Origin of the sequence: Chryseobacterium capnotolerans (assembly GCF_021278965.1) — a bacterium.
Taxonomy (GTDB): domain Bacteria; phylum Bacteroidota; class Bacteroidia; order Flavobacteriales; family Weeksellaceae; genus Chryseobacterium; species Chryseobacterium capnotolerans.
This window is the reverse complement of record NZ_CP065589.1, coordinates 1,270,772-1,328,442: the sequence shown is the minus strand read 5'-3', so window position 1 is coordinate 1,328,442 and position 57,671 is coordinate 1,270,772. Positions and strand designations below refer to the sequence as shown.

General features: G+C 35.7%; 44 protein-coding genes and 2 pseudogenes (1 of these 46 cut by a window edge). 21 read left to right on the top strand and 25 right to left on the bottom strand.

Annotation, left to right across the window (positions count from 1 at the left end):
- The 4 genes in view from H5J24_RS06155 to H5J24_RS06140 are tightly spaced (at most 53 nt apart) and all read left to right on the top strand, a layout consistent with a single transcriptional unit that may run on beyond the window.
- Positions 1-636, top strand: the 3' portion of a protein-coding gene (locus H5J24_RS06155) for an acyl-CoA dehydrogenase family protein (protein WP_068943938.1). 525 nt of this gene lie to the left of the window's left edge; the window shows 636 of its 1,161 coding nt (coding positions 526-1,161); its start codon lies off the left edge, out of view; it ends in the stop codon at positions 634-636.
- Positions 637-652: 16 nt separating this feature from the next.
- Positions 653-1,759, top strand: a complete 1,107-nt coding sequence (locus tag H5J24_RS06150) for an enoyl-CoA hydratase/isomerase family protein (protein WP_068943939.1) — start codon at positions 653-655, stop codon at positions 1,757-1,759.
- A 53-nt stretch (positions 1,760-1,812) separates the two neighbouring features.
- Positions 1,813-2,721, top strand: coding sequence for a 3-hydroxyisobutyrate dehydrogenase (gene mmsB / locus H5J24_RS06145; RefSeq protein ID WP_262495910.1), 909 nt, complete (start codon positions 1,813-1,815; stop codon positions 2,719-2,721).
- Positions 2,722-2,764: 43 nt separating this feature from the next.
- Positions 2,765-3,547, top strand: a complete 783-nt coding sequence (locus H5J24_RS06140) for an enoyl-CoA hydratase/isomerase family protein (RefSeq protein ID WP_068943941.1) — start codon at positions 2,765-2,767, stop codon at positions 3,545-3,547.
- Positions 3,548-3,742: 195 nt separating this feature from the next.
- Here H5J24_RS06140 and H5J24_RS06135 read toward each other — a convergent pair.
- Positions 3,743-4,318, bottom strand: a pseudogene (locus tag H5J24_RS06135) (helix-turn-helix domain-containing protein); the annotation flags it as partial.
- A gap of 112 nt (positions 4,319-4,430) precedes the next feature.
- The gene (locus H5J24_RS06130; protein ID WP_068943942.1) at positions 4,431-5,366 is read right to left on the bottom strand and encodes an NAD-dependent epimerase/dehydratase family protein; all 936 of its coding nucleotides are present in this window, start codon (positions 5,364-5,366) and stop codon (positions 4,431-4,433) included.
- Between the two features lie 214 nt (positions 5,367-5,580).
- Between H5J24_RS06130 and H5J24_RS06125 the strand changes: the two genes are divergently transcribed.
- Together H5J24_RS06125 and H5J24_RS06120 are read left to right on the top strand one after the other, a co-directional pair.
- Entirely contained in the window at positions 5,581-6,195 is a 615-nt protein-coding gene (locus tag H5J24_RS06125; protein ID WP_068943943.1) for a TetR/AcrR family transcriptional regulator, read from the top strand.
- A 58-nt stretch (positions 6,196-6,253) separates the two neighbouring features.
- On the top strand, positions 6,254-8,101 hold the full coding sequence (locus H5J24_RS06120; RefSeq protein ID WP_232816132.1) for an isochorismatase family protein: 1,848 nt from the start codon (positions 6,254-6,256) through the stop codon (positions 8,099-8,101).
- Positions 8,102-8,164: 63 nt separating this feature from the next.
- Here H5J24_RS06120 and H5J24_RS06115 read toward each other — a convergent pair whose 3' ends face one another.
- Complete coding sequence (locus H5J24_RS06115; RefSeq protein WP_228407651.1) at positions 8,165-9,670, bottom strand: amidohydrolase family protein; 1,506 nt, start codon at positions 9,668-9,670, stop codon at positions 8,165-8,167.
- Positions 9,671-10,098: 428 nt separating this feature from the next.
- Between H5J24_RS06115 and H5J24_RS06110 the strand changes: the two genes are divergently transcribed.
- The 6 genes and pseudogenes from H5J24_RS06110 (at position 10,099) to H5J24_RS06085 (ending at position 21,649) form a co-directional block, all read left to right on the top strand.
- Complete coding sequence (locus H5J24_RS06110) at positions 10,099-10,521, top strand: hypothetical protein (protein ID WP_232816131.1); 423 nt, start codon at positions 10,099-10,101, stop codon at positions 10,519-10,521.
- Between the two features lie 105 nt (positions 10,522-10,626).
- Positions 10,627-11,712, top strand: coding sequence for an efflux RND transporter periplasmic adaptor subunit (locus H5J24_RS06105; protein WP_068943948.1), 1,086 nt, complete (start codon positions 10,627-10,629; stop codon positions 11,710-11,712).
- Between the two features lie 15 nt (positions 11,713-11,727).
- On the top strand, positions 11,728-14,889 hold the full coding sequence (locus H5J24_RS06100; protein ID WP_068943949.1) for an efflux RND transporter permease subunit: 3,162 nt from the start codon (positions 11,728-11,730) through the stop codon (positions 14,887-14,889).
- Positions 14,882-16,351, top strand: a pseudogene (locus tag H5J24_RS26140) (TolC family protein). Before H5J24_RS06100 ends, H5J24_RS26140 begins: the two are co-directional and overlap by 8 nt.
- 871 nt (positions 16,352-17,222) lie before the next feature.
- Positions 17,223-20,177 (top strand): SusC/RagA family TonB-linked outer membrane protein, encoded by a 2,955-nt coding sequence (locus tag H5J24_RS06090; RefSeq protein ID WP_068943951.1) that lies wholly within the window; start codon positions 17,223-17,225, stop codon positions 20,175-20,177.
- An 8-nt stretch (positions 20,178-20,185) separates the two neighbouring features.
- Positions 20,186-21,649 (top strand): RagB/SusD family nutrient uptake outer membrane protein, encoded by a 1,464-nt coding sequence (locus H5J24_RS06085; protein WP_068943952.1) that lies wholly within the window; start codon positions 20,186-20,188, stop codon positions 21,647-21,649.
- A gap of 796 nt (positions 21,650-22,445) precedes the next feature.
- On the opposite strand, the gene H5J24_RS06080 is transcribed toward H5J24_RS06085, so the two are convergent.
- From H5J24_RS06080 to H5J24_RS06065, 4 genes are all read right to left on the bottom strand, one after another.
- Positions 22,446-22,688, bottom strand: coding sequence for a helix-turn-helix domain-containing protein (locus H5J24_RS06080; protein WP_232816130.1), 243 nt, complete (start codon positions 22,686-22,688; stop codon positions 22,446-22,448).
- Between the two features lie 27 nt (positions 22,689-22,715).
- Positions 22,716-23,147, bottom strand: a complete 432-nt coding sequence (locus H5J24_RS06075) for a transposase (RefSeq protein ID WP_068943954.1) — start codon at positions 23,145-23,147, stop codon at positions 22,716-22,718.
- A 149-nt stretch (positions 23,148-23,296) separates the two neighbouring features.
- Positions 23,297-24,811 (bottom strand): hypothetical protein, encoded by a 1,515-nt coding sequence (locus tag H5J24_RS06070; protein ID WP_141395709.1) that lies wholly within the window; start codon positions 24,809-24,811, stop codon positions 23,297-23,299.
- Between the two features lie 656 nt (positions 24,812-25,467).
- Complete coding sequence (locus H5J24_RS06065; protein ID WP_068943956.1) at positions 25,468-26,853, bottom strand: helix-turn-helix domain-containing protein; 1,386 nt, start codon at positions 26,851-26,853, stop codon at positions 25,468-25,470.
- 664 nt (positions 26,854-27,517) lie between these two features.
- Between H5J24_RS06065 and bla the strand changes: the two genes are divergently transcribed.
- From bla to H5J24_RS06040, 6 genes are all read left to right on the top strand, one after another.
- On the top strand, positions 27,518-28,318 hold the full coding sequence (bla, locus tag H5J24_RS06060) for a class A beta-lactamase (RefSeq protein ID WP_232816129.1): 801 nt from the start codon (positions 27,518-27,520) through the stop codon (positions 28,316-28,318).
- A 99-nt stretch (positions 28,319-28,417) separates the two neighbouring features.
- The gene (locus H5J24_RS06055) at positions 28,418-29,449 is read left to right on the top strand and encodes a serine hydrolase domain-containing protein (protein ID WP_068945152.1); all 1,032 of its coding nucleotides are present in this window, start codon (positions 28,418-28,420) and stop codon (positions 29,447-29,449) included.
- A gap of 166 nt (positions 29,450-29,615) precedes the next feature.
- Entirely contained in the window at positions 29,616-29,885 is a 270-nt protein-coding gene (locus tag H5J24_RS26135; protein WP_068943958.1) for a LytTR family DNA-binding domain-containing protein, read from the top strand.
- Between the two features lie 381 nt (positions 29,886-30,266).
- Positions 30,267-30,824, top strand: a complete 558-nt coding sequence (locus H5J24_RS06050; RefSeq protein WP_232816128.1) for a hypothetical protein — start codon at positions 30,267-30,269, stop codon at positions 30,822-30,824.
- A gap of 80 nt (positions 30,825-30,904) precedes the next feature.
- Positions 30,905-31,612 carry an ABC transporter ATP-binding protein gene (locus tag H5J24_RS06045; RefSeq protein ID WP_068943960.1) on the top strand — a complete coding sequence of 236 codons (708 nt, stop codon included), beginning with the start codon at positions 30,905-30,907 and terminating at the stop codon, positions 31,610-31,612.
- A gap of 197 nt (positions 31,613-31,809) precedes the next feature.
- Positions 31,810-32,247, top strand: coding sequence for a hypothetical protein (locus tag H5J24_RS06040; protein ID WP_068943961.1), 438 nt, complete (start codon positions 31,810-31,812; stop codon positions 32,245-32,247).
- Between the two features lie 163 nt (positions 32,248-32,410).
- Here H5J24_RS06040 and H5J24_RS06035 read toward each other — a convergent pair whose 3' ends face one another.
- From H5J24_RS06035 to H5J24_RS06020, 4 genes are all read right to left on the bottom strand, one after another.
- Positions 32,411-33,211 (bottom strand): patatin-like phospholipase family protein, encoded by an 801-nt coding sequence (locus tag H5J24_RS06035; RefSeq protein ID WP_068943962.1) that lies wholly within the window; start codon positions 33,209-33,211, stop codon positions 32,411-32,413.
- Positions 33,212-33,415: 204 nt separating this feature from the next.
- Positions 33,416-33,862, bottom strand: coding sequence for a hypothetical protein (locus tag H5J24_RS06030; RefSeq protein WP_068943963.1), 447 nt, complete (start codon positions 33,860-33,862; stop codon positions 33,416-33,418).
- 24 nt (positions 33,863-33,886) lie between these two features.
- On the bottom strand, positions 33,887-35,275 hold the full coding sequence (gene lpdA, locus H5J24_RS06025; RefSeq protein WP_068943964.1) for a dihydrolipoyl dehydrogenase: 1,389 nt from the start codon (positions 35,273-35,275) through the stop codon (positions 33,887-33,889).
- A gap of 283 nt (positions 35,276-35,558) precedes the next feature.
- Entirely contained in the window at positions 35,559-35,765 is a 207-nt protein-coding gene (locus tag H5J24_RS06020; RefSeq protein WP_232816127.1) for a hypothetical protein, read from the bottom strand.
- Positions 35,766-36,168: 403 nt separating this feature from the next.
- Between H5J24_RS06020 and H5J24_RS06015 the strand changes: the two genes are divergently transcribed.
- A complete protein-coding gene (locus H5J24_RS06015; protein ID WP_068943965.1) occupies positions 36,169-37,050 on the top strand; it encodes a hypothetical protein in 882 nt (293 codons plus the stop codon).
- A gap of 188 nt (positions 37,051-37,238) precedes the next feature.
- The gene (locus tag H5J24_RS06010) at positions 37,239-37,613 is read left to right on the top strand and encodes a hypothetical protein (RefSeq protein ID WP_068943966.1); all 375 of its coding nucleotides are present in this window, start codon (positions 37,239-37,241) and stop codon (positions 37,611-37,613) included.
- An 18-nt stretch (positions 37,614-37,631) separates the two neighbouring features.
- Here the strand turns inward: H5J24_RS06010 and H5J24_RS06005 are convergent, their stop codons facing one another.
- The 14 genes from H5J24_RS06005 to H5J24_RS05940 all read right to left on the bottom strand — a co-directional run bounded on the left by H5J24_RS06005 (position 37,632) and on the right by H5J24_RS05940 (position 56,116).
- Positions 37,632-38,531, bottom strand: a complete 900-nt coding sequence (locus H5J24_RS06005) for a TIGR01777 family oxidoreductase (RefSeq protein WP_068943967.1) — start codon at positions 38,529-38,531, stop codon at positions 37,632-37,634.
- 76 nt (positions 38,532-38,607) lie between these two features.
- The gene (locus H5J24_RS06000) at positions 38,608-39,312 is read right to left on the bottom strand and encodes a YqjF family protein (protein ID WP_068943968.1); all 705 of its coding nucleotides are present in this window, start codon (positions 39,310-39,312) and stop codon (positions 38,608-38,610) included.
- 343 nt (positions 39,313-39,655) lie between these two features.
- Positions 39,656-39,949, bottom strand: coding sequence for an SRPBCC family protein (locus H5J24_RS25865; protein ID WP_346729958.1), 294 nt, complete (start codon positions 39,947-39,949; stop codon positions 39,656-39,658).
- A 1-nt stretch (position 39,950) separates the two neighbouring features.
- Complete coding sequence (locus H5J24_RS05990) at positions 39,951-40,733, bottom strand: fatty acid desaturase (RefSeq protein WP_068943970.1); 783 nt, start codon at positions 40,731-40,733, stop codon at positions 39,951-39,953.
- An 11-nt stretch (positions 40,734-40,744) separates the two neighbouring features.
- Positions 40,745-41,557 (bottom strand): DCC1-like thiol-disulfide oxidoreductase family protein, encoded by an 813-nt coding sequence (locus tag H5J24_RS05985; protein ID WP_232816126.1) that lies wholly within the window; start codon positions 41,555-41,557, stop codon positions 40,745-40,747.
- A gap of 517 nt (positions 41,558-42,074) precedes the next feature.
- Positions 42,075-42,404, bottom strand: a complete 330-nt coding sequence (locus H5J24_RS05980) for a hypothetical protein (RefSeq protein WP_068943972.1) — start codon at positions 42,402-42,404, stop codon at positions 42,075-42,077.
- Between the two features lie 7 nt (positions 42,405-42,411).
- Positions 42,412-42,756 carry a hypothetical protein gene (locus H5J24_RS05975; RefSeq protein WP_068943973.1) on the bottom strand — a complete coding sequence of 115 codons (345 nt, stop codon included), beginning with the start codon at positions 42,754-42,756 and terminating at the stop codon, positions 42,412-42,414.
- A 74-nt stretch (positions 42,757-42,830) separates the two neighbouring features.
- On the bottom strand, positions 42,831-43,334 hold the full coding sequence (locus tag H5J24_RS05970; RefSeq protein WP_068943974.1) for a GbsR/MarR family transcriptional regulator: 504 nt from the start codon (positions 43,332-43,334) through the stop codon (positions 42,831-42,833).
- Between the two features lie 244 nt (positions 43,335-43,578).
- On the bottom strand, positions 43,579-45,594 hold the full coding sequence (locus H5J24_RS05965) for a vWA domain-containing protein (RefSeq protein WP_232816125.1): 2,016 nt from the start codon (positions 45,592-45,594) through the stop codon (positions 43,579-43,581).
- Positions 45,595-45,760: 166 nt separating this feature from the next.
- Positions 45,761-50,257 carry a TonB-dependent receptor plug domain-containing protein gene (locus H5J24_RS05960; RefSeq protein ID WP_082811251.1) on the bottom strand — a complete coding sequence of 1,499 codons (4,497 nt, stop codon included), beginning with the start codon at positions 50,255-50,257 and terminating at the stop codon, positions 45,761-45,763.
- Positions 50,258-50,260: 3 nt separating this feature from the next.
- Positions 50,261-53,032, bottom strand: coding sequence for a hypothetical protein (locus tag H5J24_RS05955; protein WP_141395711.1), 2,772 nt, complete (start codon positions 53,030-53,032; stop codon positions 50,261-50,263).
- Between the two features lie 64 nt (positions 53,033-53,096).
- A complete protein-coding gene (locus H5J24_RS05950; protein ID WP_232816124.1) occupies positions 53,097-55,187 on the bottom strand; it encodes a vWA domain-containing protein in 2,091 nt (696 codons plus the stop codon).
- Positions 55,188-55,231: 44 nt separating this feature from the next.
- Complete coding sequence (locus tag H5J24_RS05945; RefSeq protein WP_232816123.1) at positions 55,232-55,585, bottom strand: hypothetical protein; 354 nt, start codon at positions 55,583-55,585, stop codon at positions 55,232-55,234.
- A gap of 12 nt (positions 55,586-55,597) precedes the next feature.
- A complete protein-coding gene (locus tag H5J24_RS05940; protein WP_068943979.1) occupies positions 55,598-56,116 on the bottom strand; it encodes an RNA polymerase sigma factor in 519 nt (172 codons plus the stop codon).
- A 197-nt stretch (positions 56,117-56,313) separates the two neighbouring features.
- Between H5J24_RS05940 and H5J24_RS05935 the strand changes: the two genes are divergently transcribed.
- Complete coding sequence (locus H5J24_RS05935) at positions 56,314-57,516, top strand: C1 family peptidase (protein WP_068943980.1); 1,203 nt, start codon at positions 56,314-56,316, stop codon at positions 57,514-57,516.
- Positions 57,517-57,671: the final 155 nt, after the last annotated feature.

Genomic DNA, 57,671 nt, shown 5'->3' with positions numbered 1-57,671 from the left:
GCCAAAGGAATCAGTGCCTTTGTAGTCCCTGCTCAAACTCAGGGAATCAGCTTTGGTGAAAAAGAGAAAAAACTGGGATGGAATACCCAGCCTACCCGTTTTGTATTTCTTGATCATGTAGAAGTGGATGATAAATATCTTTTAGGTACCTTAGGGGAAGGATTTAAAATTGCCCTGAAAGGATTGGACGGCGGCCGTATCAATATCGGAACCTGTTCCGTAGGAGCTGCCCAGGGAGCCATCAACCAGGCTCAAAAGTATATGCATGAAAGACAGCAGTTTGGAAAATCACTGGCTCAGTTTCAGTCTTTGCAGTTTAAAATTGCAGATATGGCTACGGAATTGGTGGCTGCCCGTCAAATGGTTCAGCTGGCAGCATTTAAGCTTGATTCTAAAGACCTCAACGCCACTACTTACTGCGCCATGGCTAAGCGGCTGGCTACCGATATGTGCTTTAACATCTGTAATGAAGCATTGCAGATATTGGGAGGATACGGATGCACCCAGGATTTTCCTGTAGAACGTTTAATGCGTGATGCCAGAGTGCATCAGGTAGTAGAAGGTACTAATGAAATTATGAAGCTCGTTATTTCAAGAAAGATACTTGAAGAAGGAGCTACTTTACAGATTCGTTAATTTAAATAATTAAAAAATGAGCTTACTCCTTACAGAAATAAAAAATAAAGTCGGAATCATCACGCTTAATTCTGAAAAAACACTCAATTCTTTGTCATTACCCATGATTGAAGAATTAAAAACGGTTTTGGAAGACTGGAAAAATTCAGATGAAATAGCCTGCCTGTTTATTCAGGGGGCAGGTGAAAAAGCGCTGTGTGCAGGAGGAGATGTAAGACAATTACATGATGCCATCATTGCACAGAGAGCGATTGATCCTACCCAGGTACCACAGGATTGTTTTGATTTCTTCTCAAAAGAATATCAGGTAGATTATACTATACATACCTATCCTAAACCTATCATCGTTTGGGGGCACGGAATTGTGATGGGAGGCGGAATCGGAATTATGGTCGGCGCCTCACACCGTATTGTAACGGAAAGAAGTAAACTCGCGATGCCGGAAATTACAATTGGTTTGTATCCGGATGTGGGTGCAACTTGGTTTTTAAATAAAATGCCATCCGCTTATGGTTTATATTTAGGATTAACAGGAGCCAGACTGGATGGAGCCGATTGCCAATTTTTAGGTTTGGCAGACTATTATGTACCTTCCTCTTCAAAAGCAACCATCCTCAACGGATTAGGACTTGCTGACTGGAATAAAAACCCTCATAAAACCGTTTCTGAAATAGTAAAAAATGTTTCCAAAAACGTTTCTGTTCCGGAATCACAGGCAGCCTTGCATCAGGACTTTGTAAAACAGTTTGAAAAGGCTGAAACATTGGATCAATTCAGAGAAATATTAATCAATTCTAATGAAAAAGATGAGTGGATTAATGCTGGAATTAAAAGTTTCGAAGCAGGTTCTCCCAGTTCAGCTCACCTCATTTTCAGACAACTGAAACAAGGTAAGGATTTAAGTTTGGAGGAAGTTTTTCAGTCTGAACTGAATCTATCCTGCCAATGTTGCATTCATCCCGATTTCACAGAAGGAGTACGGGCATTATTAGTAGATAAAGATCAGTCTCCAAAATGGCAGCCTGCTACCTTAGATGAGGTCACTCAGGAATGGCTAAACTCTTATTTTGAATGGATCATCGGAGAATGGAAAGTGAATAAAGAAGTAATGATCGGATCTTAAATCACCTCGTTCTTTTTTAATTCAAATTAAATCATTTTTTAACCCTCAAAGAAATAATTATGTCCAATATAGCATTCATAGGATTAGGAAATATGGGCGGACCTATGGCCGCAAACTTAGTGAAAAACGGTCATTCTGTAACCGGATTTGATCTTTCGAATACGGCTTTAGAAGCTTTGGTTTCAGCAGGCGGACAAACTTCCGGTTCAGCTCTGGAAGCCGTTAAAAATGCAGATGTAGTCATCACGATGCTTCCTTCCGGGAAACACGTTTCCGAATTGTACTCTGAAGAATTTGTCAACAGCTTACAGCCTAATACGTTATTGATTGACAGCAGCACCATAGATGCTGTAACAGCCCGTTCCGTAGCTAAACTTGCTGGATCTAAAGGCTGTAAAATGATAGATGCTCCGGTTTCCGGAGGCACAGCCGGAGCAAAAGCCGGAACATTAACGTTTATCGTAGGTGGTAAAACCGAAGACTACGAAAAAGCAAGACCTATTTTAAAATGTATGGGACAAAATATATTCCATGCAGGAGATTCCGGAGCTGGCCAAGTGGCAAAGATCTGTAATAATATGTTATTGGCTATTCATATGATCGGAACTTCCGAAGCCATTAATTTAGGCATCCGACATGGATTAGATCCTAAAATACTAAGTGAAATTATGCAGAAAAGTTCCGGTAAAAACTGGTCTTTAGAAGTCTATAATCCCTATCCGGGTGTAATGGAGAACGCTCCCGCATCCAGAGAATATTCAGGAGGATTTGCTGTAGATCTGATGACCAAAGACCTGGGACTGGCAGCGGAAGCAGGATTGGAAACCAAAACCTCTACCCCACTGGGAAATGCCGCTTTAAATTTATATAGAATGTGGAGTGAATCCGGAAATGGAGCTATAGATTTTTCAAGCATTATTCAATTTTTAAATGGGAAATTAAACGTAGGCAACAGTAACTAGCGTCACTTTATCCCAATCATCCCATCAATTAAAACCAGATACAATGAATTTTGAAACCCTATTATACGAACAACACGGACTTATCGGAACACTGACTATTAACCGTCCACAAGCCTTAAATGCGTTGAATGAAGTTGTTTTAAAAGAACTAAAAATATTTGCCGATCAGATAAAAACCATCCCAAACATTCGCGTTCTGATCATCACAGGCTCCGGAGAAAAAGCTTTTGTTGCCGGTGCAGATATCAAAGCCATGCAGGGAATGACTCCTCAGGAAGCTGAAGCCTTTTCCATCATGGCACAAACCGCATTTAACGCCATTGAAGAACTACCATTTGCGGTTATTGGAGCAGTGAACGGTTTTGCATTAGGCGGCGGCTGTGAGCTGGCATTATCCTGCGACATTATTCTGGCCAGTGAGAAAGCTAAATTCGGACTGCCGGAAGTTACTTTAGGCTTATTACCTTGTTTTGGCGGAACACAGCGTCTCCCAAGAGCAATTGGACTGTACAAAGCAAGAGAAATGGTTTTCTCAGGCGAATTTTATTCAGCAGCTGCCTGTAAAGAATTTGGTTTTGTCAATCGTGTTATTGCTCCTGAAGACCTATTGAATGAAACTCAAAAACTGGCAGAAACCATTGCCTTAAGAGGACCAATAGCTATAGCAAAAGCAAAACAATCATTAAATACAGGCTCTGAGCTTCATATTGCGGACGGGCTTAAACAAGAAGCCGCCTTATTTGGAGAATTATTTAATACCCAAGACCATAACGAAGGCATAAGTGCATTTATAGAAAAAAGAAATCCTGAATTTACAGGGAAGTAATAATGATTAGACACAAAAGTTTTAAATGCTAAAATTATTTAAAACCCAAATCTCCACCTATATAAAGTACACTTAAGCTTTTGAAAATCATTTTTTTCTTCTAAAGTGTACTTTTATACAGCATTATTATCATTCTCTTAAGTGAAATAAAGCGTTTAAAATTAAAGCTTTTGTGACTTTTGTGGTTCAAATAATTTAGTTAAAAGAAGCCCTAAACTCCAACGGTGAAAAAGTAGTTAGGTTTTTAAACAAACGGTGAAAAGACTGTGGATGCTCAAATCCTAATTGATAAGCGATTTCTGAAACGGACAGTTCTGTAGTAGACACCAGTTCTTTAGCTTTTTCAATTAAACGGGTCTGAATATGCTGTTGAGTGGTCTTACCTGTCTGTACACGAAGCATATCACTAAGATAATTGGCACTCAGATTCAGTTTTTCAGCCACAAAATGAACGGTAGGAATGCCGTTTTCAATCAATTGTTCATCTTTAAAACATTCATCCAACAATGTTTCCAGCTTTGAAAGCAGATCGTTATTCACTTTTTTACGGGTTAAGAACTGACGGTTATAAAAACGATCACAATATTTCAACAGCAGATCCAGGTTTGATACCAACAGATCCTGTATGAAAGAATCCATATTGGCAGCAATTTCCTGTTCTATATTTTCTATAATATCTAAAATAGATTTTTCTTCTTTTCCGGAAAGAAACAGTGCCTCATTAGCAGTATAGGAGAAAAAACCATAGTCTTTAACTTGTGAGGCTAAAGGGCTTTATAGAGAATTAAAAGTTTTATAAAACACTTTTGGTATACTAAATATTTCAGCATTTTCTATGTTCTATGTGGTTTAAAAAGATAAGTTATACTAAGTTACAATTTTATTATTTCCCAGAAAGCTGTTCACTCTTAATCTGGCTGATCCCTTGTTTATAAGTGGTCACCTGAAATTCAGGAAATCGATTTCTGAACTTTGAATCATCAAAGATATTGTCATGTTCATATCTTGGAAGTAACTCCAATAATTCCTTTACTTTTTGGTTGAATAAAGCACCTATCTTAAATACAAAATTGGGTATTGCAGAATAGTTCAGATCTTTCCTATAAATTCCGGAAGCAATTCTGATAAACTCTTTATATGTTGGATGACTTTTATCCACCGGAAGATGCCAGGTTTGACCGAATGCATCAGGTGTATTGCCAATTAAAGCTGTTGCACGGCTCGCATCCGGAGTCCAGATCAGACTTCTTTTCTTGCTTGTACTTAATGGAACTTTCAGCTTTTTCCCTTCTTTGATATTATTAAAAACCAACGTATTTGTAATACTCTGTGTTTTCCCAGGACCATAAAATTCAGGAGCCCGGCAGATTACGGCTTCCAGCTCACCGGACTCTATTTCTCTCAATACCATTTCAGCCATTTTCCTTCTTACCCTTCCTTTTCTTCCCACTGGATCAAATACTGTATTTTCAGTCAAAACACGACCATCCTGAGGATACATATACGTGTTGTCGAAGAACACCAACTTTGTTCCATTGATTTTGCAGGCATCAATTACATTTTGAAGGATCAGTGGAAATTGTTCTTCCCAAAGATCTGAGCTTATCGGAAGCCCTAATGTAAAATAAGCAATTTCACTTCCTTTTACCGCTTCAATAGCCTTCTCTCGAATAGATAAATCTGCTGAGAATACCTCATCAGTATCATTTACTTTTTGGGCATTTCTGCTGACAATACGAATATCTGAGGTATAATTTCTTTTTAATTCTCTTGCCAACTCTTCGCCAATCTGTCCGTTGGCTCCTAATATTGTTTGCATATTGCTGTACTTTTTCCGGTTAATATTATCTTTTGTTATTTTGGTAGGACAAAGTTCAGAAAAGCATATAAGATCTGAGTATCTCAATTAAGGTAAGTTGTAACAGAATCTCTGTTTTGAATATTTCTCTGGTTTTCAATTGGGTTATACATTTTGACAAAATTTGTTTTTTTGTCAGAAATATTTTAAATTTGTCATCGCAAAATCGAAACTTATGTTTTCATCCATACAAAATGAACAGGATCAACTTTCAGAACAGATACTTACAGCTGCCTCTGAACTTTACCTGAAGTATGGTTTCAAAAAAGTAACGATGGATGATATTTCCAAGGCCATCGGAAAAAGCAGAACTTCTATTTATTATTATTATAAAAACCGTGAAGAAGTCTTCCAGGCTGTCTTGAATTCTTTAGTAAAAGAAGTCATTTTCGAAATCGGAAATGCAGTGGATCAACAGGAGACATTGGAAGAAAAAATAAGGGCATTCTGTCTGACAAAGATTAAAACGTCTGAAAGCAAGACTCCTTTCTTTACGGCTGTAGAAGCTGGAATGAATGCTGAAGAAAAATCAAGACACTCTCAGGTCATGGAAGTTGTACACCAACATTTGATGGCTGGAGAAAAGATTATTCTTGAAAAAGCCATTTCACAAAGTATTCATACAAAAGAAATCCGTCCTTTAACATCAGAGGAACTGGATACTATTATTTTTATTTTACAGAGCAGTATTCGAGGAGTTAAACGTGAAATGCTTTTCAAAAATAGTTTTGACGGATTAAATGCAACCGTAGAAGTTCTGACTTCTATGACTGTTAAATGGCTCGCATAAAATTTTTTATCTCAATTTTGACATTTTCACAATATATGTCAAATAGTTTATTTTAAATATGAAGAAACTAAGTAATATCAGTACGTTCAGAGCTTTTCAGAGTAATAATTATACTTTGTATTTTTTTGGACGTTCTGTCTCACAATTTGGTACATGGATGCAGCGTACAGCGGTGGTTTGGGTGATTTACAGTATGACCCATTCTGCATTTATGCTGGGGCTGACTATTTTCGCAGAACAGTTCCCTTCCTTTCTATTTTCTGCTCTTGGAGGCGTAGCCGCAGACCGTCACAACCGATATAAAATCATTCAGATCACCCAGATTGCTTCCTTGATACAATCGGTTTTATTGGCTGTTTTGGTGATGACAGGCCATCATAACGTATGGCCCATTTTAGGATTAAGCGTCTTACTCGGAATTATCAACGCTTATGATGTCCCTGCAAGACAATCTTTGATTAATGAAGTGGTACATGATCCGGCAGATCTGCAAAGTGCTCTTTCCTTAACGGCTGCAATGGCGAGTCTTGCGAAACTACTTGGACCAGCCTTATCAGGGATTATTCTAAATCAGTTCGGAGCCGGAGTTTGTTTTATTTTAAATGCAGCAAGCTTTGCAGCCGTCATGATTTCTATTTCTATGATGAAAATTTCGAAGACGACATATAACTCCAATAAAACAAAGCAAGGTGTACTTAAAGAACTTGCAGAAGGTTTTATCTATATAAAGAAAGAATCTTCTATCGGCTGGATTATCATCATGCTCAGCATTACAGGATTATTTATTCTTCCTTATGATACGCTTATTCCCGTATATGCCAAAGAAATTTTCAAAGGGGATGCACAAACGTTCGGTTATATATCGAGCTTCATTGGTGCAGGAGCGGTATTGGGAACCATTATTCTAGCTTCTTTAAAGGAAACCGTTTCAATGAGAAAAATATTAATTGGAAGTACGATTGTCTTAAGTGTTGGACTTATTTGCTTCTCATACACCACCAATTTCATGCTTTCAATGTTCTTTGCAGCGGTTACCGGTTTTGGTGGTGTTGCTCAGTTTACGACCTGTAATATCATTGTACAGTCTGAGGCAGCTCCTGAAATGCGTTCCAGGGCGATCAGTATTTTGCTGACTGCGATATTTGGAATGATGCCGCTAGGAAGCCTGCTGATTGGAATTATTTCTGAAAAAATAGGAGCTCCCAAAACACTACTTTTCGAAGGAATTGCGGGACTGATTATCGCTTTTGCCTTTCGAAATATTTTAATTAAAAAAAGAAAAACAGCCCACCAAATCAACGGCTTCTGGAGGAATCTGAAGAACTATTCATCAATAAAACATAATATTATAAAAATGGAAAAAACAAAAAAAGCATTATTGGTTATGGACATGCAGTCATCAATTCTAGGTTCACTGCCTGATGCAACACTATTGATTACCAATATGGCACAGGCGATTAAAACTGCACGTGAAAACCAAATTCCGGTCATCTATATCGTTGTAGGATTCCGACAGGGAATGCCTGAAGTAAGTAAAAACAACAAAGCTTTCTCAGCAATAAAACAGCATATGGCTAACATTAATATGCAGGAATGGATGACTATTCATCCTGACCTTGCTCCTCAGGAACAAGATATTGTCATCACTAAAAAACGATTCAGTGCTTTTATGGGAAGTGACCTGGAAGTTGTGCTCAGAAGTCATGATATAGAACATCTGGTACTGGCAGGAATATCAACCAGCGGTGTGGTCCTCTCCACTTTAAGAGAAGCTGCTGACAAAGATTATAAGCTAACGGTCATAGAAGATTGTTGTACAGATGGCGATCTGGAAGTTCATCAGGTTTTGATGAATAAAGTATTTCCCAGACAGGCGGAGGTTGTTCATTTACAGCAATGGACTTGATAAAAGACAAAAAGAGGCTGTCTCAAAAGAGATAGCCTCATGCTCTATTTAAAAAACTGCTTATTAATTCAACTCCTGATTCGCTTTCTGAACAAAATCATTCCATTGTGTATTCAGGGATTCTACAGCTTGCTTTTTCTCATCTTTATTCAGGGAAGAATAATTAATAGAATTGAAAACCAATTTTTTCAAAGCTTTTACATCTAATTCCCAATTTACATAAGCTACCCAAAAGTCATAGCTTAGGCCTTCATAACCATATACAGCAGGATCATCGCTATTGATAGAACATTGTACTCCGTTGCTCAATAGTACTCTTGCAGGATGATTTCTCAAATCACTTACATACCCTAAGATTTGGTTACTGATAGGGCTTACTTCTACCAGCTTATTCTGTTTTTTAATCAGTTCCATTGATTTTGGAAAATAGATCAGATTAAGACCATGCCCGATTCTCTGGTTATTCAATAAGGTAATATCCAGCACGTTTTTATTGAAAACAGAATTACTTTCTCCCGCATGAAGAAACAGAGGCATTTCTATTCCGGTTTTTTTTGTGATTTCATTGAGTTTTATCCAGTTTTTCTGGAAAGAATTAATGCTGTTTCCTGCCGCTTCATCCGCAACAAGATCAAAACCTGAGATCATATCCGGGAATTGCTTCTTTAATTTGAAAGCAATCTCCAATTGTTTTTCAATGCTATCAGAATCTAAGAATTTAAAGCTTGAATAAATGAGTTTCAGACTAAACTGAGGATCTGATTTTCGCATTTGCTGTACAATATCCTGCAAATCTGTAATCGACTTTTCTAAGGGATATTTCCCATGCTGAAAATCATACAATTCATCGAATACATATCTGATCTCCACATGCTGCACTTTATCTTTAGTCAAATCCTGAAAGCCTTTCAAATAATATTCTTTAAAGAAAGGGCGGTAAGGCAGCAGCAGATTAATACGCTGGAAACGTTTTTCAAACTCAATCCAATAATCTGTATAAGAACAAAGGTTATCCCGTTTTAAAAGCAGAAGCTCATGCAGTTCTTTTTCAAAGCCAGGATCTGATTTCAGCTTTTGATCAAGGTTGACAAATCCTGTAGGAACTTTTCCGTTTTCAAAGAAACCCAGCTGCCCGAGAATAAATTTATCATTATCTTTTTGATCATATACATAGCATTCTTTATATTTTCTCGCTGTAGCTACCAGCCATTCAGCATTGGCTAGACCACCGCTGTGGGTATGCAGCAGCCCTCCTTTCGGCATTGTCTGTATCACCTTAAACAGCTTACTGGATTCTATCAGTGGTTTAATTTCATTAAAAGAACGGTTATATAGAGGAATATGCTGCTTTTCTGTTTCCTTAAGGAATTGCTTCCTGATCTGGAATAGTTTTTTATCCAAAGTGATCTCCGCATCAGATAACTTTACATCCGCATCAAAGGCCATAGCTGCATTTTCTTTATCCAGCAATGTCCAATTCTCCTGGTAAGCAGCTTTTTCAGCCACTTTAGTTTGGGCTCCCAACAGAGGAAATCCCAACATTAAAATATAGGTAAGGTATTTTCTCATAATAATAGTAACCTGCTACTGACAAAAAAGACTTTATCAATACAGTAATCAAAAATATAATTAATTTTTCTGATAAAAGAACTTCAAATCAAAAAACACAAGATTAGTGATTGAAAAGTTGTCCTGATTAAAGTAATAACGATTACTGAATATTTCCTCATCATCAGTTGTCTAACAAATGCTTTTCCACATTTCCAAAGAAACTTATTAAAATAATATTCATTTTATCTTTTTTATTAGTGTAAAGCTCAAAGTACTACAACAGATTGGACATCGCTTCTATTTATTTTTATCTAAATGAAGACTTATCTGTAAAAATGATACTTTTTTAACACTTTTTTAATCTTTATGGTTTGCTCTGATTTTGAAGTTTAATTACCTTTGTCACTGGGATGCAGAAAAGATTTTATCAAAATTTATACAGCTTGTTGTTTGCGTTACTCACCGTTCTGGGTTGGTACTATGGACAGCTTCAACAGTATATTTCTACTGATACTCCATCTGATTTTCATTTTACCACTGATGTTCTGACTCAACAGACAAAAAAAATTCAGGAGTCTTTTGACTTTATAAAAACTCATGAGGCCAACGACACTTATAACACCAGCCATCCCCGTTACAACAAAATCAGAGCAAATCTTTCGGAAAATGATTCGGAAAATGATGATAACGTAGACCATTCGGACTCTTCTGAACTTCTTGCTCTTTTCAAAGATGGATTCTGGCATCTGATATCAGACTTCGTCACTACATTTCACGATAAACAAATCGCTGTTTCACTGGCTCTATCTGAGTCTTTAATACCATTACATGATGATCTGTATATTCAGTACAGGGTCATCAGACTGTGATTTTTTAATATTTTTTTTTCGAAAACCTTACCTGCTTTCATGACATGCTTTTGAAAGTAAGGCCCCTTATTTTTCAATTATAAATTATTATAAAACAATATTATCATGGTCAAGAAAAGTCTCATGTATATCAACTTGTGCCTTATTCTCCTGTTTGTAGGCTGTCAATCCGAAAAAAAGGAAAAGACAGAAACTGCATCATTCAACGTAACAAGCCCTCTTGTAAAAGATACTCTCGTACATAAAGATTATGTAGCCCAGATCCGTTCCATTAATCATATTGAGCTGCGTGCTCAGGAAAAAGGATATATTCAGGCTATTTATGTAGATGAAGGACAGTTTGTTCAAAAGGGACAATTGCTGTTCAAAATTATGCCTAACCTTTATGAATCTGATGTTAACCGCGCTAAAGCGGAATCCAAATATGCAGAAATTGAATATCAGAACACTAAAAATCTTTCTGATAAAAACATTGTTGCCCCTCAGGAAATGGCAATGGCTAAAGCTAAATATGAAAAAGCTCAGGCTGAACTGTCTTCTATGAATACGCATTTGAGATTCACGGAGATCCGGGCTCCTTTTTCCGGGATTATAGGAAAATTGCATGTTCGAAAAGGAAGTCTTGTAGGTGATGGTGAACTTGTAACCGAACTTTCTGATAACAGTAAAATGTGGGTTTATTTCAATGTTCCGGAAGCGGAATACCTGAACCACATGAGCAACAGAAAAGATAATGATCCGCTCCATGTTCGTCTGATGATGGCCAACGGAAAAGAGTTTACACAAGATGGTATCGTAGAAACTATAGAATCTGATTTTAATAATGAGACCGGGAATATCGCCTACAGAGCTACATTCCTTAATCCAAAAGGATTATTACGATATGGTGAAACCGGGAATATTGTGATTACTTCACCTTATGCCAATGCCATGATGATTCCTCAAAAGGCAACCTTCGAAGAACTGGAAAAGAAATATGTCTATGTGATTACCAAAGACAACAAAGTAAAAGCAAGAGAAATAAAAATTGCTGCTGAATTACCGCATATCTATGTAGTAGCTTCAGGGCTTGGAAAGGATGAGAGAATCCTTCTGGATGGTCTTCGAATGGTTCAGGAAAACCAAAAGATCAGTTCAAAATACCAAAAGCCTGAGAAAGTGATGTCGAACCTCGATCTGTATGCAGAGTAACCTAATAGCAGCATTATGTTTAAAAAAGTAATACACCGACCGGTTTTCGCTATTGTGATCTCGGTTGTCATCCTGTTTATAGGAGGGCTTGCGATGAAGCAGCTTCCTACAGAACAGTTTCCAAAAATTGCACCCACAACAGTTGCCGTTTCTATTGCATACCCTGGAGCCAGCGCAGATGTATTGGTAAAATCTTCCCTGATTACCATTGAAAATGCCATTAACGGAGTCCAAGGAATGCGTTACATCACTACAGATGCTACCAGTGCCGGAGAAGCTACTGTGAACGTGGTCTTTGATCCCGGAACAGACCCGAATGAGGCTGTAGTTCTTGTAAAAACAAGAGTTGACCAGGTAATGCCTTTATTACCGGAACTGGTACAAAAAGAAGGGGTTGTAGTAAACCCCATACAGCCAAGTATGCTGATGTATGTTAATCTTTACAGTACGAATAAAAGTATGGATGAAAAATTCCTTTACAATTATTCCATGGTTAATATTATTCCGGAAATCAACCGTATTCATGGTATTGCAAGATCTCAGATCCTGGGAAGCCGAAGATATGCGATGCGTATCTGGCTGAATCCTGACCGTATGAGGGCTTATGATATTTCTGTAGATGAAGTCATGAAAGCCATTAGTGAGCAAAGTATTATCGGCCGGCCGGGAAGAATCGGCCAGAGTTCCGGTATTGCGGCACAGTCTCTGGAATATGTATTGACCTACAAAGGACAATACAACAAGCCTGAAGAATATGAAAATATTATCATTCGTTCCAATGCTGAAGGGGAAAATGTTAAATTAAAAGACGTCGCCAAAATAGAATTGGGCAGTGAATTTTTTGATATTTATTCCAATCTTGACGGACATCCATCTGCTTCTATCGTTTTAAAACAAAATTATGGAAGTAATGCCAATGATGTGATCAAAGATGTGAAAGCTAAGCTTGCCGAAATGAAAGGGAACTTCCCTCCTGGTGTAGATTATAAAATCAGTTATGACGTTTCGCAGTTTCTTGATGCTTCCATTGAGCAGGTAATACATACATTGAGAGATGCATTTATTCTTGTAGCCATTGTAGTTTTCATTTTTCTTGGTGACTGGCGTTCTACCCTGATCCCTATTATTGCTGTTCCGGTTTCTTTGATTGGTACTTTCTTTGTCATTCAGCTTTTTGGATTAACCATCAACCTTGTTACCCTGTTTGCCCTGGTATTGGCGATCGGAATTGTGGTTGATAATGCGATTGTTGTTATTGAAGCCGTTCACGCCAAGATGGAGGAAAGCAATATTTCTCCTTATAAAGCAGTGAAAGAAGTAATGGGTGAAATTGCAGGAGCTATTATTGCCATCACTGCCGTAATGGTAGCGGTATTTATTCCGATTTCATTTATGACAGGTCCGGTGGGAACATTCTACCGTCAGTTTTCCATTACGATGGCAAGTGCTATTGTTATTTCGGCTGTTGTTGCTCTTACCTTAACGCCTGTCTTGGCTGCGATGTTACTGAAAAACAATCATGGAAAACCTAAAAAATCGAATATTTTCACGAAATCTTTAGATGCATTTAACAATGGATTTGATAAAGTCACTGGAAAATATGCCTCATTTCTTAGAAAGATTGTCAACAGAAAAGTAGTAACATGGGGAATCCTTGCTGCCTTTTGTGCTGGAATTTTTGTAATTAATAAAGTACTTCCCGGAGGCTTCATTCCTAATGAAGACCAGGGAACTATCTATGCCATTATTCAGACTCCTCCGGGATCTACATTGGAACAAACCAATAAAATTTCCAGAGCTTTGCAAAAGATCGCAATGGGAGTAGATGGTGTAGAATCGGTATCTTCTCTGGCTGGATATGAAATTATGACAGAAGGACGCGGTTCTAACGCAGGAACCTGTCTGATCAACCTTAAAAGCTGGAATGACCGTAAGCATTCTGTAAAGGAAGTCATGGAAGAACTGGAAAATAAATCAAAAGATCTTGGAGCTACTATTGAATTCTTTGAACCACCTGCTGTTCCCGGATTTGGTTCTTCCGGAGGATTCTCTATGAGATTGCTTGACCTTAACAGAACTACCAATTATCAGGATTTCGATAAGGTAAACAAAGACTTTATCACCCAGCTGAAAAAGCGTAAAGAACTTACAGGAGTGTTCACATTCTTTGCCGCCAATTATCCTCAATATGAACTGGTATTTGATAATAATGCTGCGATGCAGAAAGGAGTTTCTATTGGAAAAGCCATGGAAAACCTCAACATTCTAATTGGTAGTACCTATGAGCAGGGCTTTATTCGTTTCGGGCAGTTTTTCAAAGTGTATGTACAGTCTTCCCCGGAGTTCAGAAGGCTTCCGACAGACATCATGAATCTATATGTAAAAAATGACCGTGATGAAATGGTTCCTTATTCCGCATTTATGACGATGAAAAAGACTCAAGGTCCTAACGAGATCACCCGTTATAACATGTATAATTCTGCTGCAGTTCGTGGTCTTCCTGCACCGGGATATACTACAGCAGATGCTATTCAGGCCATTAATGAAACAGCTGCTAAATCTCTTCCTCACGGATATAAAGTAGCCTGGGAAGGATTATCTTATGATGAAGCACAACGCGGTAACGAAGCTATTTATGTTTTCCTTGTTGTCCTTGTATTCGTATATCTTGTACTCGCAGCACAATATGAAAGTTTCCTTATTCCGTTTGCAGTACTTTGTTCTTTACCTGTAGGGGTATTCGGGTCCTTCTTACTATTAAAATTAATGGGACTGGAAAATGACATCTATGCTCAGGTAGGACTGATTATGATTATCGGATTACTCGGTAAAAATGCAGTACTTATTGTAGAATTTGCCGTGAAAAGGCGCCAGGCCGGAGATTCGATTCTTGAAGCAGCGGTCGAAGGCTCTAAAGCCCGTTTCAGACCTATCTTGATGACTTCATTTGCATTTATAGCAGGTTTGGTTCCGCTCGTATTTGCGAGAGGTGCAGGAGCGATTGGAAACCACACCATTGGGGCATCCTCATTGGGAGGAATGTTGATAGGAACCTTATTTGGAGTTATTGTAATTCCGGGACTGTACTACATATTTGCCAAGTGGTCTGACGGTAAAAAAATGATTAAAGACGAAGATGAATCTCCATTAAGCGAAGACATGATCCATTATGAATAAAAGTAAAATATATCAATACGCAGGCGTGGCAGTATTCTTATTAAGTCTTACTGCCTGTAAACCTATAGAAATACAACAACGTGCTGAAAATAAATCTGTTCCTGAGAAATACAGTTCAACAGCTAATGACACCATCAATACCGGAAAACTCAAATGGGAGGAATATTTCAGTGATCCTAAACTTCAGGGGCTGATCAATCAGGCGCTTCAGAATAATCAGGAACTGAATATTGTTCTCCAGGAAATTGAAATTTCTAAAAATGAAATCAGAGCCCGTAAAGGCGAATATCTTCCTTCGGTTGGTTTAAAAGCCGGAACCGGAGTAGATAAAGTAGGCCGTTACACTAATATCGGAGCTATGGAAGCTAACACAGAAATAGAACCGGGCAGAGAAATGCCTGAACCTTTATTTGATTTCGGAGTAGGCGCTGGAAGCGAAATGGGAAACCGATATCTGGGGAAAACTTCATAATGCTACAAGAGCTCAGGCACAACGGTATCTTGCGAGTATTGAAGGAAAAAACTTCATGGTAACCCACTTGATTTCAGAGATTGCAGACTCTTATTATGAGCTGCTGGCATTAGATAATGAGCTGATTATTTTAAATCAAAATATCAAAATCCAGAGTGACGCCCTGGAAATCATTAAGGATTTAAAAAAGAATGCTCGTTCTAATGAATTGGCTGTACAGAGATTTGAAGCCCAGGTTCTTAAAACTCAGGGTATGCAATATGATATTCAGCAAAAGATCGTGGAAGCTGAAAACAGAATCAATTATCTTGTTGGAAGATTTCCGCAACCCGTGGAAAGAAACCAGGATTCTTTTGACACTGTGTTACCTCAAACGGTATATGGGGAATTCCTTCAGAATTATTGGAAAACAGACCGGATATTAAACAGGCTGAATACGAACTGGCTGCTGCAAAACTGGATGTTAAATCGGCAAAAGCAAGGTTCTACCCTTCTCTTGATCTTTCAGCCGGACTAGGCTTGCAGGCATTTAATCCAACTTATATCATTAAGCCTCAGTCTTTCCTTTTTAATCTTGCAGGAGAACTTACAGCTCCCCTGATTAACAGAAGAGCGATCAAGGCTTCTTATGCCAATGCCAACGCGAAACAGATTCAGGCCGTTTATCATTATGAACAGACCGTTTTGGAAGCTTATATAGAAGTAGCCAATCAGTTATCCAAAATTCATAATCTTGAAAACAGTGTGAATACGAAAACGAAGGAAGTAAATGCATTAACAAAGTCCATTGACATTTCCAATGATTTATTCAAATATGCCCGTGCTGATTACATGGAAGTTCTGCTGACTCAGCGCGATGCACTGGAATCCAGATTTGAACTGGTTGAAAAGAAAGTCAATCAGCTAAAAGCAAGTGTCGCCGTATATAGAGCACTAGGTGGTGGATGGGACCAACAACCTCTAACGACTCCGGATCTTTCTAAAAATTAAACATTTTCATTCATTTCCTATCTAAAGGGGCTTATCAAAAGGTAAGCTCCTTTTTTATAGGCTGGTAATACTCATCTCAAAATAATACTCTTAATTCAGATCTATATCTTCTACTCTAGCCCCGATAGTAACGGTTACCCCGCAATATAGAAAGGAAAGAAGAAGGAATTAAGAAGTGAAAAGCTTTGGAATGAGGAGTATGAGTGGATAGCGGGAAAAAGCTCCCAAAATAGTAATCAGATGTACCATACATAAAAAGTCTACAAAAACAATAGACTTTTTGTGTTAAATATTATTCATCTGTTAAAATGAAATATTTTTGATTTTAAGCCAATAACAATAAACAAGTTTAAAATACTGATATTTAAATAGTTACAATATTTCAGAACTCACAATACGCATTACCCTACTTAATTAGTAGACTAATATGATTTTTCTCATGCTCTCTTTTAACAAAGTTTTATGAATTATTAAATACTTTTGACCCAGTTAAAAAAAATAAAACTCTATTCTCATGAATAAGAATGACTTTAATTCTTACCTATGCACTATCATGGCTGCAACTGCTGCTCAACATAAAGGTTGTACAGGGAATGGCCTTTCACAGCACAACATCACTTCTAAGAACATGTGCTTTGAATCTATGATGTGTAAAATGATGATGCCATAACTCCCAAAGAAATATGCACATTATTGTAGGAATTAAAGCCCGATAAGCTCAAGGCCTATTTAATCCGGGTACACCTCCTCTATTTTAACATTTTCTTTCTGACACCTCCTTACAACAAGGAGGCAGGGACTTATTCTTTCCTAAAAGGGAAGATAAAAACGTAATACACATATTCAATTTTCTAAACCTAAGATTAATATAATGAGAAAAAAACAATGCAAACTTGGTGTATTGGCCGTGCTTTTATTCGCTGAATATGGCTTTGCACAGAAAAAAGACAGCCTTTCACAGGAGACTGCCATCAAAGAAGTAGTGGTGGTAGCCTTCGGAAAGCAAAAAAAGGAAGAAATTACAGGATCTGTACAGTCTTTAAAGGCTAAAGATCTGGGTAACCTTCAAAACGGAAATGTTCTTCAGGGAATTGGGGGTAAAGTGGCAGGAGTACAAGTGATTTCTTCCGGGCAGCCTGGCTCCCAGCCTACGATAAGAATGAGGGGAATTGGTTCTATCAATGCCTCCAGTGATCCTTTAATTGTATTGGACGGAATTCCTTATAGCGGTGACCTGAACAGTATTTCTTCAGCAGATATTGAGAGTATATCATTTCTGGAAGATGCTTCTTCCAACGCTTTATATGGTTCCAGAGGAGCTAATGGGGTCATTATTGTGAATACTAAAAGAGGTAAAAACAAGAAACTGAGTGTTGATCTTGATATAAAAACCGGAGTTAACTTCAGATCTATTGAGGATTATTCGGTATATACTTCACCTCAGGGCTATTATACGGCTTATTATAACAGGGGCCGGATTGGAGAAATTGCAAGACAAACGCAGCCGGGAGCTGTTCCTTCTACCACTACTCCACATGCTGCAGGGCTTTCAGCGCTGAACGGACTGGGCTACAATGTGTATAATGTCCCGTTCAGCCAACTGATTGCTCCGGACGGTTCTTTTAATCCTAATGCTAAGCTGCTTTATCAGGATAACTGGAAGAAACTTCTTTTCAAACCTGCCTTAAGAAGGGAAGCTACGGTGGGAATTAATGCCAGCGGCGACCAGGTAAAATCTTACACTTCCCTAAACTATCTGGATGACAAAGGCTATCTTATTGCTTCTGGTTTTGAAAGATTCGGGATCAGGTCCAATGTAGACTATTCTATCACGCCAAAGTTAAGATTAACAACGGCCCTTTCTTATACGTACAGTAAACAGAAATTCGGAGAAACGGGAGGTTTTTCCAATCCGTTTCAGTTTGCCAGAAATATAGCTCCTTTCTATCCGGTTTTTCTTAGAAATGATCATTACCAGCAGCTTTATGATAACCATGGAAATGCACTTTATGATTATGGAGACGGGCAAGGTCCTAACGGTGCTACAAGGTCTTATGCTGTTTTTGAAAATCCGGTAGGAAATCTTCAACAGGACAAGTCTCAAAGAGTCAGTAATATCAGCAACATCAATCTGGGTTTAAATTATGAAATCATCAAAGGCCTGGATTTCACTTACAATTTTGGGGCTTATCTTGAAAATTTACGAAATCTTCAGTTCGGAAATACCTTGGGGGGAACTTCATCTTCTGTAGGGGGAACTATTTCTCAGGAGTCTATTTTCAACTACACCCTGAATCATCAGCAATTGCTTACTTACCAAAAGAAATTCGATAAACATAACTTCAATATACTTGTTGGTCATGAATTGAATAAAACAAAGAATGAAGGATTCTCCGGAAACAAACAACAGCTTCTGCTTCCAGAGTCATGGGCTTTTGATAATGCTGTAAAAATCACCAACCTGTCAGGAAGTGGATATGAATATGCTGTAGAAGGATATTTCTCAAGATTATTGTATAACTATGACAGTAAGTATTTCTTTAATGCAAATGTACGTAGGGACGGATCTTCAGTCTTCGCTCCGGAAAGCAGATGGGGTACATTTTATGGGTTAGGAGCAGCATGGAACGTTGCTAAGGAAGATTTCCTTAAAGACAATAAGGTCATTAATGCTTTGAAATTGAAAGTTTCTTATGGGCAGCAAGGAAATGATAACATCCTTTTGACTGCAGCCACCAGAGATTATTATGCTTACCAGGACATCTATGGAATTAATGATTTTGGGGATGGAAAACCTGTACTTTCTTTAGAGAAACAAGGAAACAGAGACCTAAAATGGGAAACTTCCAAAAACCTTAACGCCGGTTTTGAACTCTCCCTACTCGACAACAGGGTGAATCTAAATGCGGATTATTTTGAAAGAAAGGTATCGGATATGATTTATGCTCTTCCGTTAGCAATATCCAATTCAGGTTCCTATGTAAAATATGGAAATATTGGAGATATGTACAATAAAGGGGTGCAGGCGAACATCAGTGTAGATATTATCAGAACACAAGATCTTCAGTGGAATTTCTATGCCAATGCAACGCATTATAAAAACAGAATTACCAGGTTACCCGATCAGCAAAAAGCTACAGGACTGGTTTCAGGATTGTTTGTACTTGCTGAGGGCGGAGACCGATATACTTATTATTTAAAAGAATTTGCCGGAGTAAATCCTGCAAACGGAGATGCATTGTGGTATAAAAATACAATTAACCCAACTACTCAACAGATAGAAAAAACGGTTACCAATAATTATAAGGAAGCCACTGACTATAATACCGGGAAATCAGCAATTCCGAAAATTTATGGTGGATTTGGGACAGATATTACTTATAAAAGAGTGAACCTTTCCGTTAACTTCGCCTACCAGTTTGGAGGATACGGATATGATGATATTTACAGATCCCTTTTCCATTCTGATACTTACGGTTCTAACTATACCACTGATCTTGATAAAACTTGGACTCCGGAAAATCCTACTGCTGCCTTACCGCGTGTAGATCTAACATCTACCAACCAGAATGGACATTCCACACTTTATCTAGTTAAGTCTGATTATATCAGCCTTCAGGATGTCACATTATCCTACCAGTTATCTGATGATTTTGCTAAGCAGGTTGGTTTATCTGCCTTAAAAATCTACGCAACAGGAAACAATCTCTACCTATGGTCCAAGAGAAAAGGATATGATCCGAGAGCTTCATTAACAGGAGTTTCGGATGCTTACAAATACTCTTTATTATCTAGTGTTTCACTAGGTTTTAAACTAACATTTTAAAAGAAATTATGAAAACAATAAAATACTTTATATCAGCTTTAGCCGTAGGGCTCATTACAACGGGTTGTGCTAATGACCTCAACACTTTGCCGGAGGGGAATATTTCCGGTGAACAGCTGAATGACGATCAATCAAAGCCGGAAAAAATTCTGGCCGGAATCTATCTTGATCTTCGCAGTAATGGTGCAGGAGGAAACGTTTCATCTCACTCTGATTTCGGGATCATGGGAATAAAGGCAGGTGCAGATTTAATGTCCAATGATGTGATCCAGGCAAAAAATCAGCATTTGGGAATGTTTTATAATTATGAAGCGACCAATGCCAGCAATATTGCAGCAGAAATTGTATGGACGACCTTTTATGCAAGGATATTCATCATCAACAAACTGCTTAATGATTTAAAAGAGGATGCGAGCCCTAAAAATAAAGCAATCAAAGGACAGCTGCTTGCCCTAAGAGCTTATTCTTATTTTAATCTGATCCGTTTTTATGCTAAAGATTATAAAGGGCATCCATCTGATCTGGGTCTTCCATTGGTACTTACCAATGATAATCCAAGCCAGGGACGCCCAAGATCAACGGTGGCTGAAGTATACACTCAGATCGGTCAGGATATCGAAGAATCTATTGTTCTTTTGGAGGGTTTTGCCCGCCCATCCAGAGCTCAGATCGATCAAAGAACAGCTAAAGCCATCGCTGCAGACGTATTCCTGCAAACAGGAGACTTTGTGAAAGCCGGAAAATATGCTGCAGACAGTAAGCAAGGTATTGCCCTGATGACAGAAAACGATTATACGACAACAGGATTTTCCAATCTCAGTAATCCTGAAGTGATCTGGGGATTCCATAACACGATTTCTACCATGAGTACCGGAAACTATTATGCTTCTTTCTTCTCCATGTTTGATAATACCAATGAAGGGTATGCAGGAGCCGCTCAGATCTATAAGCTTATTGATAAGCGATTGTATGAAGCAATTCCGGACACGGATTATCGTAAAAAAGTATTCAATGGCAGCCAGCCCTCCAAATATACCTTTAATGGAAAGACTAAAAATTACCCTGCTTATGTAAGCTGGAAATTTAAAGATCCTAGTATGTTTGAAGGAGATTATATCTATATCAGAGCTTCATCTTTATATTATATTGAAGCGGAAGCATTGGCAAAACAAGGAAGAGAAGCGGAAGCAAGACAGGTATTATTTCAAATCACATCCAAAAGAGACAGCACCTATACCCTATCGACCAAAACAGGAGCTGAGCTGATCAATGAAATTATCCTCCAAAAAAGAATTGAGCTTTGGGGCGAAGGCTATGCGTGGTTTGATATGAAGAGATTAAACACACCTTTAGAAAGAATCTATACAGGTACAAACCACACTTTTGGAAGATTTAACCTGACAACAGATAAATTCATATTCCAGATTCCTAATAAAGAAATTAATAATAACCCACAAATTAAACAGAATTAGCAGGTAGAACAGAGTAAACAAAACAATTTTAATATATTTCAAGCGAACCATCATTTTTTATAAATGATGGTTTTTTCATTAAAAATCATTGTGCTTTTTTAATCAAAACTAATAAACATCCAATCAAAATTAAGGATTCATGTTCATAGTCTAGCCATCAACTTCTCATTCTTGATCATAGCTCATTAGCATAATATATAAAAACAGCACCATTTAAGGTAAATGATGCTATTCATACAAGTTGATTGTCAATAGAATTAATCTTCTCTTCTTATTTATTTTTCAATTCTTACCGCTCTCTTTTCACCAGTTCAGTTTCCTGTGTTTGGAACTCAGAATGCATTTTACGCTTTCTATCAAAGAGTTTATAAATCTTAAACGGGTTTTATTTCTAAAAATTATGTAGGAAAGAAGGAATATTTGTATTTAATATACGCTTGGTTTTAATTTTTTAATGATTATTTACCGAATTTTTTTCGATTATATATCAAAAACATTGATTTTACGGAATAAATATAATAAAATATAAGGTTTTGCCAATAAAAACATCAAGATCTTTGAAAAACGAACACAAACGTCAAAATCATCAAACAGACTCATTCTCCTAAAAATGGAGGTCCAATGATAATCTTCAATACAAATAGATTTCTACAAAAAAATCCCAGAACGTATATTCTGGGATTGCTGTTACAATTTTTAATTATTTAAGTGAAAAGATTTCTGAATTTAAACATAGATCCGTTTCCATTTGGTAATGGTATTCCTGCTGATCTTAAACAGGAATGAAAGTTCTTTATTACTGCATGGATTTTTTTTTCTGATAGGCTAAAATTTCAAGAATAGAATTTTGATCATAAGATTTATGTTTTTGGTTGCTCTTACGCTCTCCAAAAATCATGGTATTCAATGTAATCACATCTAAAGCTTCCAGCTTGCTTTTCTTTAAAACTTTTGCACATGCTTCTTTCTTTTCCGGGTATTTCCAATCCAGCATATCCATATAAAGTCTTCTATAATTAGGTCTTATCGCGTCTTCCATATTCCAAATTATTAAATCATAGTTATATTAGAGATTAAATCTTACCTGATGTTTTGTAATCCATTTATACAATGTTGTTTTAGGGATCCTATAATCATTTACAATTTCCTGTTTTGTTTTTTTTCCTGTTTTTATAAGTTCTAATACAAATTCAATAAGTTCATCTGAATAAATATTTTTCCTGAATTGCATAGATTTCTCTTTCCCTTTATTTTTAATCGGATTGAGATATTGAGGACTATAAAGAATCAAATGTTGAGAGTATATCCTAAAAAAATCAAATTTCAGAAGTTTAGACCATTTCAACAGTTCCCCGGTAGAAAGCTCTGATTTTTCAAACATTTCCAACACAGCATCTTCGGAAATTCTGAAAAATTCAGCAATATGCAGCAGGTTAACTTCTATTTCTTCTACTCTATTTTTAATAAGCTTCCCGATATGAATTTCTTTATATAACATATTTATTTTTCTTCTGTTTTAATAAGTTAGAGTATTTCGTAAAATACTCTAACTTATGGATAGGTTATTATAGCAAAGAGTCCTGTTCTACCAGTATGAGGGAAAATACATGGCAGTGACTCTGATATGTAATGTTGTGTTTTTAGAATCTATTGGGCTTTTACCTCTTCTATTTTTATAAAAACCTTAGTTTGATCTGGACGAACTGATCCCGATGCAGGAGCACCTGCCATAATGGTTGCAGTATATGCCGTTTTGGAGCTTACGCTGCTATCTATCCAGGAATATCTCCTATGCTCAGGTCCTGAATTACTGGCATCCATTATACCTTCATTCCCCCAATAGGCATTTCCTAAAGCTCCGGTCGATTGACTAGTCCATGTATTACCTTCTATAGAACCTCCCCATCGATTGATAGGTACATTAGATATAATCCCTGCGCTACCAATATATCCTCCATATTCAGTATTATAATTCCAATACAAGTTTACAACACTTCCTGAGAGATTAATCAACTGTACATTTGGTCTAACGGCAGTAGCAGGGTTGGTTGTATCAAAAATTACTCTAATGGCATATTTACCATCTGGAGTTGATAAAGGTAACGTATAGGATTGTTTTCCATTAAAGGTATCGGTTGTTAAAACCGGGTATCCCATTACTGCGACCGATAAAATTTCGGCTCTGCTGTTATTACCAACAAGAGCGGTACATTCTTGCCCTGTTGTTAGAAATGGTATTTCATTCGAGGTAAAAGGCAAAGACATAGTTCCTGTGGTGGATATAGGTGTTCCGGTAACAGAAAATACCAGTTCACCTGTTCCGTATTCTAAAGTTCCCGGTCTTAATGTGAATGTAAGCCCATTTACAGTAAATGGAGCACCTGCACCATATTTACCTCCATTTCCTTCAGTATAAGTTACTCGTAAATTTCCATTATATGGTACTCCTGCAGTATATGAAGTTGGATTTAAAAATGCTGAATTACAAGCCAAAGAAAGAATTTGTGGAGCTATACTTGAACTGGCATTTACACTTTTCCAAAAAAAGCCATCCCAGTAATAGTAACCCTCCGGAAGATTTCCAGTTCCTCCAGTATTGTAAACCCATAGACCTGTTGCATTAGGTGTTGTTGAATTTAGCTGTAATGTTGAACTAGAGAGGACTACCCTAGGTGGTAAAAATCCTTTGTCTGTCGCATTAACTTCCAGCATAGAAGAACCATTAGGTGTTGGCGTACCAATTCCCACACGTCCATCATCCTGAGATACAAACTCAGTTCCTGAAGTTCTGGCAGTTCCGTCTGATTTAGTACCCAATTCTACTCGGGTATTGGCTGTGTTATCTACCCAGGCATCTTTTGTAGGGTCACCTGATCCGCTACCTCCAAGCGGCTGCCAGATTGTTCCATTCCAGAAATGAAATCCTTTTGTAAATGCTCCGGCATCAGCAATTAAATACACCAACTGCCCATTTACAGTTCCATTGGTCGTTAATGAGTTTACTCTTGGTACAAGTACCCCATCCTGAGCCGTTACTGCTCCAAGATGATTTTTCCCTCTGACATCTAATGTTGATTCAGGGGTGGCTGTATTAATTCCAACTTGGGAATACAGCCCACAGGAAAATAATGCTAGAACCAGCATTGATAAATTTGTTTTCATAATTTGATATTAATATTGGTTTCGTTAATGAATCGTGTTTAGAATGAGGAATCAAAAACAAATCAACATTATCAATCTTACATCAGACAACCTCTTATCCTTAGTCTAAATTTCAAACAAATAAGATTAAACTACCAAAAAACATGGTTCTACAAATATCCTTCAAGAGAAGCAACAGACTGATTATCAATAAAATATTTTCTTAATAAAATCTTAAAAAGTTAATCCAAATACTTTTATGAATGAAAAATTTATACAATTTTCACACTTGTAGTATAAAAAATTCACTAATCCACAACCATATAATAAAAAAACACATGCCCATCTTTAACTTTATGTATCGATACAAAAAATGAATAGCCCAAAAAGGGTTGTTTTCATTAATCTCAGGATGAATAATGGGGAAAAAATTAAAGTTGAAAATGAAATTGGAAAACTCTATCAAGCAATTCATTACAAAGAAATACAACAATAAACACTAAAGTATAATTTTTCAGGAATCATTCTATTGAAGCAATCATTTATCACATCCTATCCTCTTAAAAATGTGATATCTTTTATAGAGCTCCAACAAAACAAAAAGCCATCCCTTTAAAAAGAATAGCTTTAACAATAATCATTTTCAAAATGTAAAGAGGTCTTTATTCCTTATCTATTCAGGAGTCTAGTCCCTGAAAGAATACATAAAGATCCTGATCGCTCGGAACATTAAGTTTTTTTCTTAATCTGTACTTTTTCTGCTGTGCAGATTTGTGCAGTATAGACATATAAGCAGCGATTTCTTTGGAACTGAAATTCAGTTTTATCATAGCACACAAATGCAGATCTGCCCCTGATAAGTCTTCGTTTATATCCAATAATTTCTCTATAAAATCCGGATACACCTCCTGAAAGCGGGTAAGAAAGGCCGAGTCGTTTCTTTTAGCAAGCTGAACAAGATCACTAAAACTTTCATTCACTTTACTGGCTAAAACTTCGGTTTCGTTCGTCAAGAGCTCTGTTTGAGTTTTTAAAATAGTGGTTTCCTCTTTTAACTGGCTCTTTTTATTCTTCATTTTTTTGTATTTCAATGCGAAAACAATCACCAGAATTAATATCAGTATAGTTGAACCCGCAAATAATTTCAGTTTAAAAACCTCAACATCATTTTCTTTCTCCGACAGTACTTTATCAATCAAAAGATTTACCGTTTCATTCTGATCATCAGACTGCTTAGCTTTCGCATCCAGGTATTTATTTTCAAATTCAATTTCCTTTTCCTTATTTCCCATTCCTTTATAAGCCTCAGCTATGGACTGATAGATAAAAGGAACATTATAAGCTCTTTTAGTATCTAAAAAAACATCAAGTGCTTTCTGATAAAAGACTTGTGCTTCAGCATAATCACCCTGACCTTTATAATAATCTCCTGCAACTCTATACACCATTCCTTTTTGGGCATCCAACTGTATTGTATCCTTCTTAATTAGCTCCAGTGATCTGCCAACATATAATTTTGTAGAATCAACACGCCCTGTATAAAGTAAGTGATACTTGGCAAGTAAGCAATTAATCAATGGAGTATTGATAACTCCTTTTGCCTGGTGAAAATAGATAAGTGCAGAATCTTTCCTTCCTGTTTCTGATAAAAAATCCCCTCTATTTGAAAAAACTCTGTTTAGAAAGTAGCTTCTTTTGTCCTGAAGCGGGCATTTCCGGGTATAATAAAGCGCCTTAGAATTGAATTTTAATGCATTATTATACAATCCTGTCACCTTACTCAGCTGACCATATTCCTGAAAAAGTTTTGCTTTAAGAGCCTCATTTTTTGATTCCTGGAGAATCGCTTCTGCTTTTTTTAAAAGCACAAGGCCCTTCTTATAGTTTCCAATACTTACAGATATATTTGACATATTAATGTAGCAAAGAGCCTGCCCATCACGATAACCATCTTTCTGAGCTTTTTGGAGATATTCTTCATTCAGCAGCATACATTTACCATAATTACCAGCAAGCCTCAATACTTCATTTTCGTGAAGCAGCGGGTAATCAAAATTGTTCACAGACAGATTACCTCCCGTACAACTATTAAAAAGAAAGAAGCTGAATATACTTATTATAAAATATACACTCTTTAGGGAATCTAGACCTATCATAAATTAATTACAAATAAAAATTCAATCATAAAAATAATCTGATATTATATTTTGCTGAAAAGTTTAACGAAAATAACAAAACAGATACATCCTACAGAAAAAACACATCCTACAAATATCCCTCACTACAAAATCAATAGAACAAAACAAATGATAATCAATTATTTAAAAAACAGTTTCAATTTAAAATAATCAAAGAAATAAAACCAGAACAAGACCTTGTAGTACCTGATTTTGTCTCATCATAATCTGTAAAACAGATATTTTAACCTCAAAAAACACAGCCAAAATTCATTTTTAAATCCCAATTCAAAGCTACAAATGAACCAAAGAAAAGGTTTATTTACATTTTTCCATTAAAAGATATTGAATAAAATAATACTCTTTGCAGCAGCTATTCCTTTACCGTTTTTAACTATTCGGTACTGATAAAATTGACAAAGAACAGATTCATTTCAGATATCTCTTATCGAAGGTTTCTGATGGATAAAATTGTTGACCTCAAATCAAAAAAAGATACGAGAAATGCATATATTTGGAAATCCAAAACTTTTCCAAATAACCATATAAAATGAAGTCAAAGAAAATCATTCTTACTCTATTTATCTTATTTTTATATCTCCCTTTGTTTTCACAAAACAACACCAATCCGGCATTCAAAAAAATAATTGAAACCATTCTTGCTCATAAAAAAGCAGATGTAGGAGTATCTATTTTAACAGCTGGAACTCTTAAAAAGGAAGTCACCCAGATCAATGGCAATAAACCACTTCCCATGCTCAGTACGTTCAAATTTCCTGTAGCATTAGCTGTTCTTCATAAAGTGGAGAAAGGTGAACTTTCTTTGCAGCAAAAAATCTACATCAAGAAAGAAGAACTTCTTGAGGACACCTACAGTCCGTTTAAAGACAAATACCCGGAAGGAAACATTGAACTAAGCCTTGAAGACTGCCTTCAGTGGATGGTTGTATACAGTGATAATAACTTGACAGATATCCTGCTAAGACTCATCGGAGGTCCTGATGATGTTCAGAATTTCATTAACAGTAAAGATATTGTCATTAAAAATGATGAAGAAGGCATGCATAAGGATTGGGATTCACAATTTATCAATACCATCACTCCCAACGAAGCTATCAGACTCCTAGAACGTTTCTACACTGGGAAAATACTGAACAAGGAACATACAAAATGGCTATATACAGCCATGCTGAATAATGCAACCGGAATCAAAAGACTTAAAGGTAAGCTACCCAAAGATGTTAAAGTGGCCCACCGTACCGGAACCTCATTCACCAATAAAGAAGGAATGACGGGAGCCATTAATGATTATGGAATTATTGAACTTTCAGATAAAAAAGAATCTATATAGCTGTTTTTGTACATGATACTTATGAAACATTTGAAAATTCAGAAGCCATCATTGCAGATATTGCCAAAGCAGCGTATGACTATTATAAAAAATAAATCCATGCCCAGATTATTTCTTATCCTTGCCATTTCAGCATTACTCTCTGTTTCTGTAAAGGCACAAAAAGCAGCTCCTTATTCGAAAAAAATTGACAGTATTATCACTTCTTCTACCCCATTGAAGTTCAACGGAGTGGTTTTAGTCTCTCAAAATGGAAAAACAAAATACCTGAAGGCAAATGGATATAAGGATTTTGAGAAAAAGACAGCCTTAAAAACCGACGATCAGTTTGAAATTATGTCGAATTCTAAACAAGTCACCGCTGTTTTGATTGTACAGGCTGCTGAAAAGGGTAAACTTAACCTCCAGACTCCGATAAAAAAATATCTCCCAACACTTACCCAATCCTGGGCAGATACCATTACCATACACCATCTTTTGAACCATACCCATGGAATTACAGACCTAGAGAAACCAGCTATTTTTAAAGCTGGCTCACAGTTTAAATATGGGAATCTGTCTTATATGCTGTTAGGGAAAATCCTTCAAAATACAACCGGAAAAAGCTTCACAGAGCTCGCTAACTCCCTTTTTAAGAAAATAAAGATGGAGAAAACATTTGTGTATAACAGTACAGATAATCAAGCTCTGGTTCCAGGGTATAGAAGTGAAAATAATCAGTTTGAAAAGGTAGATCGTTCATTTTTAAATGATGATATTGTACCTGCTGCAGGAATTGTTTCTACAGTGGAGGATCTTGCAAAATGGGATCAGGCATTGTTCAAGGGAGAACTTCTTTCACCTCAATTTCAAAAACTGATTCTGACTCCGTCTACATTCTCTCAACACAATGTCTTTGGAAAAGAAAGCATGGGATTCGGATACAACATCAGGTTCATCAAAGAGTCTGGACTTAATTATTATGCAGTGACAGGACTTGGTGATGGCTTTACCTGTCTTAATGTATACTTCCCGTCAACAGATACCAGTTTGGTTATTCTTGAAAATCAAATGCCTCGAAACAGTGAACACTGGAGCTTTCAGGAAGCCGCTATTAAAAATGTGGTCCTAAAAAGTATGACTTCAAAATAGTTTTCTGACTGACAGCATAGAAAATATAAAATACTACAAATGGGGATCCTTTTCATTGTTATTATTATCATTGCTCTGATTACGTTCTTTATATCCAAGTTAAAGCTCCCAAAACGTCAAAAAGTATTGTGGTCTGCAGCTACAATCATTATCGCTTTCATTTTGATTGCTTGAAAGCCAGGGAAATGACGTTAAAATAACCTTATCTACAACCGAAAATTTTATTTCAAAGAATAAAATAACAGATCTGGAACTTCTTTTAGCATCAAAAGGCTTTATAAGAATTCACCGGTCATTTATGATCAATACAGAATTCGTTACCGCTTTTAATAATCATGAAATTCACCTTGGAACCTATAAGATACCCGTGGGAAGGAGTTATCGGCAGAAATTTGAGAACTTTATATCCACATTCTCAAAAAACAGACTTTTATAGCTGTTTATTAATATTTTATAACCCGATTTTCAATATTCTGCCTATATTTTTTTACTTTTCAATGATCATTTTAGCATTTATTTTAATTTTTTGAGACTACTTCTTCAAATCAATAATTTTCACTCTGTTTATCAACCTATTACACTATTACATTTATCTAAATACCACCTAGAGACAAGTGGAGATATTTTTCATCGTAAAGAAATAAAAAACTGTCCCACAAGCCCTTATACAAAGCCAAAAGAGCCTGTCCCTATCTGTTCATTTCTTATCAATATTAAAAAAAAGTATTACTTTTGCTAAAGCGAATAAAATTGTTTTTTAGCCGTTTTATTTGTAAGTTTATGTGCGCCAATATCTAAAACATTAAAATTTCATTCCATGAGAAAAATAATTCTACTTATTACATGTATGTTCGGTATTTCAGTTTTCTCTCAGATTAAAGTATTGAAAAATGAAAGTTTGGTGGAAATCGGCAAAGACAACTCTGTTGGTTTATATAAAAAGGAAGACAAATATACTGTCAATTATCAGGACCTGAACACCAGCAACCTGAATACAATCCGAGCTTTTTCATTTCAAAATCTGAACGGGGACGTTTCAGGACTTTACAAACTCATTATGGATGGCTTCATCTCTAATCCTGAAGAAAATATCGTATTGGAACTTCCCAACGATATCATCGAACTGCATTACGAGAAAAACTATGGCCAGCCCACTGTACAGTTTATTCAGTATATCAATAAGAATAGAAAATATGTGGGAAAATCACAGTTTTTAACTCAAAAACAGGTTGATAAGGTTTTCGGAAGAACAAATGGTAAATATGCCATGTATGATAAGACTCCCGGTATCAATCAGGATGGAAAAAAAGGAGGTGCAAGTACCGCTTCTACCACTACTCCGGCTTCCGGTGCTAAGAAAAAACAAAAAAAATAATTATAATTTATAAATATTGCGAAACTCATTCCATCGAATGAGTTTTTTTATTTTATTTTTGCAGAAAGACATTAAAAATTATGCCGCTTCAGATAAAGAATCTAACTAAGAAATTTGGGGAACAGACTGCCTTAAACAATATCAACATTTCTATTGATAAAAATGAAATCATTGGTCTTCTGGGGCCTAATGGAGCTGGAAAATCCACGCTGATGAAATCTATTGTTGGGGCATTGAGAATTGATGAAGGGGAGATTATTTTTAATGGTCTCAACATTACTCAACATGAGATTGAAAGCAAGAAAAAAATAGGATTTCTTCCGGAAAACAATCCGCTTTACCTGGAAATGTATGTAAAGGAATACCTTCAGTTTGTAGCAAATATTCACAAAATTCCTGAATCTAAAGTAGATGAAGTTATCGAATTGGTAGGAATTACTCCGGAAAAATCAAAAAGAATCGGTCAGCTTTCAAAAGGATATAAACAGCGTGTAGGATTGGCCCAGGCCATTATCCATCAGCCTGATCTATTAATTCTGGATGAGCCTACCAACGGACTGGATCCTAACCAGATCCTGGAAATCAGAAATGTAATCAAAGAAATCGGACAACAGAAGACAGTTTTACTTTCCACGCATATTATGCAGGAGGTAGAAGCGCTTTGTTCCAGGGTTATCCTTATTCACAAAGGGAATATTCTCCAGGACTGTCCGATTGATGAATTTAAAGGGAAGTTTAACAGCTTAGAGGAAGCTTTCGCAAGTTATACTGCTGTTGAAAAAATTTAAAATATATCTTTGAGATTTCTACGAAATGATAAACATTGTTTTCACCCAGTTTTGTCATCTTGTAGAAATCTAATTCTTTTTTAAATAATGTGGTGAAAGATTTCTTAAAAACAAAATCAACAGCCTATTTTTTTTCACTCCCACAACAATGGCTTCATATTTGATGGATTTTGACATTAACCAATAACCATTGCAATATGATTAAGTACTTCTTATTAGGAGCTTTCTCTTTAGCTCAATTTTCTTTTGTTTCGGCTAAAGAAACTTCGGAATTTTCAAAAAGCAACACGATTTGCTACACTGTTTTACAGCAGGTTCCTAAAACAGTAATTATTAAGACTAAGAAATTTAAGATCAGAATTGATAAGCAGCCCAATGGTAAATACCTGTACCAATCCTGGAATGCCAATTCAAAAATTACAGCTAAGCCAAGTATGATTATCAGCGATGGAGAGCTGATTCCAGATGGAAGCGGAGGAAATTATTATTTCAATTTTAATAATCAGGGCCATAGCTATCAGGTTTGGAGAAACTATCTTACCAATTCTGCAAAGAAGGCTCCTTATACTTTGGTAGTTTATGATACGAATGATACCGAAGTTGTACGTCAGGACGCACAGGTAGTTAAAAATTAATATAAAGTTTAGTTCCGGCAGGAAAGCTGGAAGAGAGAAGTTGAAAATTTTTATGATATGAATTTTCAGAAATTTTACATCACTGAAATTTTGCACAAGACTGAATTTAAGTTGCATTAAGCTCAAACATCCCTCTTTCAGCGCTCCTGCTTTTTATTATAGATTATGTTCCGGCCTGTCTTAACTCTGTAAGAAAACGGCTGTCATCATAGCTTTCTTTAGCTGCGGTATAACCAATATCAAAAATCTGCTCCAGACGATCTTTTCCACGTTCGAAAGTTCCGTATGCGGATAGCTTTTGAGAAGAGATAAACCAATCGCAATAATCAAACTTCACTTTTTCAATTCTATAGGAAAGAAGATCATAAGAACGGGAAACAATGGCTTTAATGGAATTCAGATCTTTGATTTTAGCATCATTCGGCGGTGAAACGAATACTCCTATAAGTTTATCACAGTCATCTCTGATAATATCTGCCGGGAAATTGTTCAGGACTCCCCCATCACAATACATTTCATCTCCGATAATATAAGGTGTGGTTATTCCAGGAATAGAACACGAGGCAATGATAGCATCTACTACCTCAAAATCCTTATCAAAAATCTTTTGTGTTCCCCCTACCAGCTCTGTGGCTACAATTTTCACTTCAATATCTAGGTCACCCAATTTCATATCATGGAAAATTGGTTTCAAATAGTTTCTGAAAATGATTGAAGAAACCAATCCGGGTTGATTGAATGCAAAGTGCTTCCAGTTAAAAAAATACACAGAATTGAAAAAATCCAGAATTTCTTCCGGAGTTTTTCCTATGGCATGAAGGCATCCCACAATAGACCCTGCGCTACAACAGGAAAGAATATCTATTTCTACATTTTTCTCCTTCAGGAATTTCAATACTCCTGCATGAGCAATGCCTTTGGTACCACCACCTGACAAAACAAGTCCTACTTTCTCAAAATTCATAGAATAAATGTAAGAAAAGAGCTTGATATAATCAGGTTAATTTTTATAAATATGCTGAATTTAGAATTATTTTAACACAAAGCCGTCAATAACAATCAGAATTTCACCATGAGGCTATTAAACGGGGGAAATATGAGCTAAGTAATGAACCTTGTTAAACTTCTATTAAAAAAGAAAAACCACAGAAAAATCTGTGGTTTTTTACTATTTCTTATTTTCGTCTTTCGGATAAAATCTTGATGCTACCGGTCCAGTCAAACTAGGTTTAAAGTAGTCCATATATCCATTTCTTTCTCCATCATCATATATTTCCAGAAGTCCTACATCTTTTCCAATAATAGGTTCTGAAGAAACAAGTTTCCTTGTAACACCTTCCAAATCTGTAATTTCCATATACTGAATATCAGATTCTTTGATACGTTTCCTTTCCCCTTTTTCAGAAAATGTAAGAACACTTCCTACATAAGTGGCTGCATGATATTTTTTGTTTGAAAAGACTCCTATGTTTAAGACTCTTGTTCTTACAGTATCATTACTGCCTTTTAAAACATATTTAGCAGGAAAATGTCTATCTTTAAATTTAAAGTCTCCTTCCTGAGAATATGTAAAAACAAAGTATAAAATGCTCGAAATGGTTAGAAATTTCTTCATTTTTATATCCAGACTAAATATTAGTTAAATGTGAATCACCTCACCGTAAGCTGCTGCTGCTGCCTCCATGATAGCTTCAGAAACAGTTGGGTGCGGGTGGATAGATTTAATGATTTCGTGACCTGTAGTTTCTAATTTTCTAGCAACTACTGCTTCAGCAACCATATCTGTTACTCCTTCACCAATCATGTGACATCCTAACCACTCACCATATTTTGCATCAAAGATTACTTTGATAAATCCGTCTGTATTTCCGTTGGCAGTAGCTTTACCACTTGCAGAAAGAGGGAATTTACCTACTTTGATTTCGTATCCTTTTTCTTTAGCCTGTTTTTCAGTAAGACCTACAGAAGCTACTTCAGGGTGGCAGTAAGTACATCCAGGGATATTGCCGTAGTCGATTTTCTCAACATGCATTCCTTTGATTTTCTCAACACAAGTGATTCCTTCTGCAGAGGCAACGTGAGCAAGCGCCTGAGTTGGGATAATATCACCGATGGCATAGTAACCAGGTACTGAAGTTTCATACCACTCGTTTACTAAAACTCTACCTTTATCTGTCTGGATTCCTACTTCTTCTAAACCGATATTCTCGATGTTAGCAGCAATACCTACAGCAGATAATAAAACATCAGCTTCAAGAGTAATGTTTCCGTTAGCCGTTTTAACGTTAGCTTTTACTCCTTCTCCTGTTGTATCTACACTTTCTACAGAAGCGTTGGTCATGATTTCGATTCCTGATTTTTTCAGAGATTTCTCTAAATGTTTAGAGATTTCTTCATCTTCTACTGGAACGATATTTGGCATAAATTCAACAACAGTTACTTTAGTTCCCATTGTGTTATAGAAATCAGCAAATTCTACTCCGATTGCTCCAGAACCTACAACGATCATAGATTTTGGCTGCTCAGGAAGAGATAATGCCTGTCTGTATCCAATTACTTTTTTACCATCTTGCGGTAAGTTTGGTAATTCTCTTGAACGAGCTCCTGTAGCGATGATAATGTGGTTGGCAGTATACTCTACTACTTTACCTTCTTTATCGGTTACAGAAACTTTTTTACCTTTCTGTACTTTTGCAGTACCCAGAATTACGTCAATCTTGTTCTTTTTCATCAAGAACTCGATTCCTTTGCTCATTTTGCTGGCAACACCACGGCTTCTCTGAATTACATTCGGGAATTCGAAGCTTGCTTCTACTTTATTTAGTCCATAATCTTCAGCATGGTTGATATAATGAAAAACCTGAGCAGATTTCAATAAAGCTTTGGTTGGAATACATCCCCAGTTAAGGCAGATTCCTCCTAAGTTTTCTTTCTCGATAATTGCGGTTTTGAAACCCAATTGTGCTGCTCTGATCGCAGTAACATATCCACCAGGACCACTTCCAATGACAATAATATCGTAATTCATTGCTTTAAAAATTTTTATGCGAATTTAAGGAAAAATATTGGATGTTTCACGCTTCCGTCAATTGATCTTAAAATCCATCAATAAGCCATTTTCATTTAATTTTAAACAAGAAAAGAGAACACAAAAAGCATTCTCTTTCAACAAAAATTATTTTAAACTATAAATTTCGCAAAATTCATTTTATATAATTTCACATATCAAATTTTAATAAGTGCAAGAAATCCATATTATTTCGCTTGTTTCAGCAATCGTTTTTCAGCCTGGTATCTTTTATTTAAAGCGTTCATCTGATCTTTTTCATCTGTTTGGTGGCCAATGGATGATTCATGATCAGTTTCTTTTCTGTATTGTATTTTTTATCCAGTTCCTTCGCTTTAAGATTGATTAATTCATTTTTTGAAGGATGTGGAGGAGCTGGCGGATGTTTCTGACCGAAAACATTCATCGATAAACCAAATAATAACAGGGTTGAAATCAATACCTTTTTCATGATGCTTATATTTTTGAATGAATTCAACTTTTTGTTGTCTTCATTCGGGTTCATATAGTAACCTGCACATATCATACCAATTATTATATTGTAAAACATATATAATCTACACATTAACATTTGAAATATTAATTGTTTTTATTATAAATAAATTAGTATTTTTTTGTTATTATCATAAAATAAAAGAAATCAAATAATTATAACTCCAGTATATCTTCCCTTACATCAACATCCATATACCACACATTATGTGAACCTTATTATATAAAATAATTTTCCACTTTACAGTCAAAAAAAAATCACCAAATCAGGATTTAAATTAAAATTATATTAAAGTCCATAAAAAAACACCTTCAATAATTATTTTTCTATATTTTTGTGAAAACAATTAAAATAAAACAATATGAGAAAATTTATTTCCATTCTTTTGTTCGGAACAGTGATGATAAATGCACAAGTTGGTATTAATACCACAACCCCTAACAGTACTTTAGCTATCAACGGATCTTTAAGAGCGGGTTATAAAGAAGTAACAACTGCTTCTTATAATATTCTGGCTAACGACCACTATATTACTTACAACGGAGGGGCTAATGCAACATTTACACTTCCAGTGATCGGAACAGGAACAACAAGTTATACGGGAAGGATTTATAAGATTAAAAATATCTCGTCTTCTTCCATTACACTACAAGCTTCAGGTGGTAATACTCTACGAATTGATAATACTCCGGTTGCTTCTTTTGTAATTCCTTTAGGGGCTTATGCTGAAGTAGTAAATAACAGCAATACTGCGGGAGGAACATGGGATTTATCATTTACAGTTCTTCCTAAGCCGAGTAACGTAGAGATTTATGGAACACAGCTTTCTATTCCTCCTCACGGAAACGGATCCGGATCTATTGGAGACTGGGATAGTCATACTGTAAGTACTTACGATACAGGTACCGGAACTGACCGATGGTGGGTGATCAGTAAAACGTCTGTGACCAATGCCCATACAGCAAGTTACTCCAATGCAAGTAGAATGACCATTGTATATGAATATCAGGGAACGCCTTTCAATGTAAGCAATATGTATCCTATATTAACAGCAGGAAATAATTCGAGCTTTCCTGATGTATTTACATCATCATTTGTAAGTCTTGCTAATAATGGTACTGCTGGAAGAACCAGACTTACCGTATCGGTTGCCCGTATTGATTTTATTGGAGCCAACGGAAGTAACAACAGTAACTGGACTGGTACTTTCTTACTGAACTTACTATTGGCAAGAAAATATTAAAAAATGAAAACACTCTCGTAAAACCCGAAATTGTTACCCAAAATATCTACTCCTTCAATGATCCTATTGAGGGAGTAGATATTTTTGAATCATAGGTTTTCCTTAGGGGAATATCAATTTTATATCTCTTATTGTAAAGCATTTTTTATACCTTTATTTATCATTTCATCACCATTCAAAAAACATTTATGAAAAAAGAAACATTAACCAGAGACAACCTTTGGTTGCAGGAACCGGAAGATCATGACTTCCCTGCTGCATTAGACTATCTGGAACTTCTTTTTACTCCTGATAAAGCATGGGAAATTGTTCAGAAACTAAAAGAAGCGTCCACGATTACAAAAAAATCAAAGGATATTCTCAGAGCCAGTAAACTTGCTCTGCTTCCGGATACCAATATCCACGTTAAAGAGAATCTTAAAAAGGTAGAAAAGAATAAAAAACTCTCTCCTATTCTACTGGTACGGGGAGAACATGAACTCATCATTGCTGACGGCTATCACCGTTTATGCTGCAGTTATTATCTGACGGAAGATCTGGAAGTTCCCTGCAGACTGGTATAAATTATACTATTACAAAAATTAAGGTTTCAATAGTTTAAGAAGAGCCTTCTCAAAGGTTGAATAAGAAAATTGAAATCCGCTTTCAAGGAGTTTTTCAGGGTAAACGTTACGGCTTTTCAGTAAAAGCTCGGTTTCTGTTTTCATAAATATAGAGGCAATTTCTAACTGCCATACAGGCGCATCCAATCCAAACGGAGCTTTGAATTGTTTTCTCAGTTTTTTCATCATGGCTTCATTAGATAATGGAACGGGAGCAGTTATGTTTATAGTAGCTTCTATAGTCTTATCCTGGATAATCCAGTCTATGGCTCTGCAAAAATCATCAATATGAATCCAGCTTACCATTTGGTTTCCTCTTCCCTGCTTTCCAGCCAAACCTAATTTTGTAATCATTTTCAGTTTTGGAAATGCACCATCATTATTTCCCAGTACAATGGAAGTACGGAGAGCCACTTTTCTTATTCCTTCATTTTGGATTTTAAAAAATTCCTCTTCCCAACTTTTACAGATATTCATTGAAAAATCATCTCCTATTATTCCGTTTTCTTCTGTATTCATATGTTTTTCGGAATGTACGTAAATGGTTGCAGAACTCGCATTCAGCCAAACTTTTGGTGGTTCAGAACAAAGATTAACGGCTTTCTGTAATATTTTTGTACTGTTTATTCTCGAAGCATAAATCTCTGCTTTATTCTTTTCATGATAGCGGCAGTCAACTGATTTTCCTGCAAGATTGATGAGAATATCAGACTGTTCAAAACTATTTTTCCATTCCCCTATTGTTTTTGCATCCCAATAGATTTCATTTTTACGTTTAGGATTTCGGGTCAGTATATAAACCTGATCTCCTTTTTCTGTAAAGTATTTTTCTAAGTTCTGGCCGAGAAATCCGGTTCCGGCAGCGATGATTATTTTCATTTTTGTAAAGTTTGTGGGTTTGAGGGAGACGGGTTAGGAGATTCGGGTTACGGGTAAATTATAATGTATTTTTATGTTAGAGGATGTACTTTTTTGTTTTCACTTCTATTTCTGAACCTTCAGCCAGCATTACTGAAATAGGATTCTGATGATTAAGGGATTCAAAGTCTTTACCATAAACCTTATGAAAGTCAATTTCTAGATGATAATCTTTAACCTGATAACATTCCCATTTTGGATGGCAGACTTCGTACTCTGAAGTTTTATTTTCTTTTTTGGTAAAACCATAATAATGCTCTGTGATAAATTCAAATTCTGAATTCTTTTCCATCTGTTGTTTTGAAATTTCTGCTGTAATCCGGATAGAGTGCCAGCTTTTATCTTTCCATGAATATTGGATCAGCAATTCATCTTCCTGATAATGAATGAGATTTTTCATGGGTAAAGTATGGTAATTTTCTTTATAAACAGAATTGGCAACAAAACTTAAAGCTGGTTTAGGGACGATTTCTTTGATAAAAACCACTCCTCGTTTCCATTCTCGGTTTTCTTTTTTCTTTACATAAAATCTAAGATTCACTTCTTCGAAATTACGGTGAAAAGGAATAGGCAAGCCTAATAATTTCGTATTTAAAAACATGAAACCAACTAAACTTATATAGCATTTACCTTTATAGAAATCGAGTTCTGTGCCTTCCGGCAGATATTTTAATAATGTTTCAGGATTGATTTCGTAATTGATGATGGCTAGTTTTCTCCATTCTGCTTTTAAAAAATTCATGATTTACGGGTTTTATGGGATTGGGTTGATTGTTTTGGTTTTTTGGGCTGGTGGATTGGTGGTTGATAGAATTTTATTCTATCCTGGGTAAAATTGCCGCTTTGGGACTGGTTGTGTGATTGTGGATGGTTCTATGATGGATGATTGTGAATGGTTATGGGGCGGTTGTTATTATTGTTGTTTGATTGTTGATTCTGCAGTGTTTTTTATTAATCGGTTTCTTTCCAGAAGAAAATTTTTAAGGTAATTTTTGAGAAATAATTGGTTGAATAGTTTTCCTATGATTCCCAATGGAGATTCAAAATCAAAAATATCTATCATTAATGTTTTACCATTTGTTGTTTTAAAAATATGCTGGTGGCGTAATGATTTGAAGGCACCTTGTTGCATTTCGTCTGTAAACTGATTGGGTTTTTTCCATACTGATGATTTTTGTAGTAAGGTTTTGATACACTCCCAGATGTTTTGCTCTCCAGGTAACGGTTTCATTTTCTTCAATCAAACCTGACATACGCCCTGCAATTGCTTTTTCGTGGGTTCGTGAGGTCGACTGCTGATGTAAATCTATATTTCTTGCTAAATCAAAAACGGTTTGAATATCAGCATCAATAAGGGTTTTTAAATAAATTCTGGACATGTCAGAAGGTTTGTTTTTTATTTAATTCGGGTAATTTTTTGTCTATCCTGTCAGCAAGCTCCGGAAGCTTAATGGTTGGAACTGCAGGAAACAAATGATGCTCCATGTGATAAAACATACTGAAAGTCAGCTTATTTTTCCAAAATCCACGCTGTGTTCTTGCAATACCTGGATTTTCATGGGTATCATGATGAACTGTCCAGACTGCAAAAAATGCCATCAGAAGCTCACCAAAGATCATCACTACTGTATGATACATCAGAACATGAATCTGAAAATAAAAGATCACAGTCGCCATCACTCCTATAGATCCTAATTCAAGGAACATATTTTTTCGGTATGTTTTATTTGCCTTTTTAAAGGTGATCCAATGAATCAGAAACAGGTGCTTTGGTCCATACAGAATAGCTTCGTACCATTTCATAGATGCTGATTTCCCTTCATAATCTTCTTCGGAAAGACAAAATTTGTGATGCCTGATATGGTTGAATTTTACAGCATGAACTGAAGTCAACATCGTTAAACTGTTAAGATATAAAGACAACCAGGTCATCAATTTTCCGGTACCTAACGAATTATGAAAACCATTATGCACTTGCCTGAGAGCGGTTAGAAAATAAAACCCGGAAAATGGTAATGCCAACCAGTAATATCCGTGATAAGCTAATGACAACGAAATGAAAAACCATGGCATGCTGATATTGTTTTCAATAAATATTTCCCTCATGGAAAGTTTTTTAAGGTCTTTCCATTCTACATTTTTGATAAGTTCAAGATGATTCATATGATTGATCTTTAAATGGTTGTCAAAATGATGATTCCTAGGGCTGTTAATCTAAAAAGGATCCATGAAATGGTAGGAAAGTAATTCAATTTTAAAATCCTGCATCTTCTTAAATGTTCAAGAAGCATGATAAATACTACAAAACCAAAATAAATGAGATAAAAAACAGGAACTAAATTGGTTAATATAGTAGGAATTAAGAGTAATGTTCCTATTAAGGAGACGGTCATCATATTTCCAAGGTAATCCCAGATCTTATCTTTTAAATACCATTTCAAAAATAAAGTCTGCCAGAAAATCTGTCCTAAACAAACAGCCAGCTCTCTGGAGAAGTTTGGATGCAAACCCATCCCGAGCTTTCCTGAATATAAACTTAAGATATAAGCTGAAAACAGGGCGACAAAAGCGATATAGGCTAATCTGTATTTCAGATTAAAATCCGGTACACAGGATTGTTCTGTATAATCCTTTTTTGATGGAATAATCTGCTTTCGGTTATATGAAATAAAGGAATACAATTTTTTAAAGAACCAATATAAAGGCTGTATCCTGACTATTCTTTCTAAGAATGGAAATGAATTTCCGATGATTAAAAGCAAACTATCTAAGCCATAAATCACTTTATTATTTTCATGATCTATCAGGGCAATCTCATTTTTTGCGCGGTTAAAATCTACCAGATTTTTATTTCTAACAGAAATTTCTGTAAAAGCTTCTCTCCCTTCTGTATCAAGCATTCCGTATTTTGTAAACCCTTTGGAATAAATAGCACACATAGGGCATTCGTTGTCATAGATCAGGGTATGGTTTTTGAGCGTTTTCATGATATTTCTTTTGAAGATTTGTAAAGATTACCGCATTCATCAACATAAAACAGAGCAAGGAGCGGACTGTAAAAACAAGCCATCATCATAATCATAGATGGTATTTCTGTAACGGCGTTTCCCATTTTGAATATAATAACCAATACTACTGAAATCCACGCCGGTATAATAAGAATCCCGTACATCCAAAATAAAGGTGTCTTTTTGATGGGAAGGAACAATCGGATCAAATAGCTTATAAGTTGGGGATTCCTATAATAAAATAAAACAGAATCAACCCTGAAAAGCCGCCTATTATAAAAGCTGAAGGCCCCAGAATCATAAAGAATATCTGAATATAATAATCATATTGCAAAAATTTTTTCATCGTATGTTATTTTAAAAGTTTAGAAAATCTCCTCGGGTTCGCTTGTGTTTTGATCTGAAAGTAAAATACATCCAGATTTTAAATATCAATGTTTTCATTTGTAGTCTGGTTTTCTTTATTTAATGCATGTTTACGTCCTTTCAGGAATAGCTATAAGTTTAAAAGCATCATTATTCCCAGGTAAATGGAGAATCCGCCAATCTTTTTACTCAACGCTACTACCAATCTTTCGATACTTTCGATTTGAAAAAATTCGATAATACATAATGCAAATCCAATATTCAGAAGGTAAAAGCCAATCTTAAAAAGTGAATTGGTTGCCATTGCGATGTCTTTTTTCTGATGGAAAATATCAATCATAAATGCTTTTGAATTTTTGAACAAAAACTGTGATACCAAAACTGTAAGCGTAATTACAATTGGTAAATAGATCATGTAGGCAGAAAAATTGTACGTGGTGGTTAAAACAGTAAGTACCATAATCGTATTATTTAAAGGTTAGTTTTTTTCTCAAAAAATAAAGGGCAAAAATGTTCATATAATGCAATCCGCATAAGATTAAAATTATACTTCCAATGCGTACTGCTGTTGTTCTGGTCATCTCTTCTATACTGTCTATCTTTTCCCAGGTGGTAAGGCTTACAGCGATATATCCTAAATTCAGCAGGTAGTAACTCCCAAGGAGAATCCTGTTGATAGTCAGGCAAAGATTTTCGTCATGCAGCAAATATTTCAGGTACGCTTTTCCTTCCTGATAACATCTTCTTCCCACATCTATCGTAATGTAAGAAGTGATACTAAGGAAAAGCAGATATGAAGCAATATTGAACATCTTAAAAATATTATATTTTCAATAATTTTTGAAAGTTTAATTAAAATAAAAAAGGATATTCATCCCTTTCTATTCTATTTCAACAGGTTGGTAATTTTCCCTACCAGCCAGTGGTCGTCACTTTTTATCGCCAGATCCATAATATTGTTGATCTTTCCGGTTACAGAGCTGAAATCATCCATCAACTTGATAAATTCTTTGGCTTCCTCTGAATCGCTATCTTCAATATTCCTTAACTCTTCCAAAAAGGAGATTACCGGCTCAATTTCTCTTTTCCTACGTTCTTTGGTAATTTGTTTGAAAAGGTACCAAACGTCTTTCTCTGCTACAAAGTATTCTTTTCGGTCTCCTTTTATAAATTCTTTTCTTACAATCCCCCAATCCATCAAAGCACGAAGGTTCATATTGGCATTTCCTCTTGAAATTTCCAGCTGTTCCATCACCTCATCGGTAGACAATGGTTTACCACTCGCCAAAAGCAATGCATGGACCTGTGCCATCGTACGGTTAATTCCCCAATTGGTAGCAAAAGTCCCCCAGGTCTGAATGTATTTTTCTTTGGCTTCTGAAAGTTGCATTTTTTCTTTATTTTAAATTTCTATTACAAATGTAATTATATTTTTTGAATTTTCAATAATTTTTGAAAATAAAATATAAAAAATTTTATTTTAATTAACAAACTGATTTACAATACAATAGTTGTAAAAATTTAGATTTTCAAAATTGGTTAAAAATCAAAAGCCGCCTCATAAGTAATGAAACGGCTTTTGACATCTGGTAAAGATCATCAAATAAATCAAAATCTATTCGGTAATCAATATATTATGGCTTAATTGCTTTATAACTTTCAACCAGTCTTACAAATTCGGCTCTATATCCTTCTGTATCTGTACTTTTTCCTTCTTTTGCAAGATTTTCTATTTCTTTCAAATCTTTATTTTTAATGAGCTTAGAATCTCTTAATACCAATCCGAACCATGCTACAGAGGAGGCAAATTTAAAATCCTGACTTACTTTTAAGCCAGATAGGGATTCTCTTTCAATTACTTTGGTTATTTCCTGGCTATTATCTTCGTTTGGCTTTTTATAGCGGAATTTTACTGTTGCCAATTCATTCTCATAATTTTTCACCCTGGAAGAAGAATACTTCAACTTGGTATCTTTTGGAAGGAATTCAGACTGCACTCCAACCGGAACAACCTCATATAAAGCAGTGACTGTGTGTCCGCTTCCTAATTCTCCAGCATCTATTTTATCATCTATGAAGTCTTCATTTCTTAACTTTCTGTTTTCATATCCAATCAAACGATAAGACTGTACAAATTCAGGGTTAAATTCAATCTGGATTTTAACATCTTTCGCTATGGTGTATATACTTCCTGCAAATTCTCTTCCCAGAAACTTATTGGCTTCCTGCATGTTATCTATATAAGCGTAGTTTCCATTGCCTTTATCTGCGAGGGTTTCCATTTTATTGTCTTTATAATTTCCCATTCCATATCCTAAGCAGGTAAGGAAAATTCCCGTTTTTCTTTTTTCCTCAATCAACGTTTCAAGACCTTCTCTAGAAGATACGCCTACATTGAAATCGCCATCTGTTGCCAGTACTACTCTATTATTTCCTCCTTTTATAAAGTTTTCCTGGGCCAGTTTATACGCTAGTTCAATTCCTTGTCCGCCAGCAGTACTTCCACCTGCCTGAAGCTCATCTAAGGCGTTAATAATCTTAGTTTTTTCTCCCGCTGATGTAGAGGGCAATACCACTCCTGCGCTCCCTGCATATACTACAATACCTACTTTATCCTTAGGGCGTAACTTATCTAATAAAATTTTAAGGGAAGATTTTAATAAGGGTAATTTATTAGGTTCATCCATAGAGCCTGAAACATCAAGCAGAAAAACAATATTGGAGGCAGGCAGATTATCCATCGGAATATTTTTTCCCTGTAATCCGATTTTAAGTAATTTATGTTTAGAATTCCATGGAGCGTCACCATATTCAGTATTAATAGAAAATGGCTCTCCATTGCTTGGCTGTGGATAACCGTATTTAAAATAATTGAGCATTTCTTCTACTCTTACGGCATCTTTATCTACTTTCTCTCCATAATTAATCATCCTCCTGATATTGGAATAAGAAGCATTGTCTACATCTATAGAAAATGTTGACAAAGGTTGATTTTGCGTTAGCTCAAAAGGGTTTTCAACTAATTTGCCATATTCTTCATTATTAACATCAACAGGTTTCAGCATCTTTGTATCAGACTTTTTAACTTCTGTTATTACGGCATGAGTATTCTGGACTTTTTGAGGAGGAGTATATGCTGTATTTTTCGAGGATGGTTTACTTCTCGAAGATACTACTTCCGATGCCACCAGTGACTTTGGCTTCGGACATCCGTTATATTCACGTCCTCCCGGAACGGTAGGACAGGCATCATCTTTATCTAAAATTCCATCTCCATCAGTATCAGGCCATGGACAGCCCTTATTATCAGGCGGTCCAATTACAGCTGGGCAGGCATCATCCTTATCAATCACTCCGTCTGCATCTGTATCCGGCCATGGGCGACAGCCATTATTTTCTAATGGTCCTGCAACAGTTGGACAAGCATCATCTTTATCTGCCATTCCATCTTCATCTGTATCAGGACAGCCACTAAATTCAGGAAGTCCTGCTATTTCAGGGCAATGATCATCTTTATTAGGAATACCGTCCTGATCTTTATCTTTTCTGATGCTATATTTTTTGCTTTCTTTTGATTGATCAGCAGCATTTTGAGTTTTACAGCTCACTAATAAAGCAAGCCCTAATATGGTTAAAATAGTTTTTTTCATGAATTATAAATTTCGGGAGGGAAATTATTAAAATTTATTTAAATGATACAAACAAAAAATAGGTCCTCATTCTTTAGCCATTTTTGATGTTTAATAAAATTTGAAAAATAAACTCCGCCCATCAACTGATGGAACGGAGTTTTATTTACTTTACCCACAAAAGGCCTTAGGGTCTAATAGTAGTTCTTATACCCTGATTCCAGTATTTTGATTCAGGCATATAATAAAGATAAACATTGCTTGATTTTCCTGTATAGCTTCCTGCAAACTCTACTTTCAGATCAAGGTTGATGGTTTTTGTTTCTTCAGCATCAAAATGCTCCCAGTACAGTACCAGGTAATTGTCAAAGATTTCATAATAGGAAACTTGCTTTTTATCTATTAAATCTTTTAATAAAGATGTTTGCAGAGTCAGTCCTGCAGGAATACCAATTTTAGCAACGGTCATCGGAAGCTGATTATTCAACTTGTTTTTAAGGGTGACTGTCATTCTGTTTGTTTCCCCTACTCTGGAATTTTCGGACATTAATTTTGTATCCATGGTTAAAGGAATATCTGAACTTTCCGGAGCCTTCAGCGTAAAATATTGATATTCTAACTTATAAAGAAGGCCTGCCTGTGAAGGGTAATCTATAGTAATTGTGTTGCTCCCGGTTTTATAAGCAGAAGAAATACTTAAACCAGATGATACTAAAGCATTATTTATTTTAATAACAGGTTTATCAGTTCTAAATAGCTTTTCATTTTTAATAAAAAACTGAGACAACGCCTGTAAAGCCAAACTTGTTGCCTGAGTTGATCCAAATCCATAGCCTCCATTGTAACTTAAAAGCTGATCTGCTACTTTTGCGATAGTTTGCTGATTGAGTTTTTCATCTTTCTGAAGTGCCATCATATACAATGAAAGTGCTTCTGCATTGGCTGAATATCCTCCGGAACCCGTAAAGGTCGTTGCAACGTTAAATTTTTGATTTTCAAACTGATTATTTAAAGCAAATATTAAGTTATCATATTCCTGATGTTTTCCAAGATTCGCTGCTGCATTAGCCAATAAAGCCAGTTGATAAGAATCTTTTTTCAACAAGGCTCTTTTCAGCATCACCTGGTAGGAATCTTCAATTTCAGTTTTAAAGCCTAATTGAGATAATGCATAGAGAACATACATATTTCTTGACCAATCGTATTCTGAATATGATCCTGTTTGGGACTCATAATATCTTCGTACTCCAAAAAGTCCATTCCCTGATTTTTTTGACAAAATAAATGATGATAGTCCTTGAATGATCTTTGGATCAATCGCAATATGCCTTTTCAGATCTGTAAACTCGAGTAAAGCAAATGCAGAAAGAGAGACATCTGATTCCGCTGTATTAAAGTATCCAACACCTCCGTCTTTATTTTTATAGCTTATCATTTTCTGGAAACCTTTTTTCAGGTTTTTGATCACAAGACTTTCCGTGGAACTATCAATTTTCTTGCTTAATTTTAAATAATCCAGAATAAAAAGATTAGGATATACTGTTGATGACAGCTGCTCAAAACATCCATGCGGTTCTCTCTTCAGCCTTTCAAGATCATCAAACATTTTCAAAGCGGCATTTTCAAATACATAATAGGATGAAAACAGGCTGCCATTGATATATTCAGGAATTGTAACCTGAATTTTTTCCGTCTTATTATCTATTAAAGAAAACTGATGTAGAAATCCTTTCTCTTCTACCTTAAACGGAAGAATCATCGTTTCCCTGAAATCTCCAGATCTTATGATGAACTGAATATTAGAATTCACCACCTCATCTGTCTGTATTTTAACAAATAGTCTTCCGGATTCCAAAGGTTTTAAAGTAATTAGGCTGTCTGATGACATCAGTTTTACATGATTGGGAACAATAACGTCCATGATCATTTTTCTGGTTTCTCTGGAGTTATTTTTGATCACTACTGGAATAAACATTTCGTCTGTTCTTGTCAAGTACTGTGGAATCTTAGCATCAATAGATATCAAACTTTGTGCGGCATAAGTGGTTTCATCCCGTCCTATAAGTCCGGACGCTGAAATGCCTTCCGTTATCGCTCTGAAGGTGGAATTGGCATCTGAATTATAAAACTCTACTTTTGCATTACCCTCTTTATCGGTTTCTACTACAGGGTTCCAATAAAGAGCTTCTCTGTAATCAAATCTGTAAGAAGTATTCGTTGTTTTATATTCGGGATAGGCAAATTCTTTATTTACCGAGTATTTGATAAGTTCATCTGTAGGAATAGATAGTACTGCAAAATAAGATTTCGGGGTAATATCCAGCTTATTCTGAGCCAAACTATTAGACAATGAATTAATAATGATCACTCCATTAACTGCTCTACTTCCATAAATAGCAGTTGCTGCCGCATCCTTCAAAACCGTTACACTGTTAACATCATTGGGATTGATTGCTGTATTAAAATTTTCTACCGGAACTCCGTCTACCACAAACAATGGGCTTTTGTTTGATATTGATGAAGTCCCTCTGACCAAAATATTTCCTTTCTGCTGTTCTCCAGCCGGAGTTACAGTGATGCCGGCTACTTTTCCCTGCAATAATGACCCATAATTAGAATCTTTAATTTCAGAATTGTCAATAATGCTTACTGAAGAGGTATTTGTCTTTTTATTCATCAAATTTCCATATCCAACCATCACAACTTCCTCAATATTTTTTTCAGAAATAGTATCTTTCTTGGTGATATTTGTTTTTGGTGATATTGGTTGGGGCTTTTCTTTGATTTCAGCCTCTTTTATAATTTCTTCTACATTTATGTTATTTAGCTTTTGCTTAACAAGCGGATTTATCTCCAGTTTATATGACAAAACCCTTATTTTTACTTTATGTTTAGGCTGAATAGATTTAGCAATCAATTTATAAGAGTTACTACCTTCCATTCCTGAGAAATAAAACTGTCCATTTTCTGTTGTTGCTTGTTTAAGAATCTGACCTCCATAGGATTCTACAAGAAAAACATTAGCTTTTACAGGTTTCTTATTCTCATCTTCTACGACTCCATATACAGTCCCTCTTTTTTCCGGCAGAAATTTGTATTTACCTGTTGTAACAATCTCCGGAATCAGCTCAAAATACCTGTATCCATTGGTGAGCATCACAAGATCCAGACTCTTTTCTGCTTTTTCTTCTTTTTTATCAAAATAAAACTGAGGCTTTTCAATTTTTCCTTTCAGCTCAGAATCCATCAGAATCCATGAACTGATATGATTTTGTTTATCATCAGCATAAGTCCAAAGCTTATCATCTACTACACTTATAGCAAGATTTGCCGGTATAGGTTGATTGTTTTTATCAGTAGTCTCAATATTCAGCACTACTTTTTCTCTTGGCTGGTAATATTCTTTTACAGGCTTTACCTTGATATTCAGCTGCTGATCTTTATTGGTAAAAACAATACGTTCTGCAAGAGGAATATTATTTTCAAATACTGTAAAACGACAGATTCCAACCGGCAGATCTTTTTCTGGCAGCTCCAATACGTTGGCCCCATTTTTTAAAGAAATTTCACGGCTGTATATTTCTTTTTCACGGAAAAACCCTTTTAAAATGATATCCTTTTCCTGTGTAGTCACCGTTTTCAATAAAAGTATTCCATTTTCTTTCTTGATATTCAATATCAAGCCATTATTTTTAGACTCAGGAAGATGATAAATCTGTGTAATATTTTCGGGTTTTACAACTTTTGCATAATATGTTTCTCCTATTTTCGGAGTAAAGAAGAAACTCCCCATTCCGAAATTATAAGTGGAAACTTCAGATATTTTTTCATGGTTCTGATTGTAAATGCCCAAAATGGCGTCTATTGGTTTTTCATATTCATCCAATATTTTAAATGCAATATTCTGTTCTATTCCGTTGATAAAAGTTCCTCCTTCAGGCAAAAAATTCACATCCAGATTGTTCAGTACAATAGGAATATTTCTTGAAATAGATTCTGTAAATCCATCAAAATTAACTTTAATATTCAAAAGTGCATCTGAGGATTGTAAGGATTTGGGAAGCCTGAACTGCAATAGTTTTTTTCCTTCCTTATCTGTAATAAGTTTGCCTTCAGTAACAATTTTCCCATTATGAGTTACCACATAATCCGCTTCATAAAAAGGAATAGGCAGATTTCCCAGGCTCCGCATTGAAAAGTCTGCGGTTACTTCATCACCAGGGCCATATCCTTTCTTTGGAAAATCAAGCTTCATTAAAATCCTTGGAGATACTATTTTCTGCAGGGTAATTTCTTTTTCAAAAACATTTTTTCCTTCCTCATTCTGCATCCAGTTGGTATAGGCTCTAATCTTGTAAACACCACCCTTCATATCATCAGCGAAAGAGAAATAGCCATTAGCATAGCCATTATTAATTTTATATTTAGACTTTGTTAAAACGCTTCCGGAAGGATCAATAATTTCAAAATTAACCACCCTGCTGTCTCCTGTCGGAAGGTTATTCTTTCCCTGCACTACATATATTTTGAAATACATATCCTCTCCCGGTTTATAGAAAACATGGTTGGTCTGGATATATGTCTTTTCTTTTTCAAAATCCTTAAATGAATTCTGTGCCTTCAAAAATACTGATGAAAACAATAGACTCAGTGATATGATATATGATATAAACTTGAAATTCATGGGTTAAAATTTGAATGAAACAATACAGCCAAATGTTTTAAAAGAGGGAAGATTAAAGAAATCCAGTCCTCTCCCGTTGTCCGTATCATAGAAATTCTGGTTGGGATCTACTCCTTTATTCGCCTGCCAGAGCATGATATTATCTACATACAATGTAATTTTCATAGATCGCTGGCTATTATTCAGAGGAAAATAGGTGGATAGTGAAATATTATTAATCCTTATATGATCTGCCTTCTGAATATAGTTTTCTGCCACACCCAGGTATCCATATCTGGACCATCTGTTTTCATGAACATTTTGATGAGGATCATAAAAATCCACCGGAATCTGGTTATGATTACCATTAGCCAATACTCCCTGAAAAACATAATTTTTGATGTTCCTTTCTTCTCCGGAATCATAGGAACGTCCGTAATAATCCATAACAGCCTGAGTTCCATTCCAGATCTGACCTCCTTTTTTCCATTCCCAGTTGATATCTAAAATCCATCTTTTATAGACTACATTATGATTGAATTTCATTACAAAATCAGGAGTTGGATCTGCAATGATCTTCATACCGGCAGCCTTTTTCGGGAATCCAGAATCGTCAATAATGAGCTGTCCTTCAGAATTTCTTTCAAAATAACTTCCCATCACTGCGCCCAATACTTCTCCTTCCGCAAGAGTTTTATAAATATCCTGAAATCCTGAAATAGCAGTATTGTTATAACCAGATATCACACGATCCACAATATCTTTATATTTGAAAAATGAAATTTTGTTTGTTACAAAAAAATCATTAGCCAGAAAAAGTCTGTCATAAGCAAAATTAAATTCATACCCGCTATAGGTATGATCTGCCATATTTTTAAGCCTTATCTGATTGTTTTCAAATACCGGGAAAACATCACTTTTAGTTTTTCTGTTAAAATATTCCCCTTCAAGACTAATGCTATATCCGAAATTGATCTTTCCGCCTATTTTCCATTCTTTTGTATTGATATTGGATAACCCTTTGAAACTTTCAACTTCGTGTACGGGAAAATAACGGTAATAATTTTCTGCTTTCAGTAAAGTGGAAGCATACGAAGCATAAGACCGGGTAATCTCAGGCTCTGAGCTGAGATGGCTATAACTTCCTAGGATTTTAAATCCATAGTTGTACCAGTCAAAAATATTCTTAAACCTCAGATATCCTGTTGCTTTTGGAAGCCAATAATTGTTTTTATCTGATGTATTGGAGATGTAAAAGGAATTTCCAAGATTAAAATCAGCTTCAAAATCACCGGACCTGAGTCCCATATTATAATTGAAAATATAATCCTGAGAGGTTCTTTGATAACTATATCTTTTATTGGTCAGGCTATTGTAAACGTCAGATTTGATACCATTCAGAATAAAATTAAGACTAAAAACATTCTTAAAATTATAATTACCCAATTCATATCTCCCTTGTATATTGGAGTGATATAACCTGTTATTTTGTTCTCTTTCACTACTTATTCCATTATTGAATCCGTAGGTAGATGGTTGATATTGATCCAGATTCCAAATAAAATTACTTTCATAAGACTGAATGATGTTTAATTTAAAGTTACCAAAAGTTTTATCTGCATTAAGCACAAACTGTCTCTGACGGCTCTGATAACGGTATTTTTGATCCTGTACAAAAAGGAATGCCGGATTATCAGCATCTTGACTGTAGCTTCGTTGCCGTCCATTATCCAAAAAAGTCTGCTGAGCATTTGAAAACGAAATGGGAGTCAGTAAAGAATTTTGAAATACTCTATTGAAAAGCCCTATTCTGTTGGTATTTGTTGCCTTATTCTCTTCATAATTAAAAGAAAACTTCACCAAATAACCTCCTAAATCTGTGTTCAGCCTTGTCTTAATAGAATTGCTCAGATTAAACTGATCAATGAAGTATAATTGATTTTTCTGCTGTCCCAAATCCAATGAAAGGCGAAACCTCTCCTGGTATCCTTGTTTTATAATTGTATTGATATTAAGCTGGTTGTTGTATCCAACCATGGTTTTAAACAGGTTATTATTATAGATTACGGCCTGCTTATTTCCGCCAGCTAAAGGAACCAATCTGCCGTTCTGATCATACTGATAAGGTACTCCATCAAAAGCTAAGGTAGAAATATCGGGACCAAAGCTAAACACTTCATTGGTCTCGGGTCCATTCCAGATAAAGTTTCCATTATTGGATCTTCCTTGTACATATCTATGCTGGGCTGCTGGAAGGGAATTATGACTTTTGACATCCAAAGAAGAGGTAAATCCGCCATTCAATAATAACGTCCATTTCTTCTGCTCTTTCAGAACATACAGACTGTCTCTTCTCTGCTTGAGCTTTCTTACACTGCTAAAATATCTATCGGAATTATTATTTAGAATTGTTGAGGCATTCTCAATACTAAACTTATCATGGTTTTTTTGTGAAACCAAACTGTCATATGTTTTACTGTAAATCTCCTCTACATTTTTTTTCTCTACCTGATTTTCCAGAATATTTTTCAATTCCCTTAACTGATAAGATACAACAACCTGGGTACTTTTTCCTTGATTCCAGACTAAGGTGTCATAAGGCTTGGCTGCAATGATTGCAAATCCTTCTTCATCAGTCAGTTCATATACACCACTGTTTTTATTGTAGACTTTTAAAAAGTTTTGTGGTTTATCTTTATGGTTTAAAAATTTTCCTGAATAATATAAGGTTGAATTTTGCGCCTGCAATACCGTAACAGCAAACGGCAGTATCAACAGTAAATAGTTTTTTCTCATCTTCATGGTAATGACTACTAAAATAAAGAAAAAGAAATTTCCGGGGAAATTTCTTTTTAAATTATTATTTTTGAATTGATTTATAACTCTCTATCAATCTTATAAACTCTGAACGATAGCCTTCTTCATCTCTACTTTTGCCCTGTCTGGCCAGACTTTCAATATCCGAAAGATTTTTTTGAGTAATCAATCCGGAATTTCTTAACACTAACCCAAACCATGCTACAGAAGAGACAAACTTAAAATCCAGACTGGAAGAAGACGTACTTCTATCAACATTTTTAACAATCTGACTAATCTCCCGGCTGGTATCTTCATCAGGTTTTTTATATCTGAATTTTATAGTTGCCAATTCATCTCCAAATTCTTTCGAAGTGGTATTTTGAGTATACTTCAGGTCGTTTTCTTTGGGAATAAAGTCTGATTTTACATGGACGGGAATCACTTCATACAAAGCAGTAACGGTATGCCCGCTTCCCAATTCCCCGGCATCTATTTTATCATTCACAAAGTCCTCATTTTTCAGTTTCCTATTCTCATAACCAATCAGTCGGTATGATTTTACATATTCAGGATTAAATTCAATCTGGATTTTCACATCTTTGGCTATGGCATACATACTTCCTGCAAATTCTTTTCCTAAAAACTTATTGGCTTCCTGCATATTATCAATATAGGCATAATTCCCATTGCCTTTATCTGCTAGAGTTTCCAAAGTATTATCTTTATAATTCCCCATTCCAAAGCCAAGGCAGGTTAAGAAAACTCCATCTTTTCTTTTATCTTCAATCAGAGTCTTAAGATCAGAGTTTGAAGATATTCCTACATTAAAATCTCCATCAGTCGCAATAATAACACGATTATTTCCCCCTTTTATAAAATTTTCCTGAGCTAATTTATAAGCCAGCTCAATTCCTTCTCCACCTGCGGTACTTCCTCCAGCCTGAAGATGATCCAGCGCCTCAATAATTTTATCTTTTGCTCCTGCTGACATAGGAGGTAAAACTACTCCCGCACTTCCTGCATACACTACAATCCCCACTTTATCTTTAGGTCTCAATTGATCCAGTAATACTTTAAAAGAGGATTTCAATAATGGTAATTTATTTTGTGTACTCATTGATCCTGAAACATCAATAAGAAAAACAAGATTGGATGCAGGCAATAGATCTGATGGTATATTCTTTCCCTGAAGCCCTATTTTCAGCAACTGATGATCCGGATTCCAAGGTGCCTTATTATATTCTGTATTAATAGAAAATGGCTCTCCGTTTTTGGGTTGAGGATAATTATATTTAAAATAGTTGATCATTTCTTCGATTCTTACTGCATTTTTATCAACTTCCTGTCCATTATTAATCATTCTTCTGATATTGGAATAAGAGGCATTATCCACGTCTATAGAAAATGTTGACAAAGGTTGATTTTGCGTTAGTTCAAAAGGGTTTTCAACAAAAGCATCATAGCTTTCATTATTGGACACCGGCGAAATTGGAGCTTGTTTACTAATTTCTTTCTGAAGTTTTTCCATTCTTTTTCTTTCTCTTCTTGAAAGATTTTTAGTCGTTATAACAATCACTCCATTGGCAGCTTTACTTCCGTATATGGCAGTAGCAGAATTGCCTTTTAAAATATTTATACCTTCAATTTTGTTTGGATCTAAACTTTTGAAAACTGCCTCTTCAGTCACTACTCCATTAATAACATATAATGCCTTATTTTCTGCAGTTACAGATGATATTCCTCTGATCATGATCTTATTTTCATTAAGATATCCCAGACTATTATTATTAATTATACTATTCCCCTGGTTACTTACCAATCCACTTTTGGAAGTTGTAATTTGAACCCCTTGAACACTCCCTTGCAATGAAGAATAAACAGCAGGCTGTGAGTTATTCAACATACTTGTAATTGTACTTGAAGCCGTCATAGATTTCTCACTCCTTTTCGTCCCTAATGCCGTGACAACAACTTCCTCAATTTCCTTTGTAGACTCCCCTTTATCTTTCTTTCTAATAAAAGATTCATCCGTTTGATAATATGCTCTTCTATTAGTATATACAGCATCATTCCATTTCTTATCATGTTGATTTTTATAAACATTCGATGTATACAACTGATCAAAAGGTGGAGAAGATAAAGGAAGCTCCATAGAAGACTTGGCAGGTTCAGGTGTTGAATTGGCCGCTAGTTTTTCTATAGGTTTAACAGTATTTTTTCCTTTTTGATATTATTCTTTATTGTACTGTCTATTTTCGCAATATGAGTATCAGCTGCTGGTTCCGGTAAGATTTTGTGTTCTGCCATTTCCGGTTTTACAGGTTGCTCACTATCTTTTTTATTCAGGAAATATAAAGCACCTATTCCTATCATCAGACTTGCTGCTATCCCATAAGGAAACCAGACAGGAATGATTTTCTTTTTTTCTTTTTTCTGATCTAATTTCTCTTCCACTTTTTCCCAAACTTTATCAAAACCAGGAAAAACGGTTGGTTCTTCTGAATGCTTAGAAGCTTCATTGAATTGTTGATCTATATGATTATTTTCCATTGTTGTAAAAGTTTAAATGTTTTGATTCACCAAAAGTTCCTGTAGTTTTTTTCTCGCAAAATTGAGCTGGGACTTTGAAGTTCCTTCACTGATAGAAAGCATAGAAGCAATTTCCTTATGTGGATATCCTTCAATGGCAAAAAGATTAAAAATAGCTCTGCAACCTTCAGGAAGAAAGTTGAGCAGGCTGAGAATATCTTTTTCAAAGGAAATCTGTTCTGTGAGACCTTCTGAAGATCCTATAGAATTCTCTTCCAGCGAAATGAATAAGAATTTATCAGTTCTCAGCTTCTGAAGACATTCATTCACAGTAATTTTTTTTGCCCAAGCTTCAAAAGTATCAGGATTCTGAAGCTGGCCAATCTTTGTGAAGATTTTATAGAAAGTATCGGCCAGTACTTCTTCTATATCTTCATCGTTTTTCAGATAACGTTTGCAGACTGAGTATAGCCTGCCCGCCATTTTTTCGTAGACTTTCCGCTGTGCTTTGCGATCGTTACGCTGACATTCTAATAATAATTCTCGTTCCATAGTCAGGAGTTATATTATAATAGATGCAGGAATTTTAGCTGGGGTTGGAAACATGATCAACTTTTTTAAAACAAAAGATTAATTTTAAATTTGCCGTATTCGTTTTTCAATAATATTTTAATTTCAAATTTAACTTTTCCCTTTGTAACAAATCTCTATTATTAACGACTATTAACGTAAATAATCTTTTTATAGTAATGAAAAATGCGAAAATGGCATCATTACTTTTTGTTTTGTCTGCAGGAAGTATGATGTTTGCCCAAGATGACTTAATTAACAAGTTAAAAAACAACCACTCACAAAATGCTAATTTTCAGTTCACAACGTTAAAAGACGTTGGGGCTACTTCTGTAAAGAACCAGGGTTCATCAGGAACTTGCTGGAGCTACTCAGGAAACTCTTTCCTTGAATCTGAAATGCAGAGAATGGGCAAAAAACCTGTAGATCTTGCTGAAATCTTTACCGCAAGAAATTCTTACCATGATAAAGCTAAGTTATATGTTTTAAATAACGGTGCTATCAGCTGGGGTGACGGTGGAGAACTTCACGATGTTGTCAATATGTATAAGAAGTATGGGGCGGTTCCACAGGATGTGTATTCTGGATTAAAAGCTGGACAAACAACCAACAATTTCAAAGAAATGCAAGGAAAGTTAAAGCCGGTTCTTGACAGCCTTGTTCAAGCTTCTTCTAAAGGAAAACTTACTGACAACTGGATGGATTCTGTAGATACTATTCTTGATGAATATTTAGGAAAAGTACCTGCTAACTTCACGTATGAAGGGAAAAACTATACACCAAAGACTTTTGCTAAAGAAGTAGTAGGAATAAACCCTGAAGATTATGTAGAACTATCTTCTTATAAAGATTATCCTTACTACCAGAAGTTTGTAGTTCCAATTCCTGACAACTGGAGCCATGATTCTGACTGGAATGTACCGATGAAAGATCTTACAGCAATCATTGACAATGCCGTAACTAAAGGGTATTCTGTAGGTTGGGCAACTGACGTTTCTGAGCCTTATTTCTCTTACAAAAACGGAGTGGCTTATGTTCCGGATATGGATTTAGATCAAATCAATACAGAGAACAAGCAGACTTTATTTACAGAGCCTAAAAAGGATAAAACCATCACTGAGGATATGCGTCAAAAAGGCCTTAACAACCTTTCTACAACGGATGATCATGGGATGCATATCGTAGGATTGGCAAAAGATCAGACTGGGAAGGAATATTATATGGTGAAAAACTCCTGGGGAGTAACCAATGACTTCGCAGGATATCTGTATGTAACAAGACCTTATGTTGAATATAAGTCTACAGCTATTTTGGTTCACAAAAATGCGATTCCAAAGAATATCTTAAAGCAGTTGAAACCAACTAAGAACATTGGTTTATAAGAAATCACTTCTGCCATCTGATGTGGCAGTTTTAGATATTTAAATCTGTTAAAAAACGCGCTTCCATGATGATGGAAGCGCGTTTATTTTGATGGATAGATTATTTCTCGATAATATGAAGATAATAATCTGACAAAGAGTAAATCTCAGGCTTT

Excerpts from the sequence above, each read along its gene's own strand:
- H5J24_RS06150 (WP_068943939.1), top strand. The coding sequence starts at position 653 with ATGAGCTTACTCCTTACAGAAATAAAAAATAAAGTCGGAATCATCACG.
- H5J24_RS06140 (WP_068943941.1), top strand. The coding sequence starts at position 2,765 with ATGAATTTTGAAACCCTATTATACGAACAACACGGACTTATCGGAACA.
- H5J24_RS06130 (WP_068943942.1), bottom strand. The coding sequence starts at position 5,366 with ATGCAAACAATATTAGGAGCCAACGGACAGATTGGCGAAGAGTTGGCA.
- H5J24_RS06125 (WP_068943943.1), top strand. The coding sequence starts at position 5,581 with ATGTTTTCATCCATACAAAATGAACAGGATCAACTTTCAGAACAGATA.
- H5J24_RS06120 (WP_232816132.1), top strand. The coding sequence starts at position 6,254 with ATGAAGAAACTAAGTAATATCAGTACGTTCAGAGCTTTTCAGAGTAAT.
- H5J24_RS06115 (WP_228407651.1), bottom strand. The coding sequence starts at position 9,670 with ATGAGAAAATACCTTACCTATATTTTAATGTTGGGATTTCCTCTGTTG.
- H5J24_RS06105 (WP_068943948.1), top strand. The coding sequence starts at position 10,627 with ATGGTCAAGAAAAGTCTCATGTATATCAACTTGTGCCTTATTCTCCTG.
- H5J24_RS06100 (WP_068943949.1), top strand. The coding sequence starts at position 11,728 with ATGTTTAAAAAAGTAATACACCGACCGGTTTTCGCTATTGTGATCTCG.
- H5J24_RS06090 (WP_068943951.1), top strand. The coding sequence starts at position 17,223 with ATGAGAAAAAAACAATGCAAACTTGGTGTATTGGCCGTGCTTTTATTC.
- H5J24_RS06085 (WP_068943952.1), top strand. The coding sequence starts at position 20,186 with ATGAAAACAATAAAATACTTTATATCAGCTTTAGCCGTAGGGCTCATT.
- H5J24_RS06080 (WP_232816130.1), bottom strand. The coding sequence starts at position 22,688 with ATGGAAGACGCGATAAGACCTAATTATAGAAGACTTTATATGGATATG.
- H5J24_RS06075 (WP_068943954.1), bottom strand. The coding sequence starts at position 23,147 with ATGTTATATAAAGAAATTCATATCGGGAAGCTTATTAAAAATAGAGTA.
- H5J24_RS06070 (WP_141395709.1), bottom strand. The coding sequence starts at position 24,811 with ATGAAAACAAATTTATCAATGCTGGTTCTAGCATTATTTTCCTGTGGG.
- bla (WP_232816129.1), top strand. The coding sequence starts at position 27,518 with ATGAAGTCAAAGAAAATCATTCTTACTCTATTTATCTTATTTTTATAT.
- H5J24_RS06055 (WP_068945152.1), top strand. The coding sequence starts at position 28,418 with ATGCCCAGATTATTTCTTATCCTTGCCATTTCAGCATTACTCTCTGTT.
- H5J24_RS06050 (WP_232816128.1), top strand. The coding sequence starts at position 30,267 with ATGAGAAAAATAATTCTACTTATTACATGTATGTTCGGTATTTCAGTT.
- H5J24_RS06045 (WP_068943960.1), top strand. The coding sequence starts at position 30,905 with ATGCCGCTTCAGATAAAGAATCTAACTAAGAAATTTGGGGAACAGACT.
- H5J24_RS06040 (WP_068943961.1), top strand. The coding sequence starts at position 31,810 with ATGATTAAGTACTTCTTATTAGGAGCTTTCTCTTTAGCTCAATTTTCT.
- H5J24_RS06035 (WP_068943962.1), bottom strand. The coding sequence starts at position 33,211 with ATGAATTTTGAGAAAGTAGGACTTGTTTTGTCAGGTGGTGGTACCAAA.
- H5J24_RS06030 (WP_068943963.1), bottom strand. The coding sequence starts at position 33,862 with ATGAAGAAATTTCTAACCATTTCGAGCATTTTATACTTTGTTTTTACA.
- lpdA (WP_068943964.1), bottom strand. The coding sequence starts at position 35,275 with ATGAATTACGATATTATTGTCATTGGAAGTGGTCCTGGTGGATATGTT.
- H5J24_RS06020 (WP_232816127.1), bottom strand. The coding sequence starts at position 35,765 with ATGAAAAAGGTATTGATTTCAACCCTGTTATTATTTGGTTTATCGATG.
- H5J24_RS06015 (WP_068943965.1), top strand. The coding sequence starts at position 36,169 with ATGAGAAAATTTATTTCCATTCTTTTGTTCGGAACAGTGATGATAAAT.
- H5J24_RS06010 (WP_068943966.1), top strand. The coding sequence starts at position 37,239 with ATGAAAAAAGAAACATTAACCAGAGACAACCTTTGGTTGCAGGAACCG.
- H5J24_RS06005 (WP_068943967.1), bottom strand. The coding sequence starts at position 38,531 with ATGAAAATAATCATCGCTGCCGGAACCGGATTTCTCGGCCAGAACTTA.
- H5J24_RS06000 (WP_068943968.1), bottom strand. The coding sequence starts at position 39,312 with ATGAATTTTTTAAAAGCAGAATGGAGAAAACTAGCCATCATCAATTAC.
- H5J24_RS25865 (WP_346729958.1), bottom strand. The coding sequence starts at position 39,949 with ATGTCCAGAATTTATTTAAAAACCCTTATTGATGCTGATATTCAAACC.
- H5J24_RS05990 (WP_068943970.1), bottom strand. The coding sequence starts at position 40,733 with ATGAATCATCTTGAACTTATCAAAAATGTAGAATGGAAAGACCTTAAA.
- H5J24_RS05985 (WP_232816126.1), bottom strand. The coding sequence starts at position 41,557 with ATGAAAACGCTCAAAAACCATACCCTGATCTATGACAACGAATGCCCT.
- H5J24_RS05980 (WP_068943972.1), bottom strand. The coding sequence starts at position 42,404 with ATGGTACTTACTGTTTTAACCACCACGTACAATTTTTCTGCCTACATG.
- H5J24_RS05975 (WP_068943973.1), bottom strand. The coding sequence starts at position 42,756 with ATGTTCAATATTGCTTCATATCTGCTTTTCCTTAGTATCACTTCTTAC.
- H5J24_RS05970 (WP_068943974.1), bottom strand. The coding sequence starts at position 43,334 with ATGCAACTTTCAGAAGCCAAAGAAAAATACATTCAGACCTGGGGGACT.
- H5J24_RS05965 (WP_232816125.1), bottom strand. The coding sequence starts at position 45,594 with ATGAAAAAAACTATTTTAACCATATTAGGGCTTGCTTTATTAGTGAGC.
- H5J24_RS05960 (WP_082811251.1), bottom strand. The coding sequence starts at position 50,257 with ATGAATTTCAAGTTTATATCATATATCATATCACTGAGTCTATTGTTT.
- H5J24_RS05955 (WP_141395711.1), bottom strand. The coding sequence starts at position 53,032 with ATGAGAAAAAACTATTTACTGTTGATACTGCCGTTTGCTGTTACGGTA.
- H5J24_RS05950 (WP_232816124.1), bottom strand. The coding sequence starts at position 55,187 with ATGGAGCTTCCTTTATCTTCTCCACCTTTTGATCAGTTGTATACATCG.
- H5J24_RS05945 (WP_232816123.1), bottom strand. The coding sequence starts at position 55,585 with ATGGAAAATAATCATATAGATCAACAATTCAATGAAGCTTCTAAGCAT.
- H5J24_RS05940 (WP_068943979.1), bottom strand. The coding sequence starts at position 56,116 with ATGGAACGAGAATTATTATTAGAATGTCAGCGTAACGATCGCAAAGCA.
- H5J24_RS05935 (WP_068943980.1), top strand. The coding sequence starts at position 56,314 with ATGAAAAATGCGAAAATGGCATCATTACTTTTTGTTTTGTCTGCAGGA.